The sequence below is a fragment of the Caballeronia sp. LZ029 genome (genome assembly GCF_031451275.1).
Classification (GTDB): Bacteria; Pseudomonadota; Gammaproteobacteria; order Burkholderiales; family Burkholderiaceae; genus Caballeronia; species Caballeronia jiangsuensis.
Genome location: NZ_JARUXO010000004.1, coordinates 428,434 through 484,574, shown reverse-complemented (window position 1 = coordinate 484,574; position 56,141 = coordinate 428,434). Strand labels below are relative to the sequence as shown.

Sequence of the window (56,141 nt, the reverse complement as noted above, 5' to 3'; positions counted from 1 at the left end):
GTAGCCCGCTTTCAGCATCTCGATGTAGAGCCAGTGCGCAATGTCAGCGAGCGACTCCGGGCCGATCCGCGCGGCGAAGCGATACATCAGGTCGCGCCAGCTCCAGAAGGTGTCGGCGACGCTCGCGCGATATTCGGTGAGTCCCGCCATCGCGCGCTGGAACGCGTGCGAGTGCAGGTTCGGCATGCCGGGCACGACCGGCCCTTTCGCCCGCTCGACCCCCGCCGGCGCCGCGCTGTCGGGCGCTACGCGCACCAGTGTGCCGTCGTCGTTCCATTCGAGCAGCACGTTGCGCCGCCAGCCGTCGGCCAAGCGCGCGTGGTCCGCGAAGAATGCGCTCATGTTCCCGTCTCCCTTTTTATGTCGATGCGCGGCTGCTCACAAATCGTCGATGCCGATGTGCAGCCAGATCGTGTCGTCCGACGCCTCGCAGCGCAGAGCCGCCGCACGATCGAGACGCAGCGTGTCGCCTGTGTCGAGCTTATGGCGCGCGTCGCCATCGGCTTTGATATCGATGCTTCCGCGCACGCAGAAGATGAACGTCAGATCGTGGCGCGCGTCGGGCGAACACGAGCCGCGACGGACATCCACCGTCGCGCGGGCGCGATCGCGGCGCACCATCACGTTGAAATCGCGCGTCGGGCCTTCGATCAGCGTCGCGTGAATCGGCGTTTCGCCGGCGAAGCGCGCGATCGCGAGCGGCGCATCGAGTGTATGCACGCGACCGTCCGCTTCCGCGAGACGCATGCCCGCGCCATCGAGCAGCACGAGCACGCGATCGACGCCCGCGAAGCACGAGAACGCGCCATCGGAGGCCACGTCCGCGAGCGACAGACGCCACGCGAACGCATCGAGCGACGTGCCTCGCGGCCCCGCCGCTATCTCGCGCGTCACGCCGCCGCCGTTCTTCCAGGGCATCGGCATGAGCGAATCGGCACGAATGATCATGGCGTTCAGAAGTGCCCCGTGAATTGATAACGGTCGCCCGGATGCCAGAGATTCGCGACCGATGCGACCGCGTCGCGCGACCACGTGCGCCGATGCAGCAACAGACACGGCTCGTGCTCCGCCATCGCGAGCGAGAGCCGGATCTCGGTCGACGGCACCGACGCCTCGATCCGGTATTCGACGCGCTGCAGCGGCGCGGCCGTCATCAGGTACTGGTTCGGCGTGATCGTCGTGAAATCCTGGCGCGCGTATTCCGGCGCGAGCTTGGGATTCACGTAACGCTCTTCCATCTGCACCGGCTCGTCGTTCTCGAAGTGCAGCACGCGCGAATGAAACACCGGGCTGCCCAGCGTCAGATGCATCTCGGCGGCGAGCGCCTCGTCGACGATCGATGCGCCCAGATGCAGCACATGCGCGCTATACACGTGGCCGCGCGCGACGATTTCATCGGAGATGCTGCGAATCTCGACGAGCGTCGACGCGTATTTCGGCTGCGCGACGAAGGTGCCCGCGCCCTGCACGCGCGTGAGCACCTGCTCGGCGGTCAGCTCGCGCACCGCGCGGTTCACCGTCATGCGGGCGACCTTGAACTCGCGTGCGAGCTCGTTCTCGGAGGGCACCTGATCGCCCTCCTTCCATTCGCCGATATGAATGCGCTGGAGAATGTAGTCCTTGATCTCCTGATACGCAGGCGTGTTCATACAGGTTGTTCCGACGCGAACGCGAGCGGGCTGTGCTGCGCGACGACGCCTTCCTGCACGAGCGTCGCGATCGCGGCGATGTCCGGCGCGAAGTAGTGATCGAGGTCGTAGTGCGCCACGTGCGCGCGCAGCGTCTTCATCACTTCGAGCAACGGCGCGCTCGTCTGATGCGGTGCGCGCAGATCGACGCCTTGCGCCGCCGCGAGCAGTTCGATCGCGAGAATGTTCGCCGTGTTGCTCGCGATGTCGCCGAGCTTGCGCGCGGCGAATGTCGCCATCGAGACGTGGTCTTCCTGATTCGCGGAAGTCGGCAGCGAATCGACCGATGCCGGATGCGCAAGCGTCTTGTTCTCCGATGCGAGCGCGGCGGCCGTCACGTGCGCGATCATGAAGCCCGAGTTGACACCGCCATCGCGCACGAGGAAGGGCGGCAGGCCCGAGAGCGTCGCGTCGATCAGCAACGCGATGCGGCGTTCCGCGAGCGCGCCGATTTCAGCGGCGGCGAGCGCGAGGTTGTCGGCGGCGAACGCCACCGGCTCCGCGTGGAAATTGCCGCCCGACAGCACTTCGCCGGTATCGGGGAAAATCAGCGGGTTATCGGAAACGGCATTCGATTCGATCAGCAGGATGTCGGCGGCGTGGCGCATCTGGTCGAGGCACGCGCCCATCACCTGCGGCTGGCAGCGCAGGCTGTACGGGTCCTGCACCTTCTCGCAATCGGCGTGCGACAGGTTGATGCCCGAGCCCTTCAGCAGCGTGCGGTACGCGGCCGCCGCTTCCATCTGCCCGCGATGGCCGCGCAGCTCGTGGATGCGCGCATCGAATGGCACGACGGAGCCCGCAGCCGCATCGACGGACAGCGCGCCCGCGACGAGCCCGGTGCGGAACAGGTCTTCGATCGCGAAGAGGTTGTAGAGCGCGAGCGCCGCCGACGCCTGCGTGCCGTTCAGCAACGCGAGACCTTCCTTCGCCTGCAACGTGAGCGGCTTCAAGCCCGCGACCGCGAGACCGTCGAGCGCACTTGCGCGCTCGCCGCGAATGGTGACTTCGCCGATGCCGAGCAGCACCGTCGACATATGCGCGAGCGGCGCGAGATCGCCCGATGCGCCGACGGAACCCTTGATCGGGATGATCGGCAGCACGTCGGCGTTGAAAAGCGTGATGAGCGCGTCGATGACCTCGCGGCGGATGCCCGAATGACCGCGCCCGAGGCTCGACAGCTTGAGCGCCATCAGGAGGCGCACGACCGGCCGCGACATCGGCTCGCCGACGCCCACCGCATGCGACAGCACGAGATTCTTCTGCAGCAGCTCCAGCTGATCGGCCGGAATGTGCGTATTGGCGAGCCGCCCGAAGCCCGTATTGATGCCGTAAGCCGGATCGCCTTTCGCGGCAATCGCGGCGACGGCGCGCGCGCTGGCGTCGATGGCGTCGAAGCTGGCGGGATCGAGTTGCAGCGGGTCCGAACCACGCGCGATGCGGCGCAGTTGCGGGAGCGTCAGTTTTCCGGGCGTAAGCTTGATCATGGTTCGTCCTGTCTATACAAGTTAGACTCAAGTCTAAACGGGCTCGAAGGACGAAACAAGGGGATATCCGGGATATCACTAGGATCATCCCGGAAGAAAGATGCATCTTGTCTATACAGATTTCACGGTTCCAGCACCTTTTCCATCACGAACTGGACGAAGCGCTGCTCGCGCACGATGATCGCCCGCGCCAGGAGCATCGTGAAACCGCAATATTCGAAGAACGGCCGTCCGGTGACGCTCGAATAAGTGTGCAGGGTGTTCAGGCCCATTTCGTCGGCTTCGGCCTCGATGCGCGCGAGCAGCGACGTCGCCACGCTTTTGCGCTGATGCAGCGGATCGACGAACATCATGTCGATGAGGCCGTTCTTCTCGAGATCGGCGAAGCCCGCGAGCTCGCCGTCGACGAGCCCGACCCACGTCGGACGGTTCAAGCGTGCGAGCTCCCACTCGTCCCGGTCGGCTTGCGCCCACGCTTCGATCTGTGCTTGGTTATAGTCGGCCGATGCCGTTTCGCGAACGGCGCGTTGAAACAAATCGATCACACCGTCGAGATCGCTCGGATGATACGGTCTGACTTCGATGAGCGGAAACCGTGGCATTTCATCACCTTCGTTACTGTCAAATAAAAAAACCGCTGCCGAGGCAGCGAGGGTCAAGCGTTGAAAACGCGGGAAAAAACTTGTACGGGAATGAGTCGGATCGGGCGGGCGCAAACGTTCAAATCGCGGGAAATCGAATCGCCGGATTACGCTGCAGGAACGTCCTTCAGGAAGCCACGACCACCGTCGCGATACCGAGCGCGGTCATCAGCAACGATGCGCATACGTGGATCGCGATCTCAGCGAGCGCCCAGCCGAGCCGCCCTTGCTGCAAATGCGCGACCACTTCGGCCGAGAAGGTGGAAAACGTGGAGAGCCCGCCCATCAGCCCGGTGATGATGAACAACCGCCATTCCACCGAGATATCCGGAAAGCGCGCAAAAAAGGCAACGGCCACGCCGATGATGTAGCCCGCGATGACGTTCGCCGCGAACGTGCCGAGCGGAAGATTCGGAAAAATCGCATTCAGGCGCAGGCCGAGGACCCATCTGAGCAGCGATCCCAGGCCGCCGCCGAGCCCCACGGCGATGATCGACAGATACATGAATTATGTGAAATCGATTTGAAATTAACTGCGTTATGCCTCGCGCGCGAGCCGGTCGATCAGCGCGCCGCGACTTGCCTCGACGATCCAGCCGTTCTTGTGCCGGACATGCGCCGCCCACGTGCCGTCGCGCCGTTCTTCCCAGCATCCGGCATCGTGGCCGTCGATGAAGAGCGAACCGCGCACCACGAGTTGCGGATCGGCGGGGTCGAGCACCTCGTCGTCATTGTGTTCGAGCTTCACCGTGTGCATGAGCATCGTCTGCAAAAAGACGTCAAAACCAGAGCCAGTTACGCGAACGGCTCCATTCTAACGATACTCGGAGCCGTTGGTCCAAACGCTCACCGTATCATGAAGGACATTGCCGAAAGGCAATTGAGTATCCGCACGACATGTTCGACAGAGGGCGCATCGAAGGCGAGCGTCACGGCATCGATGCGTTCGAGCGTCGGCCACTGGCAGAAGAGATCGGCGAATGCGGTCGTCTGCGCGCGCAGTTCGCAGCGATGTTCGGCTATCGGCGAACGCTTCGCATGGGCCGACGACGCGGCCGCTTCGATCGTCTCGCGTGCAGCGAGCCGGATCGCGTCGCATGATGCTGCGGGCGTTTCGGTCACGCCGCTCGAATAGCCGTGCGCGGTCTTCACGCATAGAAAACGCGCGCCGGGAAATGCGGGCAGCGTCTCGGCGCCGAAGACGTCATCGCCTGTGAGCAACGCGATGCGTGCGCCATGTTCCTCAGCAAGCCTGCCGTACAGCCCGGCCTCGCCGACTTCATCGCCGTCGAGCGTGACGCGCGCGAACGCGGCGCTGTTGATCGTATGCGCGAGGATGCCGCGGCTTTGCGCGCGCGCGTGATAGCCGACCATGAAGACCACTTCCGGCGATGCTTCCAGCCCCGCCATCATGCCGAGCGTGCGCGGCTTGCCGAGCACGAGACGTGCGCGCGGATCGAGCAGGTCGGGCATCAGATTGCGAAAGCCGCCGTGCGAATCGTTGATCCACACTTGCGATGCGCCGCCATCGAACGCGCCTTGCGCAGCCGCATTCGCTTCGCGGGTCATCCAGCGGCGCGCCTGTTCGTATTCGGCGTTTCCCGCGCGCGTCTGCTCCGGATGGAACACGCCCGCGATGCCTTCGATATCCACCGAGATCAGCACTTTCATGGTCTTGTTCTCAATGCGTCCCTGAGCGATATGCGCCGATGGCCATCGCGCCCGGCGACCGTCTCCGCGCTGAAGAGCGCATCGAGGATCGCTTGCTCGATGCTGTCGGCGGCGGCCTGAAAAAGAGGATCGAGCCGCGCGTCGCTGACGAGCGGCGGCACTGTGATGAAGCCCGCATCGTGCGGCACGGTGTAAGCGGTCGTGAAAGCCAGCGCGATATCGCCGCTGCCGTGACCGTACACCGAGCCGGTGCGCGCGAGGCCGGCGGCGGAACGCATCGCGAGGCGGCGCAACTGACGCGCGTCGAGCGCCGCATCGGTTGCGATCAGCATGATGATCGAGCCTTGCTCGGGCGTCGCGTTCGCTTCTTGCGTCGATGCCAGCAGCGTCTTTCCGAGCGCATCGCCCGCAATCGTGAGCTGCGGTAGACGGCCGAAGTTAGCGAGCACGAGCGCGCCTGTCGTGTACGCGCGTTCGTCGATCCGCACGACGCGCGATGCCGAACCGATGCCCCCTTTCAGCTCGAAGCACGACATGCCGCGCCCCGCTCCCACCGAGCCGCGTTCGAAATCGACGCTGCATGCATCGAGCGCGCTCATGTAATGCGCTTCGTGAATCGCGAGCGCCTGCATGTCGTTGAGATAGCCATCGTTGCATTCGAACACGAGCGGATTCACGCTCGGATCTTCGCGCCCGATCCGCGGATTCGCGGCGATCGCAGCGCGAATCTGCGCATTTACCATCGTGCCGACGCCGAAGGTATTGGTCAGCGCGACCGGCGTTTCGAGCACGCCGAGCTCTTCCACTTGCACGAGCCCGACGCTCTTGCCGAAGCCGTTGATCACGCAGGCGGCCGCCGGCACCTTGTCGCGATAGACATCGCCATCGTGTGGACGAATCACCGTGACGCCCGTTTGCACCGCGCCCTGAGCGAGCGTGCAATGACCGACCGTCACGCCCGCGACATCGGCGATCGTGCCGCGCGGCCCCGCGTCGAGCGAACCGATGTGCGTCATGGCCGGTCGAGCTTCGGATCGAGCGCGTCGCGCAGGCCGTCGCCGAGCAGATTGAACGCGAGCACGGTAAAGAAGATCGCGAGGCTCGGGAAGATCGCGACGTGCGGCGCCATCGCCATGTCGGCGCGCGCTTCGTTGAGCATCGCGCCCCACTCGGGCGTCGGCGGCTGCGCGCCGAGTCCGAGAAACGAGAGACTCGCCGCCGTGATGATCGACGTGCCGATGCGCATCGTGAAGTACACGACCACCGACGAAATCGTGCCCGGCAGGATATGCCGCGCGAGTATCGTCCAGTCCGACGCGCCGATGCTCTTCGCCGCTTCGATATACGTGAGATGCTTGAGCGCCAGCGTATTGCCGCGCACGAGCCGCGCGAATGCGGGAATGCTGAAGATCGCGACCGCGCACACGACATTCACCATGCCGTTGCCGAGAATCGCGACGACGCCGATCGCGAGCAGAATGCCGGGGAACGCGAACAGCACGTCCGCGATGCGCATCACGATGCGGTCCCACCAGCCTTCGTAATAGCCCGCGAGCAAGCCGAAGAACGTGCCGATCACCGCGCCGAGCACGACGGAGAGCAGACCTGCCGTCAGTGAGATGCGGCTGCCCACCAGGATGCGGCTGAGAATGTCGCGCCCCAGCGAATCGACACCGAACCAGTGCGCGGCCGATGGACCGGCGTTGAGCGCGTCGTAGTCGAAGTAGTTCTCGGGATCGTAAGGCGCGATATACGGCGCGATGATCGCGATCACGATCAGCAGCAACACGAACACAGCCGCGATCATCGCGACGTGCTGCTGCCTGAACTTGCGCCAGAACTCCGTCCACGGCGTGCGGATTTCCTGCGCATGCACCGCGCTTTCGGCTGTCACGCTCATCGCGTCCTCACTTGAAACGAATGGTCGGATTGATGATCGCGTAGAGCACGTCCACGATCAGATTGATCACGATGAACTCCAGCGAGAACAGCAGCACTTCCGCCTGGATCACCGGATAGTCGCGCATCTCGACCGCATCGACGAGCAGGCGCCCGAGGCCCGGCCAGTTGAACACCTTTTCCACGACGATCGAGCCGCCGAGCAGGAAGCCGAACTGCAGGCCCATCATCGTGACGACGGGGATCATCGCGTTGCGCAGACAGTGCTTCACGATGACCATCGGCTCGTGAACGCCTTTCGCGCGAGCCGTGCGCACGAAGTCCTCGCCGAGCACTTCGACGAACGACGCGCGCGTGAAGCGGGCCATCACGGCGGCCACGGCAGCGCCGAGCGTGATCGACGGAAGCACGTAGCCCTTCCATGTGCCGTCATCGACGATCGGCAGCCAGCCGAGCTTCACCGAGAAAATTTCCATCAGCAGCATGCCGAGCGCGAAGGCGGGAAACGAGATGCCCGATACCGCGAGCGTCATGCCCAGCCGATCCGGCCAGCGATTGCGCCACACCGCCGACACGATGCCGATCGTCATGCCGAAGATCACCGCCCAGACCATACTCGCGAGCGTGAGCCACAGCGTAGGCATGAAGCGCTCGGCGATTTCCGTCGACACGGGCCGCTTGCTGCGCGTCGACATGCCGAAGTCGAAATGCACGATCTTGCCGAAGAAGCTCACGAGCTGCTGCGGCAGCGGCTTGTCGAGGCCGAGGTCCGCGCGCACCAGCGCGACCGTCGCTTCGTCGGCTTCCGCGCCCGCCGCGAGTCGCGCGGGATCGCCCGGCAGCATGTGCACGAAGAAGAACACCAGCACCGCGACGATGAAAAGCGTCGGCAGCAAACCTAACAGGCGTTTGGCGATGAAGTTGAGCATCGGTTTTTGTCGGATGCGGCCGGGCAATCACGCCCGGCCGAAAGCGATTACTTGATCGCGATCTCGTCGAAGCTGAACGAGCCGTCGGGCATCACGTAAGCGCCGGAAAGACGCTTGCTGCGCGCATACACGACCTTTTCCGTGACGAGGAAAATCCACGGCGCATCGGCCCAGATGCGTTTTTGCGCATCGGCGTAGAGCTTGGCCTTCTCGCCGCGATCCGTCGTGGCGAGCGCCTTCGAGAGATCGTCATCGACCTGATCGTTCTTGTAGTACGCGGTGTTGAAGAGCTTCGGCGGGAACGACGTGCCGCCGAGCAGCGGAGAAAGCGCCCAGTCCGCTTCGCCCGTCGACGACGACCAGCCGATGTAGAGCATGCGCACGGGCGCCGTCTTCGGATCGGGCGCGCTCTCGATGCGCTGCACGCGCTGGCCCGCTTCGAGCGCCTCGACCGTCGTCTTCACGCCGACCTGCGCGAGTTGCTGCTGCACGAACTGGATGATCTTCTGCGCGGTCGTGTGGTTATAGCCCGACCACAGCACGGTTTCGAAGCCGTTCGGATAGCCCGCTTCCTTCAGCAGTTCGCGCGCCTTCGCGGGATCGTATTTCCACGGCCCGAGCTTCGCCGCGTAGTCGACGCCCGGCGGCACGACGCCCTCGGCCGGCACGGCATAACCCGCAAACGCGACCTTGACGAGCGCTTCCTTGTTGATCGCGTAGTTCATCGCCTCGCGCACCTTCGGATTGTCGAAGGGCTTTTGCAGCACGTTCATGCTGACGTAGCGCTGAATGATCGACGGCGCCGCGATCAGATCGACCTTCGGGCTCGCCTTGAGCGTCGCGGCCTGCTCGAACGGAATCGAGAACGCGAAGTCCGCTTCGCCGGTCTGCATGAGCGCGGCGCGCGTGTTGTTATCGACCACCGGCTTCCAGTCGATCATGTCGATCTTCGGCAAGCCCTTCTGCCAGTAGCCCGCGAACTTCTTCACCTTCAGGTCGTCGGTCTGCTTCCATTCGACGAATTCGAACGGGCCCGTGCCGACCGGATGAAACGCGATGTCCTTGCCGTACTTCTTGAGCGCGGTCGGCGAAATCATCACCGCCGACGGATGCGCGAGCACGTTGATGAACGCCGAGAAAGGAATCTTCAGCGTGATCTTCACCGTGTACGGATCGACGACTTCGGTCTTGTCGATCTTGTTGAAGAGGTTATAGCGCTTGAGCTTGTTGTCCAGATTCGTCACGCGGTCGAACACGGCCTTCACCGCGTCCGCGTTGAAATCGGTGCCGTCCTGGAACTTCACGTCCTTACGCAGATGAATCGTGTAGACCTTCGCGTCGGGGCTCGCTTCGTAGCTCGTCGCGAGCACGTTGCGGATCTTCATGTCCTTGTCGAAACCGAAGAGGCCCTCGTAGAACGACTTCGCCACCGCCTGCGAGAGCGTGTCGTTGGCGTCGTACGGATCCATCGTCGTGAAGGTCGAGGCGACCGCCATCACGGCGGTGCTTTGCGCATGCGCCGCGACGGGCGCGAGTGCGGTCAGCGTGACGAACGCGCTTGCTGCGAGCATCGCGCGCAATTGAAAGGACGGCATCGTTGGACTCCTTTTTGAAGTGCTTCTAGTAAGCGCCGCCAACGTGATGCTCGGCGACAAAATGATCTGGTCCGACTGCAACCAGTTTTGCGACGATCGGCTCATCGCCGAGCTTGCGGATCGGGCTTGGAATCTCGTCGGCGGCGAGCATGCGTTTCGCGTGTCTGCGCGACGGGTCGGCGACCGGCACCGCGCTCATCAGCTTGCGCGTGTATGGGTGACGCGGTGCTTCGAACACCGCGGCGCGCGGCCCGATCTCGACGATCTGCCCGAGATACATCACCGCCACGCGATGGCTCACGCGTTCCACGACCGCCATGTCGTGCGAGATGAAGAGATACGCGACGCCCAGTTCGCGCTGCAGATCGAGCATCAGATTGACGATCTGCGCGCGCACGGAGACATCGAGCGCGGAGACGGATTCATCGGCGATCACGACTTTCGGGTTCAACGCGAGCGCGCGTGCAATCGCGATGCGCTGTCTTTGACCGCCCGAGAATTCATGCGGATAGCGCTGTGCCGCTTCGGGCGGCAAGCCGACCTTTTCGAGCAGCCAGTCGACCCGCGCCTGCGCTTCCTTGCCGCTCGCGACGCCGTGCACGAGCAACGGCTCCATCACGGAGAAGCCGACCGTCAGACGCGGATTGAGCGATGCGAACGGGTCCTGGAAGATGAACTGGATATTGCGCCGAAGTGTCTGCAGTGCATGGCCTTCGAGCTTGCTGATGTCGCGTCCGTCGAATTCGATGGAACCGCTCTGGCTTTCGACGAGCCGCAACAGCGAACGTCCCGTCGTCGATTTGCCGCAGCCCGATTCGCCGACGAGCGCGAGCGTTTCGCCCGGACGCAGGTCGAAGCTCACGCGCTCGACCGCATGCACCGACGCCGTCATGCGGCCGAACAAGCCGCTCTTCACCGGAAAGCGCGTGACCAGATCGCGCACGCGCAGAATCGGCCTGATGGTTTCATCGACGGCAGGCTGCCTTTCCTTCTCGACCGCTTCCGATGGCCGCAACGCGCTCGCATCGTCGGGCGCGACATCCGCCGACTCCACTTCGAGGATCGGGAATTTAGCGGGACGATCGGTGCCGCGCATCGCGCCGAGCGTCGGCACGGCGGCGAGCAGCGCCTTCGTGTAGGCATGTTTCGGCGCATGAAACAGCGTGTCCGAATGCGCCTCTTCCACCTTCTCGCCGCGATACATCACGAGCACGCGATCGGCCACTTCCGCGACCACGCCCATGTCGTGCGTGATGAAGATCACGCCCATGTTCATTTCGTCCTGCAAGCCGCGCACGAGTTGCAGAATCTGCGCCTGAATCGTGACGTCGAGCGCGGTGGTCGGCTCGTCGGCGATCAGGAGCGCGGGCTTGCACGAGAGCGCCATCGCGATCATCACGCGCTGGCGCATGCCGCCCGACAACTGATGCGGATAGCGCGCGAACACGCGTTTCGATTCGGGAATGCGCACGAGATCGAGCAGGCGCAGCGCTTCGGCGCGCGCCTCCGAATGGCTCTTGCCCTGATGCAGCGCGATGGCTTCCGCAATCTGGTCGCCGACCGTGAACACCGGATTGAGCGATGTCATCGGTTCCTGGAAGATCATCGCGATGTCCGCGCCACGCACGCTGCGTACCGCCGCGGACGACGCTTTCGCGAGATCCAGCACTTGCCCGTTGCGCCGCCTGAACGCGATGCTGCCCGAGACGATCCGCCCGCCGCCATGTTCGACGAGACGCATCAGCGCGAGCGACGTGACCGACTTGCCCGAGCCCGATTCGCCGACGATCGCGAGCGTCTCGCCGCGATCCACGGTGAACGAGATATTGCGCACGGCTTCGATGGTGCGCGAGCGCGAGCGAAACGAGACCGACAGATCGCGCACGTCGATCACGCGATTTTCGGGCAGGGGCAAGGTCGCGTTCATCATCGATAGATCGCGGTGACGGGCGCTTCGCCGACGCGTGCAAAGCCGCGATACATGCCTTCCGTGTTGAACGGCAGCGCGACGTTGCCCTTCGCGTCGACGGCGACGAGCCCGCCGCGCCCTGCGATGCGCGGCAGCTTCGTCATCACGACATCGCTCGCCGCGTCTTCCAGCGACAGGCCGCGATACTCCATTTGCGCCGATACGTCATATGCCGCGAGCATGCGGATGAACATCTCGCCCGTGCCGGTGGTCGAGACGGCGCAGGTCGCATCGTTCGCATAGCAGCCCGCACCGATCAGCGGCGCATCGCCGACGCGGCCCGCCTGCTTGTTGGTGATGCCGCCCGTCGATGTCGCTGCCGCGAGATGACCGTGCGCATCGAGCGCGACCGCGCCCACGGTGCCGAACTTCTTGTCGGGATCGATGGGATCGTTGTCGAACGCGAATTTCGTCATCGCATCGTGATCGAGCATCGTGCCCGATGTGCCGCGCGCCTTGAGCCATTGCTGATGGCGCGCTTCCGTGAAGAAATACGAAGGATCGACGAGGTCGAGTCCTTGCGCCGCCGCGAACGCTTCCGCGCCCTCTGCCGTGAACATCACGTGGTCGCTCACGTCGAGCACGCGGCGCGCGGCGAGCACGGGATTCTTCACGCGCGTCACGCAACTGATCGCGCCCGCTTCGAGCGTCGCGCCGTCCATCACGGAGGCGTCGAGTTCGTGCGTGCCGGCCGCCGTGAACACCGCGCCATGGCCCGCGTTGAAGAGCGGACAGTCTTCGAGAAGACGGACCGCTTCGGTGACGGCGTCGAGCGCGCTGCCGCCAGCGGCGAGAATGCGCTCGCCCGCGCTCAGGATGTCGGAAAGCGCCGTGTGATAGCGCCCTTCTGTTTCGGCGTTCATCGCGTGGCGCAGGAGCGTGCCCGCGCCGCCGTGAATGGCAATGACTGGTGTGGCGTTCATGTTTCGCGCGGTTCCGTGTGAGTGTGTCGTTTCGCGGCCGTGCGGCGCGTTGCGTGGACCGCCTGCGCTCCCTTGGCGATCGACGGCGCGACGAGCCACGGCAGAACGAATTCGGTCAATCCGGATGCCGCCTCGACCGAGCGTTTCGCCCGATGCGCGACCGCATCGCAGAGTGCTTCGATGACGGCGAGCACCGCCGTGTCGCAATTCGCCGCCAGCCTGCGCTCGGCATGAATCGCGAGCAGCAGGTCGGCGACCTGCGCGAGCGGCGACGCGGCGCTGTCGGTGAGCGCGACGACGCGCAAGCCGTGATCGCGCGCGAGCCGCGCCAGCGCGATGGTGTCGTCGACATAACGCGGAAACGCGATCGCGATCAGCACGTCGCCGGGCGACGCCGTGAAAAGCTTGCGCGCCGCGTGCGACGGTCCGCCCGTCAGCACGAGCGACTGAACGTTCGCGCAATAGGGCGTGAGTCCGTGCTCCATCAATCCCGCGAGGAACGCGCTCGCACCATAGCCGATCACGAAGATGCGCGGCGCGGCGAGGATCGCGTCGACGATCGCTGCGGCCTTCGCGCCATCGACGGATGTTTGGGCAAGATGCAGATTCGCGGCCGCCTGTGCGAGCGATGCATCGAAGACCTCGGCGCCGCTCGCCGGCGTTTCGAGCGCGGTGCGCAGACGCTCGACCGGCGCGATGGTCGCCTCGAAGCTGCGCACGAGCGCCTCGCGAAACGCCGGATAGCCCGAGAAGCCGAGCGCCCGCGCGAAACGGTTCGCCGTCGCCACCGACGCGCCCACGGCGCCCGCCAGTTCATCGATGCGCATCGTCGCGGAACGGAACAGGTTCGCCAGCACGAACGCCCCCATGCGCCGATGAATGGGCGTGAGCGTCGGCATGGCCGCGGCGATGCGCGCGGAGATCAGATCGTCGGCGCTCGCCGGCGCACGAACCGATAGTGAACGGGACATGGAATGCGCTGCGCCCTCATGGCGATGAAACGCGATGAATATATCTTTACTCGAAACGCCGAGCAAAAAAATTTCATTTTCATCGAACTCGGGTTTTCGATAAGAAAGTCAGGCGCGCCGCTTCCGATGCATCGAACGTGCACCATCGTGCACAATACGGGGCGCACCGCGTCGCCATGGCCCATCATGCGCACGCGTTTCCAGTCCTGACCGAACGGTATGAATTTCGACTTCCTTCCCGATCCGCTGCCGCATCTGCTCGCCGCTCATCCGTGGGCGCAACTGCTCGCGGGTCTCGTCGCACTCGCGCTGATCGCGCTGTTCCTGCAATGGGTGGTGGCGCGCATCGTGCTGTATGTCGCGCATCGGCTTCTCGTGCTCGCCGGCCATCAGAAGTGGGACGCCGCGTTCATCAAGCATCGCGCCTATCATCGCCTCTGGTATGCGGTGCCGTTTGCGACGATCGCGCTCGGCATCGACGACGTGCCGCGCATCGGGCACTGGGCGACGGTCATCGGCCGCGTCGCGCACGCCGGCGCGTGGGTCTGCATCTTTTTCGCCGCGGGCAGCGCGCTTTCCGCCTGGCAGGACGTCTATGCGGAAAGCAAGGAAGCACAGACGCGCTCCATCAAGGGCTATATCCAGATCGGCAAGCTGGGGCTCGCGCTCGTGTGCGGCGTGCTCGTGCTGTCGATTCTCATCGACCGCTCGCCGCTCTGGATGCTCTCCGGTCTCGGTGCGCTGTCCGCCGTGCTGCTGCTCGTGTTCAAGGACACGCTGCTGTCGCTCGTCGCGAGCACTCAGTTGACATCGAACGACATGCTGCGGATCGGCGACTGGATCGAGATGCCGCAAGCCGCCGCCGATGGCTTCGTGAAGGACATCGCGCTGCATACGGTCAAGGTGCAGAACTGGGACAACACCGTGACCACCGTGCCGACCTACAAGCTTTTTTCGGAGAGCTATCGCAACTATCGGCACATGTTCGAATCGGGCGGGCGGCGCATCAAGCGAACCTTGCGCATCGACGCGCAATGCGTGCGCTTTCTCACTGACGAAGAGACTGCGCGCCTGAAGCGCTTTCGCCTGCTGCACGATTATCTGGAACAGAAGCAGACCGAAGTCGAGCAGGCGAACCGCAATCTCGGCGAACTCGCGAACGAACCCGCGAACCGGCGTCGGCTCACGAATATCGGCACGTTTCGCGCGTATGGACTCGCCTATTTGCAGCGCCATCCGGAAATCCGCCAGGATATGGCGATCATGGTCCGCATGATGGAACCGCAATCGGAGGGCATCCCGGTCGAGGTCTACTGTTTCACCGCGACGACCGCGTGGACGCAATACGAGCGCATTCAGGGCGACGTATTCGATCATCTGCTGTCGATCCTTCCGGAGATGGGCTTGCGCCTCTATCAGGCGCCATCCGGCGCGGACATGACGGGTTTCACGGGCCGTCTGCGCGGCGAAATGCCGGCTCTGTGACGCACGTGGTTTGCGCCGTCAAAAAGGATCAGGCAAGAATCCTCCACTTTTGTGTATTCACGTTGACGCTTCCCGTCATTACGATCTAACCATCGCCGATGCGCCTTTTTTCCGCAGCTTCATAGTCGCGGCGGAAGCGCTTTTTCCGCGCATCGCCATTCAATCGTCATAAAAGGAAAACTCAACGTGATCGATCGCGTCCATGCCATGCGTGTCTTCACGCGTGTCGTCGATACGAACAGTTTCACGCGTGCAGCCGAGTCGCTCGGCATGCCCCGCGCGAGTGTTTCGACGACCGTGCAACAACTCGAAGCGCTAGTCGGCGTGCAATTGCTCGCACGCACGACGCGGCGCCTGAATCTCACCGTCGATGGCGCCGCTTATTACGAGCGTTGCGCGCAAATTCTCGCCGATATCGACGAGCTCGAATCCGGCTTCGGCGCGGGCGAGGAACGTCTGCGCGGACGGCTGCGCGTCGAGATGCCGGATACGGTCGCGACGTCGATCGTCGTGCCCGCGCTGCCGGAGTTTCACGCGCGTTTTCCGCAGATCGAGCTGTCGATCGGCATCGGCAATCGCAACGTGGATCTCGTCGGCGAAGGCGTCGATTGCAGCGTGCAGCTCGGCGAATTGCCCGATTCCGGTCTGATCGCACGCCGGCTCGGCATGCTCGAACAGGTGACGTGCGCGAGCCCGGCGTATCTGGACAAGCACGGCATGCCTGAATCGCTCGATGATCTCGCGCAGCACGTCGCGGTCAATTGCATCTCGGAGAAAAGCGGCCGCCCCGCCGATTTCGATTTCGATGTCGACGGCGAGCCCGTCACCATGAAGATGCGCGGCTTCGTGCAGGTCGCCGACGAGCACGCGTACATCGCATGCGGCATCGAAGGCCTCGGGCTGATCCAGCCGTTGCGCATCGCGGCGCAACCCTATCTGCGCTCAGGACAGTTGCGCGAGTTGCTGCCGCAATGGAAATCGCCGCCGCTGAAGGTGTCGGTGGCGTTTCTGAAGAGCCGTCAGGCGAGCCCGCGCGTGTCGGTATTCGTCGACTGGCTCGCGGCGCTTTTCGAACGTACGCAGCAACTCGACGACACGCTGACGAGCCTCTATCGTTCGGCGCAACGTCGCGGCCCGACGCGCCGGGATCGTCCCGAGGAAGAAACCGCCGACGCCTGATGCCCGCGTCGCGCTATCGCACGGGCGTGGCTGCGTTTGCGCCCACGACCGTGTTCCACTTGCGCACTTCCCAGCGATCGACCAGCCCGTTCGTCACGTACGGATCGTTTTTCGCGAAATCTTCCGCGGCGGCGGGCGAATTGCTGTGAAACAGCAGCATCGCGCGATCGGCGGGGGCATCGAGCGCGCCCGCGAGCACGATGTCGCCCCGCTCGACCGCCGCCCACGCAAGGGCGAGATGCGCATCGCGAAATTGTGCGCGGCGCTCCAGATAGTCTGAACAGAGTTCGTAAATCAACAAATAGTGCATCGCCATCTCCTTTCAGTGGAACGGTGCCGGATTGATCGAGCTAGTTTGTCCTATTTTCGAGATCGAAACCAAGACTTCTATCGGACGGGTCTGATCGCCTAACGATAGCGTATCGAACATCATATGCGGATACCCAGACGGATTCCGCTAATGAATCGCAATCAACCTCCCTGCAACGCGTGCCCGAAGCACGATTGCCGCACCTGCGCGTGGACGTCGCCGCTCGACGCGTCGTACCGCACGCTCATCAACTCCCATTCCATGCTGTCGATCATCGCGCTATCCGTGAAGGATGCGGAACGCGCGCCCGCCGAGCCGTCGTGGCTCGGCGTCGCCTGCAAGCGCATTCTCAAGTTCTTCTCGGAATTGAGCCTGCGCGCACGTTAAGACAACGCCGCACGAGTCGCATTGAAGCACCGGTTTCGTAAAGAAGTTTGCATGACTCTTTTTAGGATAACTATGCATATAGAATCCACTGCACTCTTGCGCTTGCGTCGAGCGTTCATGTAGAAAGGAATTTCAGTCGATGAGTATCAATCTGGTCCAGGCGGTGAATGCCGCAATCTCGGAACACATCGCGGAGCAGTTGTCGCAACAGTTCGGCATTCCCGGTCAGGTCGTCCGGCAGCTCGCGCTACGCATCGCGCCCGGCCTGGTCGCATCGCTGATGGACCGTGCGACGCTCGTGCCCGGCTCGCAGTCGGTGTACTCCGTCATCATGCAGCCGGAGACCAACGCCCACATCGGGGAACAGCTCTCCAAGCTGATCGCGACCACCGGCGGCCTCAAGCAGCTCGAAGCCAACGGTCACTCGCTCGCCGCGCTCGCGACGGGCCGGCGTCTCGATGCACTGAGCGACGCCGTTTCGGCCGAGACAGGCGTTCCCACGCAAGCTACGTCGGCGCTCGCGGGCATCGTCGCCGCCGTGCTGTTCGGCAGCATGAAGCGCCACTTCCTGCTCGCGCAATGGGGATTGCCACAGGTGCCCAAGCTGCTGCGCGATCAGGTCGGCGAGATCAATACGTCGATGTCGAACGCAGTCGCGACGGCCATCGGCGTCGGCAACACCGAGGGCTTCACCAGTTGCATCACGCCGCGGCTCGACACGGTCGCATCGAGCCTGGAATCGCGTGCCGATGGCGATGTCGCAGTGGCGGCGGCAGTCGCTACTGCGCCTGTCGTGACGCCCGCTCCCGCCGCGCAAAGCGCACCGGCTTCCAAGGCCACCCCGCCCGCGCCGCCGCCGCCGATGCGCGCGCCGGTGCGCAAGCCCGCACCGAAACGGTCGAACAAGTGGGTCTGGCTGCTCTTCGGCATCTTGGCCGCGGTTCTCGCGCTGGTCTATTACCGCGGTTTCACACACAGCAGCAGCGTCGATCTGAGCGCGGCACCGGCCACGCAGCAAGTCTCGGAAATGTCGACGCCGGCTTCGTCCGCAACGCTAACGACCACGCCCGCCATCGATAACGCCCCTCTGGCGACGTCCGTGAACACGCCAGTCACAACCGCGTCGGAACCGCAAACGGCCTCCACGCCAGCGGACACGCCTGCTTCCTGGAAAGACGCGCAGTTGTTGTTCAGCGTCAACGAAGCGGGCACCCCGGCGATCGATGCAACAGTGGGTACAGAAGCAGAGAAGAAGCATCTGATCGACACATTGACCGCCCGCTTTGGAAAGGCTTACACGGCGGACATTTCCGTCGTTCCCGAAACACGCCCGGCGACCTGGCTTTCTCGCCTGAACGATTTCTTCCCGCTCATGGCCGTGCCCGGCGCGGAAGCGAAGGTCAGCGGCTCGAAAGTGGAGTTGAGCGGCACGGCGGCGAACGGGAAGCTCGGCTGGACCGATCGTCTGAAGCGAACGCTCGGCGGCATGTTCCAGGTGGCGGCGTTCGACGTCGACGGCGCGGTCGCCACCGCGACGCAATCCTTTCGCAGCGCGATGAAGAGCCTGCTCGCCACTGACACGCCCTGCTCCGGCGACAAGTTGACGCGGGTGCTCGACCTCCAGATTGTCAACTTCGCTCGCTCGAGTGCGCAAGTGCCGGAAAGCGCCTATTCCACACTCGGCGAGACGGCGCAATTGCTCAAGAGTTGCGCAGCCAAGGGTTCGATCGTCAATCTCGAAGTCGCAGGCTATTCGGATGGACAGGGTGCGGCATCGGCGAAGCTCGAAGTATCGAAGGAACGCGCCGAGGCGGTCCGTGGTTATCTGGTGCGGAACGGCGTGCCGCCGCAATCGCTCACGGCCAAGGGTTATGGCGACGCCAATCCGATTGCCGAAAACGATACTGCGAGCGGACGTTTCGCTAATCGTCGGATCGAGTTCGTCATCAGGAAACGCTGAGCGCCGATCCGACTCGCGCAATCTTTTTCACGACGCCGTCGCACGAAAGTGCGACGGCGTTTTACTTTGGGCAGACGCTATTACCGCAATGCAGTCGATTCAGTTCGGCTTCGCGAAATCGTTCTCGGCCCAGCGCTCGGCGCTCGCCTTGCTGAGCTTGAACGCCGGCGACACACGCACGTGCGCGAGTTGCGCGCCGTATGCATCGAAGGCTTTGAGATTGGCGTAGGGATCGTCCTCATCGGGAACGATCTCCAGCGTGACGGTGATGTCCTCGCCCTGAACATCGACGGTGACATTCTTGTTCAGCATCGCGTGACGCTGCTGCTCGTGCCGGCGCAAGACTTCCGACGCCGTCTTGACCAACGTGCGAAACGCGTTTGCATCGAGGGGTTTCGGGTTTTTCTTGTCACGGCCCATCGTCCACGGACCAACGAGCGCGGGCTCCGCTTCGCCCGTCTGAATCATTTCGACGGCCCAGCCGTCGTCGTCCTCGTTCTTGATCACGCGCGCGGTCCAGCCGTCGTCGCGCCAGAGGCGATCTTCATGGATCGCGTCGTCGGCGGAGGGAAATTCGGAATCGGTCATATCGTAGCAAGGCAAGCAATGAGGCAATGCGACGAATTTTACCTTGGACGATGCACGGAGCATCGTTCGTGCTCAAAGGATTGGCCGGACGGCCAGTGTCATACCCAAACGCATTGCGCCGTGCTACTTTGAATGTACCGGGACCGTCCGGAATCCATCGGCAACGCAATTAAGAAGCCGTAAAACTCTGTCAAGGAGCAACCGTATGTTTGCATTCATCGGTACGTTGATCGTCGGACTCGTCGTCGGGCTCATCGCGCGCGCGCTCAAACCAGGCGACGACAACATGGGCTGGATCATGACCATCGTCCTCGGCATCGCTGGCTCGCTCATCGCGGGGTACGTCGGCCGTGCGCTCGGCTGGTATCAGCCGGGACAGCCAGCGGGATGGATCGCCTCGGTGATCGGCGCGATCATCCTGCTCGTCGTCTGGGGAATGATCCGCAAGCGCACGTAACGCCACGCTTCACCGTTTCTTTTTTTGCGCAACGCCTCGTCCGAACCCGGACGAGGCGTTTTGTTTATCGCACGATGCGCTCGAAATCGATCTCCGCACCGCCACGCACGACGCGATTCGGCAACGAGCCGCCGAGCCAATACGAAAGCTCGGCAGGCCTGCCGATTCGCCAGGCGACAAAATCCGCAGCCTTTCCTGCTTCGAGCGAACCGTGCGTCGATTGCAATCCGAGCGCGTTCGCCGCATGGATCGTCACGCCGGCGAGCGCTTCTTCCGGCGTCATGCGAAACAGCGTGCATCCCATGTTGAGCATCATACGCAACGAAAGCGCCGGCGACGTGCCGGGGTTCAGATCGCTCGCGAGCGCAATAGGCACGCGATGCCGCCGCAGCGCATCGATGGGCGGCAACTGCGTTTCGCGCAACATGTAGAACGCGCCCGGCAAGAGCACGGCGACGGTGCCGGACTGCGCCATCGCGATGGCGTCATCCTCGGTCATGTACTCGAGATGATCCGCCGACAGTGCTCGATAGCGCGCCGCAAGCGACGATCCATGCAAGGACGACAACTGCTCGGCGTGCAGCTTCACGGGCACGCCGAGATCGCGCGCGCATCGAAACACACGCTCGACTTGCTGCGTCGAAAACGCGATGTGCTCGCAAAACGCATCGACGGCATCGACGAGACCTTCTTCGACGAGCGCCGGCAGCAACTCATCGCACACATAGGCGATGTAGTCATCCGCGCGATTCGCGTATTCGGGCGGCAACGCATGCGCAGCGAGGCAGGTCGCGCGCACGGTGAGCGGCAGCGCATCGCCGAGACGTCGCGCCACGGCGAGCATCTTGCGTTCGTTAGCGAGATCGAGCCCGTAGCCGGATTTCACTTCGAGCGCGGTCACGCCCTCGCGCATCATGCCGAGCGCGCGTTGTTTCGCGGCTTCGAACAACGCCTCTTCGCTGGCTTCGCGCGTCGCGCGCACGGTGCTCGCGATGCCGCCGCCACGCGCCGCGATCTCTGCGTAGCTCACGCCTTCGAGCCGCTCCTCGAACTCGCCGCTCCGATCGCCGCCGAAGACGAGATGCGTGTGGCAGTCGATCAGGCCCGGCGTCAGCCACGCGCCTTCGAGATCGACACGCTCGCCTTCGCCGATCTCCGGCGCCGCCGCGCGCGGCCCGATCCAGTCGATGCGCGCGCCGTCGGTCAGGATCGCCGCGTCTTCGATGATCGAATACTTGCCTCCGACCATGGTTGCGGCGTGGCAGTTTTGCCAGAGCTTTTTCATCACTTGGTGATCATCGGCAGATCGAGGCCTTGCTCGCGCGCGCATTCGATCGCGATGTCGTAACCCGCATCGGCGTGACGCATGACGCCCGTCGCCGGATCGTTGTTCAGCACGCGCGCGATGCGGGCATCGGCTTCGTGGCTGCCATCGCACACGATCACCACGCCCGAATGCTGCGAGAAGCCCATGCCGACGCCGCCGCCGTGGTGAATCGATACCCACGTCGCGCCGCTCGCCGTGTTCAGCAGCGCGTTCAGGAGCGGCCAGTCGGACACCGCGTCCGAGCCGTCCTGCATCGCTTCGGTTTCGCGGTTCGGACTCGCGACCGAGCCGGAATCCAGATGATCGCGGCCGATCACGACCGGCGCCGACAACTCGCCGTTGCGCACCATCTCGTTGAACGCGAGGCCGAGCTTCGCGCGCAGGCCGAGCCCGACCCAGCAGATGCGCGCCGGCAGGCCCTGAAAGCTGATGCGCTCGCGCGCCATGTCGAGCCACCGATGCAGATGCTCGTCATCGGCGATGAGCTCCTTCACTTTTGCGTCGGTCTTGTAGATATCTTCCGGATCGCCCGAGAGCGCGGCCCAGCGGAACGGCCCGACGCCGCGGCAAAAGAGTGGTCGAATGTAGGCCGGCACGAAGCCCGGAAAATCGAACGCGTTGTCGACGCCCTCTTCCTTGGCCATCTGGCGGATATTGTTGCCGTAGTCGAACGTCGGCACGCCCTGTTCGCGAAACGCGAGCATCGCGCGAACGTGCTCGGCCATCGATTGCTTCGCGGCCTTCACCGTGCCCGCCGGATCGCTTTGCGCGCGGTCGCGATATTGCGCCCAGGTCCAGCCTTTCGGCAGATAGCCGTTGAGCGGATCGTGCGCGCTCGTCTGATCGGTGACCATGTCCGGACGCACGCCGCGGCGCACGAGCTCCGGCAGCACGTCCGCCGCGTTCGCGCACAACGCGATGGAAATCGCGCGGCCTTCCGACGTATAGCGCTGGATGCGCGCGAGGGCGTCGTCGAGATCGGTCGCCTGTTCATCGACGTAACGCGTCTTCAGACGGAAGTCGATGCGGCTCTGCTGGCATTCGATATTCAGCGAGCACGCGCCCGCGAGCGTCGCCGCGAGCGGCTGCGCGCCGCCCATGCCGCCGAGACCGGCGGTGAGCACCCAGCGGCCCTTGAGTTCGCCGCCGTAATGCTGGCGTCCGGCTTCGACGAAGGTCTCATACGTGCCCTGCACGATGCCCTGGCTGCCGATATAGATCCAGCTACCGGCCGTCATCTGCCCGTACATCGCGAGGCCCTTCGCGTCGAGCTCGTTGAAGTGCTCCCAGTTCGCCCAGTGCGGCACGAGATTCGAATTCGCGATGAGAACACGCGGCGCGTTTTCATGCGTCTTGAACACGCCGACCGGCTTGCCCGACTGGACGAGCAGCGTCTCGTCGGCTTCGAGGCGTTTCAGCGTCTCGACGATCTTGTCGTAGCACGCCCAGTCGCGCGCCGCCCGGCCGATGCCGCCGTACACGACCAGCTCCTTCGGATTCTCGGCCACTTCGGGGTCGAGATTGTTCATCAGCATGCGCAGCGGCGCTTCGGTCAGCCAGCTCTTGGCGTTGAGTTGCGTGCCGCGCGGCGCGCGGATCTCGGTGTCGCGAAAACGGGAAGATGAAGTCACGAATGCTCCTGCGCATCAAGAAAAGAGAGAGTCGAAGGACACGAGCGATGGCTCGCATCGAATGGTTCTCATGTTCTTGTATATACAACTTAGGGTGTATTAGGGGAATCCCGAAGCCGTCGTGTGGCTCTCGCGCCATCCTTGTATAGACAATCGTCACGGTACGGGCAGACCGCCGTCGCGTTTGAGTTCCCGCAAAGAGAGCATCGATTCCACGGCCGTCACGCCCGGCAAGGTGCGCAGGACGTCGCGCATGAAGACGCCGTATTCGTCGAGGTCGCGCGCGACGATCTGAAGCAGATAATCCGCCGTGCCCGAAATGTTGTGACACGACACGATACGCGGAATGCCCTGAATTTCGCGTTCGAAACGATCCGACAGCGCGCGATCGTGCACGCTGAAGCGCACCTGCGCGAAGGCGACGACGCCCAGTTCCAGCGCCTTGCGCGACAGCACCGCGCGATAGCCTTCGATATAGCCATCGCTTTCGAGACGCTTGAGCCGGCGTGCGCACGGCGTCTCGCTCAGGCCGACGCGCTCGGCGAGTTTCGCGACGGACATGCGTCCGTCCTGCTGTAACGCGACGAGCATCGCGCGGTCGATTCGATCGATTTCGGTCATGGCGCTTTCCTCTTCATTTTCAATTTATTCTAGGGGAAAGCCGCAATCCAAAAGATGAAACTGATGAAAAAGGCCAGAAAACGCTCCATCCGAAATGGCACGATGTAGCCATCGAAACAGGAGCGAATCATGGTCTCGGCACACTTACTTTGGGTTTTCATCGGCGCGCTGGCGGTCGTCTATGCGCTGCCGGGACCGGACATGGCGCTCATGCTACAGACGAGCGGCTCGCGCGGTTTCCGGCACGGTCTCGCCGTCGCCGCCGGGCTCGCCACCGCGCGGGCGACGCATGTGACGTTGTCGGCGCTCGGCGTCGCCGCGCTCTTGCGCAGCGCGCCGTGGCTCTACGATGGCGTGCGCATCGCGGGCGGCCTGTATCTCTCTTATGTGGCGATCCAGATTTTCCGCTCGCCCGCATTCGGCCTAGAAGCGACGCCCGGTCAGGCCGCCGCATCCACGCTGCGTTCGGCTTACGCCAAAGGCATTCTGAGCAGCATTCTCAATCCGAAGGCGCTGCTGTTCTGCTCCGTGCTGCTGCCGCAATTCGTGCGGCCGGAGTCCGGTCCGGTCTGGTCGCAGGTGCTGGAACTGGGCGTCGTGCTGGTCGCGGTCGGCGTCATGTTCGACCTCACGCTGGCGGCGGGCGCGGTGCGGATTTCCGGCTGGCTGCGCCGTCATCCGAAAGCGCAGACCGTGCAGCGCTGGACGTTTTCCGCCGCGCTGCTCGCGTTCGCCGCGCGGCTCTCGCTGGACTGAACTCAGGTTTCCAGCGGCTTGAGGAAAAGCTCGTGCTTCGGCGCGAAATGCGCATAAAGCGGCAGGATCGCGCCGCCCATCGCGCGGGCGTCGGGGCCGATCTGCCCTTCGACGAGACGCGGGCGCGTCATGCCCTGCCAGTCGAACGCGGCGAGCGCGTCATCGGTGCGGCCGATGACCTCGCGCAGCAAGGTCCGGTCGATCTCGCCGTCGATCACCACGGCTTCGAGATCGAGCAGCGCGGCCGACGCTGCGATGCCCGTCGCGATCGCGGGACACGTCTCGCGCATCCACGCGTCCGATAGCTCGCGCAACGCCGGCGAGCACGCGCGCTCGTCGTGCGCGGCGGCGGCCGGCGCGCCCGCGGCGACGAACGCCTTCTCCAGCACATACACCGACGCCGTATCGAGCAATTGCCCCGCGCGTTGGCCCTTGCCGCGTTTCATCAGCGGCAATGAGCCGATGGCGCCCGCGTTGCCGCCCGGCCCCGCGTGCAAGCGGCCGTCGATCACGAGACCGCCGCCGATGAACGTGCCGATGAACACATACAGGAAGTTGCGCAGCCCGCGTCCCTGACCCATCACGAGCTCGGCGGCGCACGCGGCCGTCGTGTCCTTCGCGAATTCCACGGGCAGCGCGGTCATCGCTTCGATGCGTTCGCGGATGTCGATGTCGTCCCACGCCGCGAGCGCATCGGGCGGCGTGTCGAAGAAGTCGCGCCAGCCGCCGAGCCACAACGGCGCCGCGACGCCGACTCCCGCGATCTTCCGCGCGCCGTCGCCGAGCGCGCCGACCACGCGCGCGAGCCGCTCTTCCAGCGCGGGAAAGAGCGTATGCGGATCGGGATACGGATATTCGAGCGTTTCGCGCGTACGCACGTTGCCGGCGAAGTCCATCGACAGCACGTCGAGACTGCGCCGCCCTACTTTCACGCCGATGGAAAACGCGCCGTCCGCGCGCAGCGAGATCGGCACCGACGGCTGACCGATGCGTCCGCGCACGCGCGAACGCGGCTCCTTCGCGAGCAGTCCGTCCTCGATCAGATGATCGACGATCAGCGAAACCGTCTGCATCGACAGGCGCGTCATGCGCGCGATATCGGCCTTGGGCAGCGCGCCGTGAAGCCGGATCGCCTGCAGCACGATGCGCTCGTTGAACTGGCGCATGCCGAGCTGATTCGAACCGACGGAATGCGCCGAGGCTTTGCGCGCGGGCCGCTCAGACATCGTCGCGGGCCTCTCGGGACGCTCGGGCGCGCCGTACATCGATCATGTGTTCGTCCCCGTTCGATTAAATCCAGTGTTTTTATTTAGTAAAGACATCCGGGACGATTTTAGCAAGCGCCTTTCCTTGCACCGCGCGGCGATGCAGGTCGATTTTTGTCGCGATTTTTAGTCGGTTATGTTCGACGGGAACCGTCATCACCGACAAACACACATGAGCACACTCGAAGCCCTCCACGCGATCGTCAAGGACGAGAACGCGCCGCAGATCATTCGCGATCACATCGTCGATTCGCTGCAATTCGCGCTGCGCAATCACGCCGGGTATTTCACGCGCAAGGAGATTCAGTGGCTCGCGCAATGGGACGACACGCGCATCCCGATTGCGGCGGCGAAGGTGTTGAGCGAGATGAAGACGGTTTGAGCGCGCGCCGTGCTCAGTGCGTGCCCGAGGCGCGCGCGTGCCATTCGTAATCGAATACGGTCGCCTGAACCGGCTCCGAAAGACCTTCGACGAAACTGATCACTTCCGGATCCTTCACGAAGCTCGCGGCCGAACTCGCCGCGAGAATCGCCGAGCTGTCCTGCGGCCGCGCGACCAGGAAGCCCTGCACGTAGTCCACGCCGATCTCCTGCAACGCGCGCAAGGTATCGACGTCCTCCACCCATTCCGCGACGCTGCGCATCCCGAGATTGCGCGCGAGCGCGACGATCGCCTCGACGATCGCGATATCGGCCGGATGCGCGCACATCGAGCGCACGAACTCGCCGTCGATCTTCAGCGCATCGGCGGATAGCGCCTTCAGATATTTGAACGACGTGTAGCCCGCGCCGAAGTCGTCGAGCGCGATCTTGCCGCCCATGTCGTGCACGCGCGCGATGAAGCGCTGCGTGTTCTCCAGATCGTGCAGCGCGACGCTTTCCGTGATCTCCAGACACAGGTAGTGCACGATCGACTGATGAGCCGCGAAGAGCGCGAAGATGTCCTCCATGAACTGCTCGTCGTTGAGCGAGCCGCCCGAGAGATTCACGCAGATGAACTGCGTGTTGCCGAGTTGCTGCTGATGCACCTCGATCCAGTCGAGCAGCGTCGAAATGACCCAGCGATCGATCGCCGCGATATTGCCCGATTCCTCCGCCGCGACGATCACCTTGCCCGCGGGCAGCGTCGCGCCGTCGGGTGCGCGCATGCGCAGCAGGACTTCGAAGTTGAGCGATTCGGTCGGCGCGGACAGCGACATGATCGGCTGCATCACGAGGAAAAGACCCGGCGGCAGGCGATTGCGCCCGAGCGTTTCGACGAGCTTCAGTTCCTCCGCGCGCTCCTCGAACGCCGCCGCGCCCTTGCGATACGTGACGAGATGCGTATGCGCGACCTTCTTCGCTTCGCGGCACGCGCGATCCGCGTGGGAAAGCGCGTCCTGCACGCGCACGCCCCGCGAGCATTCGACGAGACCGATCGACGCCTTCACCTGGAACGCGCGATTGCCGACCTGATACGGCGCGTCGGAAAGAATGGAAATGAGTTCGCGGCATTGCGCGATGGCGTCTTCGATCGACGTGTCGTGCATCACGCAGACGAACTCGTCGCCGCCGATACGCCCGACCGGGTAGCTGCGCGCGAAGTGCGCCCGCGTGCGCGCCGCGACCTGGCGCAGCACTTCGTCGCCGCTGCGATGGCCGAAGAGATCGTTGACGAGCTTGAAGCGGTCGAGATCGACGTAGGCCAGCGCCCACGGCAGCGTCTCTTCGCTCTGCGCGGAGATCGCCTTCTCGACGCCGCGGCGATTCAGCGAACCGGTCAGCGAATCGTGTTCGGCGAGAAAGCGCAGCCGCTCGACGGCCTTCGAGCGCTCCGTCGTGTCCTGCAGCGAGCCTTCGATCCATCCGTTCGAGCGGATCGCCTTCAACAGATAACGCCGCTCGCCGGTGCCGCGCTCGGGCGAGCCGCCCATTTCGAGTTCGCCGTCGCTGCCCTTCGACGCCAGCGCCTGCAAAGCGCCCCACGCGCCCGCCTCGAAATAGTCGTTCCAGTGCCGCACCTTGTAGTCGGTCTTTTGCAGATCGAGCATCGCGCGCAACGCGGGATTGGCGCGCACGAAGTGACCGTCGGCGTCGAGCGTGAAGAGGCCGATCGGCGTGACTTCGTAGGTATTGCGCAATTCCATCTGCGCCTGGCGGCGGAAATCGCGTTCGGCGCGCATCTGCTCGGCGATCGCGAAAGCCGCCATCATGCTCGACGACAACGCGGCCATCACCGTATTCACGCCGCCGACGAGCACCTTCAGGCCGAAGGCCGCGCCGAGCACTTCGGAGAATGTCGAGAACAGCACCACGCCGAGCGATGCGACATACCAGAGCACGGTGCGCGAGCGCGCCATCCACACGAGCCGCGCGAGAAAAAACAGCAGCACGCAGATGCCGAAGCCCGCGATGATCCACAGTGTCGGAATAAACAGCGCATACGGCAGCGCGAACGCGGCCGCGAGCAGCACGATGCCGACATACTGGATCACGCGCAGCAGCCAGCGATAACCGACCACGCGCAACTCGCGCCGGAAAAGCTGCTGGAATAGCGCGGCCGTCAGCAGGTAATAGGCGGCAAAGGTGAATTGCCGCAACGGCTGCATGAAGTCCGACGGCAGCACGCGGCCGAGCCATTGCATGTCCCAGCCCATCGCGTTCGCGCACAGGCGCAGATTGCCGACGAGCCACACGGCGAAAATCACGTAGGTCCATTCGTGATTGATGAGCGCCGTGACGAAGACGAACACCGCGAGCGTCAGCAAACCGCCGGCAATCAGCCCCGAACTTTCCTGAAAGTCGAGCGCCGAATTACGCAAGCCCTGCCATTCCCACGCGTAGGCATTGATTTGCGCGGGACCGGAAAACGTGCCGCGGCACAGAATATTCTCGGCCTGTTTGATACGGCCGACCTGAATGGAGAAGCCGGCCTTCACCACGCGCATTTCGCCGGTCACGCCTTCGCGATCCGCCTGGCCGAGCGGCGCGAGCGTTTTCGCGTTCCAGCAGGCAAGCGTTTGCGCATGACGGGACGGCAATTCGACGACCGTCGACGATTCCGCGCTCATGCTCGGCGTCGTGAAACTGAACCAGACCGGCTTTTCGGAAAGACGTGTGCTGTAACGGGAAACGGGCGCCGCGCCTTGCAGCGCGTCGAGCGCATCGGCGGGCGTCATGTTGCCGCTTTTATCGGCGACGACGTGAAGTGCGAGCGGAACCGCGCCGCGCGTTTCATATTGGCGCGGCAGGAAATAGAGCGTCGCGATCGTACCGAGCAAAATCAGAATCGGCACGGCGTAAACGGCGACTGCATACAGCGCGTCGTCGATCCACGAGCCCGTGCGTCTGAATCTCGATAAGGAAGCTGGAATAACCGACGCCATACCTGGAAAAACCCCCGTTTGCGCCCAGCGCGAAATACGCCGGCGCAGACAGCGGCGGAGCCCGAAGAACCCCGTGCGCCGCCGCTTTTTGGCCTACCGGATCGCTTTGCGATCCGGTTATTCGCTTTTACCTTCCTGAATACGATCGTGCCTTTTTCACCTGCCGTAAGCCATCAACGGGGCTTCCGGGCATCGTACCGGTTCCCAGTCAAAAGATAAATCTACAGAATGCAAATCGATATCCGGGTGATGCGTGTGCACCATGTAATTGAAGAGCGGATGACGGGCTTCTTCCCAGCGCTGACGTGCCGCGGCGACGTCTTTTGCCAATACGCGATGCGGCAATCCGCCCACATGCGACATCGGCAGGAATTCATTTACGCCGAAAACATCCTTGAAGAGCATCGCCTCATACTCCCGATCCAGCGGCGTACGCGCCGTAATCACCATGTAATCGATCCCGTGCAGTTCGCAGAACATCCAAAGCGCCTTGCACAACGCCACCTTGACTACGCGGCCCACCATCCCGCCCGCGACGCCGAGACGCGTCGCTTCCGCGAGGCGGCTCGTCGCCAGATGGTCGGGCAGACGCACCGACTGCTCGACCGCGAGCGGACCGTACGCATTGGTCTGAATGCGCATGGTGCCGAGCGGCGCGCCGTCCAGCTTCGATTCCGCCAGAAGTACAGCCGTGCCACGATCCCAGTCCGAAGGCTCGATCGTCATCTTGTCGGCGAATTCGGGCAGATGCCGCCCATAGGCCGAACGTCTGATGCTCACGGCTTTTTGCAATCCAGCATCGTCTTTGACGATACGGATAGTAAACGGCATGCGCTCGCTTTTCTGAAGTGCGGGCACGACCGTGAGAGTTGGGCGAACCGCCGATTCGGTTTGGTTAGCGGCGGCATTGGTGGCAAGGTTCAGACGTTCCATTTGTAAACCCCATTTTTTCTTGGCGATTGGAAAGGTGCCGCGTGTCGAGGAGGTTTTGTAGTGGTTCCTTACACGGGCGAAACGAGCCTCTCACGAAGTCAAATAACGGGGTGCGCGCTTGCCACTGTTTCTCAGCAAATTTCAGGCTAAAGGAGTGGAAGAAAGCTTCTAAACGGCGGAAAACAGTCGCCGGCAGCCGCCGAAAACCACATATCCATATGCCGTACAGGAATATGCGAGCCCGATCAAAAGTGAAAGAACGAGGGCGAGCAGCCACCAGGCGACGCGAGAGACAATCAGGAGAATAGCGTTCGCAGAACCCTCGTGGAGCATCGCGTAAACGCTGGAAAATACGTTAGAAAGAGTAACTGGTAACGTTTGCTTACACTTTTTCTTCGCAGAAAGTGCGAAACGCCGAACACGCGGGGAATGGGATTTAAAACCGCTGGAAAAGCCGAAACAAAAAGGCGGGCGTTCTTTTGAAAAGACGCCCGCGCTATCACAACATAATCATGTCGACTGTGTGAAATCCGCCAAAACGGATTAAAAAATCAGTCGTCTTCGTCGAGCCAGGGAATATCCACGTCGGTAATGAAAGCGACCATCGCGAGCGGACGGCCTTCTTGTCGCCCGATATTGCCGTCGGCGCGTTGCCATTCGCAGCGGAAAATCGTCGCGGGGGTATCGGCGAGCAGCGTGATCGTGCGAATCTCGTCCGGATCGTTGTCTTCGACCGGACCATCGAGCGACACGAGCAACTGCTGCGGCCACACGCCGTCGGCGGGATCGTAAATCTTGTCGCCGTCGTGAATGACGACGTGCGCCTCGACGCCGATCGTCGCCGACGCCTCCACGATCATCTTGCCGAGCGCGCGCAGCACGGCGGTGGCGCGGCCCGAGTTGGCCTGGCGGATCGCGAGATCGCCACGCGTCAGCGCCTGCTCGAGTTTGGGATTGGTTTTCTGTTGCGCCATATCTCTCTCTAGGGGTTCGTTGCAGCTTTCGACGGGCGCGGCCCGGCTTAAGTTGCAGGCGGATCGTAGCATCGCACCAACAAAGATAGGTCGCGCGGGCCTTTGCGGCAAACCGGACACGGCCGAAGCGTTCCTCACATCCGAACGACTCCGATGCTCAAGTTTGCGCACGACCGGCCGATATTGCGCACATCCCCACCGAAACGCGTGACTGCCGTGCCGTTAATCGACCTGACTGCTCCCTTGCGCATTCGTCCGCCGGCGCACGCTTCCCGCACGCTCTCCACCCGCGCCTGAACGTGGCGACCGGACACACGGAGATCGTCGACGGCATCGCGCTGCGCACGCATCTGCAACCGATCTACAGCCTGCCGCATCAACGCGAGGTGGGCTACGAGGCGCTGTTGCGCGGCGATGCGGGCGGCGGCGCGCTCGTCGGACCGTTCGATCTTTTCGGGCGGGCGATCGTCGCGGGCACGCTGACCGAGCTCGATCGCATGAGTCACCTCACGCATCTGCGCAACGCGGCGTCGATATTGCCTGCCGCGCAGTGGCTGTTCCTCAATATCAATCCGGCGACCTTCACCGATCCGGGCTACGCCGCGCGGCTCGCCTCTGCAACGCGCGAAGCGGGACTCGCGCCCGAGCGGCTGGTGATCGAAGTGCTGGAATCGGGCGGCACGGACGTCGAGGAAATCTCGCGCGCCACGCACGCGTTTCGCGCACAGGGCTTTCTCGTCGCGGTCGATGACTTCGGCGCGGGGCATTCCAACATCGACCGGCTGATCACGCTGAGGCCGGACATCGTCAAGCTCGATCGCAGTCTCGTGCGGACCAAGAGCGCCCACATGCGCGACGCGCTGATGCCGAAGCTCGTCGATCTGCTGCACGAGTCGGGCATGTTCGTGGTCGCGGAAGGCATCGAGACGAGCGAGGATCTGATGCTCGCCGCGCGCTCGAACGTCGATTTCGTGCAGGGCTATCTGTTCGGCATGCCATCGGCGGAACTCGCCGAACGCGGCGTGGCGACGCCGCTTTTCGAAGACGTGTTCGACACGCTCGCCCAGACGCGGCGCACCGAGCGCCTTGCGGGCGACCTGCTCTTGCTGCCCTATCGCGCGGGGCTCACGCAGGCCGCGCGGCGCTTCGCATCGGGCGCGACGACCGAATCCGCCTGCGCCGATCTGCTCGCGCTGCCGTGCACGCTCAGTTGCTTCTTCCTCGATCGGGGCGGCCGCGAGTTCATGCCGGGCCTCGCCGGCGCCGCGGCGATCGCGCCGAGCGAACGCTTTGCGCCGATCGCGGATCCATCGACCGGGCGCTGGGACAATCGCCCGTATTTCGTCGATGCGCACGCGAAGCCGCAGCAGGTGATCACGAGCGCGCCTTATCTCTCCGTGACGGGCACGTCGCTTTGCGTGACGCTCACGATCGCGACGCAGCACGCCGCAAGGCCGGTCGTGATCGGCGCGGACCTCGACTGGCGCAAGCTGACCGAAGCCGCGCCCGCGATTTTCTGAGCGTCAGGCGGTAGCGCTTTTCGCCTGCGCGATCGCACTGGCAAGCGCCGCCGCGCCCGCGCGCAGCGCCGCGAGATTGCCCGGCTCGAAGGTCCAGTGCCCCGCCGCATTCACGACGGCCAGTTCCGCGCCGGGCCAGCGCGCGGCGAGGTCCAGTGCCTGATCGGCGGGACACACCATGTCGAAGCGTCCATGCACGATCCGGCAAGGCAGATGCGCGATACGCGCGATGAGCGGCAATAGCGGCACCGGCGGCAGTTCGTTCGCCATGTAGTGCCGCTCGAGGAGCGCCATCGAGATCGCGGCCGAGTTCGCTTCCGCGCTCGGGCGCTTCTCTTCCTCGGCCGGTTCCTTCTCCGGCTTGTTGACGACGGACAGCGTGGTCTCGTAGTGCGTCCACGCGCGCGCGAGCCGCGTACCCGCCTCGTCGAAACGCGCGAGCGGCGCTTCGGTCATCCGCAGGATTTCCTGCGCATTCGTAGGACGCTCGCCGCACGCCGCCTCGATCGCATCGAGAAACGCGCGATGCGCTTCGGGAAACACGCGTCGAACGTCCCACAGGAACCAGTCGATATCCTCGCGCCGCGCGAGAAAAATGCCGCGCAGCAGGAAACCCGTGCAGCGCTCCGGATGCGCGACGCCGTATGCGAGACCGAGCGTCGTGCCCCACGAGCCGCCGAAGATCGCCCATTGCTCGATGTTCAACGCGACGCGCAGCGTCTCCATGTCGCCGACGAGCGCGTCGATGCCGTTCGCCTCCAGCTTGCCGAACGGCGTGGACTTGCCGCAGCCGCGCTGATCGAAGAACACGACGCGCCATTTGTCCGCTTCGAGCACCTCGGCCCATTTCACGTTCATCGCGCCGCCGGGGCCGCCGTGCACGACGAGCATCACGGGCGCCTCGCGCGGGCCTTGCGCGCGCCAGTAGATCGAGTGACCGTCGCCCACGTCGAGCATGCCTTCGTCGAACTGCACCGGCGATTGATTGTCCATTGCGTCTTCCTTGCTGAATAGGCTTCATCGGGCTCCATTGTTGCATCGCTTCGATGACATCGCATGGCGCGAAATGATCGCCCGGTGCGTTTCGCCCGATACGCTATGCTTGCGGATTCCGGATGTTCGTCATCCACTTGTCATCTCACGAATTTCGATGCGACGCACCCTCGTCAAGTGGCTCTTTGCAACGTATCTGCTCGGCAGCGGCATCGTCTGGTCGATCCTGATCCTGCCGCTCTTTCCGTTCGTCGGGCGTAACGGGCGTTACCGGCTCGCGAAGCTCTGGTGCCGCGCGATGGTCGTGATGATGCGCGTCATCACCGGCGTCACGTGCTCGATCGAAGGGCTGGAGCATCTGCCCGAAGGCCCGTGCATCATTCTGTCGCGACACGAATCGACCTGGGAGACGCTCTCGTTCATGGCGCTCTTTCCCCGGCGCATCAGTTTCGTGTTCAAGCACGAACTCATGAACATTCCGTTCTTCGGCTGGGTGCTGGGCGGCCTCGACATGGTGAGCCTCGATCGCGGCTCGATCCGTCAGGCGCACGCCGCCGTGACACGCGAGTGCGCGGCGCGGCTCGAGAAAGGCGATTCGGTGGTGATCTTTCCGGAAGGCACGCGCGTCGCGCACGATGCGCCGCTCAAGCTCGCGTCGGGCGGCGTGCGCCTCGCGTGCGCGACGAAGGTGCCGGTCGTGCCCGTCGTGCATGACGCGGGCAAGGTCTGGCCCGCGAAGGGCTGGCCGGATCGTGGCGGGCATATCCGCGTGATCGTCACGCCCTGCCTGCCGCTCGATTGCCAGATCCCGCAGGAGTTGAACCGCCTCGCGCAGTCCCAGATGGACGTGGCGCTGGCGGAACTGCGCTAGTCGCCGCTCAATACAAAGGCCGTTTCTTCGCGGCGCACAAACGATTGACCGCCGAAATCAGCGTCTCCATGTCGACGGGCTTGCGCAAATAGCCGTCGTAGCTGACGAACGCCGGCGGATTCGGATGCCCCGAAATCATCAGGAAAGGAATGTGCGCGAGCGTCGCGTCGTTCTTCATCGTCTGGCAGAGCAGCGCGCCGCCGAGGCCGGGCATCATCCAGTCGGACACGACGATGTCCACCCTCTGTTCTCCGAGTATCGATAACGCTCCGTTACCGTCGAACGCGCACAAGACGGTGCACTCCTCGCCTTGCATGCAGAGGGTCCAGGCTTCGATGGTGTCGGGGTCGTCGTCGACGAGCAGTACGGTCTTCATCTTGCGAACATGTTCGAGTGCGGCGCGTGTGTGGGGCGGGACGTTCACGACGGAGGCGGCGGACAACCTCGGATGTGACCGCCGCCGACGCCGTTTGTTGCAGTCACTTCGTACCCGCCGCTTTTGTCATAGTATTTCTTTCGCGCAAAACCTGCGCGGTAAATGCTGCTTCAGCAACTTGCGCGCCGCTCGCCATCTGCGGTCATTTGCTCCTGGCGCGTGATCGGCCGGCTTCACGCAGCGCATCGACGAGCGTTTCCTCCACCGGCGTGCGCGCGGCGTCGTTGCGGCGAATCAGGCCGATAGGCTCGTCGGTGCCGGCGAAGGGCATCGGCAGCGCAGCGAGCAGCCCGAGGGCGATGTCCTGCTCGACCGCGCCGGCGGGCACGAACCACACGGCGTCGTTGTTCATCGCGAGCGAGCGCCCGAGCGACACCGACAAGGTTTCGACGAGCGCCGTCAACGCATGCGCGCCGAACGCCGTCAGCACGCTTTCAGCCGATTGCCGGATCAACGTGCCGAACGGCGGCACGACGATCACGAAGCGCGCGAGCAAGGCGGGCGTGAGCGGCGTTTCGAGCGTCAACGGGTGCTCGCGGCGCACGACGACCGCGAGCGGCTCGCGATAAATCTGCTCGAAGGACAGCCCGTGCATCGCCTCCGGCTCCGACAGCCGCCCGACCACGAGATCGACGTCGCCCGCCTTCAGCTTCTCCAGCAAAAGCGCGTTGGAATCGGTCCAGACGGACAGCGACACCGCCGGCCATTGCTGCCGGAACGACATCAGCGCGGGCGACAGCAGCACCGGCGCGACCGTCGGCAAAATGCCAATCGCGATGGTTCCGGGCATGTCGCCGCGTTCGCGCAGGAGCATGTCGACGCCCTCGCGCAGGGACGCGACGCATGCGCTCGCGTGCGGCGCGAAAAGCCGTCCCTCACGCGTGGGCACCGCGCCGCGCCGCCCACGCTCGAACAGCCGCACGCCTAGAATGGATTCGAGCTCGCCGATGGTTTTGGACACCGCGGGCTGCGTAATCGACAGGCTATCGGCGGCGCGCTGCACGCTGCCGAGTTGCGTGACGGCAAGAAAACATTGCAGATGCCTGAACTTGACGCGGGTGTTGGTGAAGTCGGTATCCATGACGATCCGTTATGCAAGATGGCACGAAACATCATTTTCCATAACTTGCGTCGTTCTATAAAGTAGCCGTCAGAAACATCCTATTCAACTTCCAAATACAGGAGACAGTCGACATGACCTCCCCCATCCTCACACCGCGCGATTGGGAATCCCATCCCGCGTATCTGTCGCCGGGTTACAAGTCGTCGATCCTGCGCAGCCCGGGCTTGCCGCTCATTCCGCTGAAGGAAAATCTGCGCAACCGACGCGTGCCTGTCTACGGTGCTGACGATCTGGGCGTGCTCGACAACGACCTCACCCGCAACGCCGCGAAAAACGGCGAACCGCTCGGCGAGCGCATCATCGTGACGGGGCGCGTGCTCGACGAAGGCGGCCGTCCGGTGCGCAACACGCTCGTGGAAGTGTGGCAGGCGAACGCCGCGGGCCGCTATGTCCACAAGGCGGACCAGCACGATGCGCCGCTCGACCCGAACTTCCTCGGCGCGGGCCGCTGCCTGACCGACGACGAAGGCCGCTATCGCTTCATGACGATCAAGCCGGGCGCGTATCCGTGGGGCAATCACCCGAACGCGTGGCGTCCGCAGCACATCCATTTCTCGCTCTTCGGCGAATACTTCGGCTCGCGTCTCGTCACGCAGATGTACTTCCCCGGCGATCCGCTGCTCGACCTCGATCCGATCTATCAGGGCATTCCCGAGCAGGCACGCAAGCGTCTCGTGTCGTCCTTCTCGATCGACACGACGCAGGAAAACTACGCGCTCGGCTACGAATTCGACATCGTGCTGCGCGGCCCGGATCAAACGCCGACGGAGTAATCGAACATGACCACGCTGAAACAGACCCCATCGCAGACCGTCGGACCGTACTTCGCTTACGGCCTCGTTCCCGAGCAATACAACTTCGATCTGAAGAGCCTCTTCACCGCATCGGCGGCGGATCGTGAAGTGCCAGGCGAGCATATCGCCGTCGTCGGCAACGTGTTCGACGCCGAAGGCAAGCCCGTCAACGACGCGCTGATCGAAGTCGCGCAGGCCGATGCGAATGGCCGCTATGTGCAGAGCGCGCAGGAAGCGCGCGAGTCGGGCTTTCGCGGCTTCGCCCGCGTGGGCACGGGCACGGACCCGAAACTGCGTTTTATCGTCGATACGGTGAAGCCGGGCGCAACCGCCGACGATTGCGCGCCGCACCTCGATGTCATCGTGCTGATGCGCGGCATGCTGCTGCATACCTACACGCGCATCTACTTCGAGGACGAAACCGAAGCCAATGCGAAGGACGCCGTGCTGCAAAGCGTGCCGGCCGAGCGCCGTCATACGCTGATCGCGAAGCGCGAGGCGGGCGCATCGGCCAAGCCGGATTCGTCGGGCACGATCTATCGCTTCGACATCCATCTGCGCGGCCCGAACGAGACGGTGTTCTTCGACCTGTAAAGCTTTCTCGCAGCAGTCGTTTGAAACGAAGGGCGTCCGGCACTGCGTTATAGTGTCGGTCGCCTTTAGTCTTTTCTGCGCCTTCTCCCATGTCCGACGCTCCCACGCCCAGCCCGCTCTACGTCAAGCTCCTCGGTGAAACCGCCCAGATCGGCTGGTCCGAACTGGAGCGCTTCTTCGCGCAAGGCAAGCTCATCTGGGTGAAGCGCGATCTCGATCTCGTGAGCGTCGCGGAAGCCGTCGCCACCGACGACACGCAACAGGTCACGCAATGGCTCGCAGCCGGACTGGTCGAGCGCATGCAGGCCGAAACGGCTGCCGATCTCGCCGCGCGCGATCCGCAATTGTGGGCGGTCGTCACTTCGCCCTGGGTATGCGTGCAGGAACGCGGCTGATTCACGCGTCTGAATCGCGCTAGCGCCGGTCGAGGACATAGTCCGTCCACAGCACGACGAGAATCGTCATCAACGCCGGGCCGATGAACAGCCCGATCAGCCCGAAGGTTTCCGCGCCGCCGAGAATGCCGAACAGCACGAGCAGAAACGGCAGCCGCGCCGATCCGCCGATCAGCACCGGCCGCACGAAGTGCTCGGCGACGAACACGACGATCATCCCGAACACGGCGACGCATATCGCCGCGACCATCGAGCCCTGCGCGAGCAGCCACAATGCCGAACCTAGGAACACGATCGGCGCGCAGAACGGCAGCATCGCCGCGACGGCCGTCAGCATGCCGAGCAAGGTGGCGTGCGGCACGCCCGTGACGGCATAGGCGATTCCGAGCAGCGCGCCCTCGCCCAGCCCCACGACGACGAGCCCCACCACCGTGCTGCGCACCGATTCGGCCATGCGCCGCACGAGCGCGGCGCCATCCGGACCGAACGCGCGGCGCGAGCCCGCGAGCAGTTGTTCGCCGAGCTTCGAGCCCGCCAGAAACACGAAGAAGAGCGTCATCAGCATGAAGCCGAAGATGACGACGCCGTGGACCACGCGCCCGCCGAAGTGCCGCGTCATCGCGACGACGGTCGCACTGTGCAGGTTCTTCACCGCCGGCGACGCTTCGAGCGGGGTCGCCAGATTCTCCTGCCACCAGCGCCCGACCTGTTGCGAGCCCATCGGCAGATGCTCGATGAACGCGGGCATCGGAATGCCGGTGCGCAGCACTTCGTGGAACCAGTGGATCATGTCGCGCGCCTCGTTCACCGTCTGCGCCGCGACGATGAAAAACGGCACTACGAACAGCAGGCCGATCGCCGCCGTCAGCAGGACCGCGAGCAGATTGTGATGCCGCTTGAACATCGGCCGACGTTCGAGCCAGCCGAACGCGGGCCATAGCGCGATCGCGATCACGCTCGCCCATACGACGGCCGGAATGAAGGTGCGCGCCGTATAGAGCGCGACCAGCACGAGCACCGCGTAAAGCACCGCGGACGCCGTGCGCTGCATCTTGCGGGTGCGCTCGGATGAGTCCGGGCTCGGGTCGTTGCGCGGTTGGATCGGCATGAGTGAATGGTCCTTCTTCGTGATGTTCGATTGGTGGCGAAACATGAATCGTTCGCCAGAATTGTAATCACGCACGAATCATTCCACTCGATGCGCGCAGTCAAGCAACTTTATTTACAAAAGGCACGTTTGGCGCTCCCTATAATCGAGACTCGGCATCGAAGGATGGATCTTGCAAATGAAGCAAAAAACCTCGCGCGCAATGGCGGGTGCATGCCTGTCGCTGATATGGCTCGCCGGATGCTCGACCGGTCTCAACCGGTCGAATGAAGAGCGGTTGAACGCGCAAAACGGCATCACGATGCTGCCGGTCAAAGGGGGCGTGGAGATGCGGCTGCCCGAGGCGCCGCTCTTCGATACCGACGAATCGAGCATCCGCGCGGGCTATTCGCCGATGCTCGATCGCGCCGCTCAAGTATTGAAGCGCAGCATGCGGCCGATTCTGATCGAAGGCCACACCGACAACCAGGGCACGCTGGCTTATAACCACACGCTTTCCGATGCGCGCGCCCAGGCGGTCGGGCAGGCGCTGATCGCGCGCGGCGTGCCCGCCGAGCGTATCGCGACGAAAGGCATGGCGTGGCTGCGGCCGATCGCCAGCAACGACACGGTGCAAGGCCGTGCATTGAACCGCCGCGTGGAGATTCTGGTGCGCACCGAGAGCGAAGAGACGCTGCTCGGCGCGCCCGCCAAGGTCAAGCGCTAGCCGCCTGCTCGACCTCCAGCACGAGCAACTGCGAGCCGTCGGCGACCTGATCGCCGACTTCGAAGAGAATCTCGCCGATCTTGCCCGACGAAGGCGCCACGATCGTGTGCTCCATCTTCATCGCTTCCATCACCATCAGCGGCGCGCCCTTCTCGACCGTCGCGCCCGTCTCCACGAGCACCGCGATCACCTTGCCCGGCATCGGCGCGGTCAGACGGCCTTCGTGCTCGGCATCGCCCGCGTGGGCCATCAGGTTCTGCCACTCGAACTGGAACGCAGCGCCTTCGTGGAAGACGTGGAAGATGTCGCCATCGGTGAAGACGTGGCCTTTGATCAGCGCATCGTCGAGCTGGACCGTGAATGATGTCGCGCCGCTGTGCGACCAGTCGAAGCGCGCGCTCTTGTCGTTCAGCGTGAGACGCTTTTCGCCGTTCTTCGTGAAGACGACCTTCAGCGTTTCGTCCGTATCGAGCGCGCGCCAGTTCAAATCCTGGCTATAGCCGCCCGCCATGCGCCAGTGAGACAGCGCATCCCACGGCGACTGGCCATGCGCCTCGCCGCCTTCGCGCGTGAGCAGCGCCGCGCACGCGAGCGCAAGCCCCTTGTTGCGTGAAACGTGAGTGGGCGCGAAGAGCGCATCGTGATGACGCTCGATCAGGCCCGTGTCGAGATCGCCCGCGCTGAACGGCTCGCTCTTCACGATGCGCTGCAGGAACTCGACGTTCGTCGACAACCCGACGATCTCGCATTCCGCCAGCGCGCGCGCCATGCGCGCCAATGCATCGCGGCGGTCGCGGCCATGCACGATCAGCTTCGCGATCATCGGATCGTAGAACGGCGTGATCGAATCGCCCTGACGCACGCCGCTATCGACGCGCACGTCGCCGTCGATCGAAAACTCCACCGCGTGCGGCATGCGCACGTGCTTGAGCGTGCCCGTCGACGGCAGGAAGCCGCGCGACGGATTTTCCGCGTAGATGCGCGCCTCGATCGCGTGGCCGTGCACCTTCAGCTCGTTCTGCTTGAGCGGCAAAGGCTCGCCCGCCGCCACGCGCAGTTGCCATTCGACGAGATCGAGCCCGGTCACCATCTCCGTCACCGGATGCTCGACCTGGAGACGCGTGTTCATCTCCATGAAGTAGAACTGGCCGTCCTGCGTCATGATGAATTCGACCGTGCCCGCGCCGACGTAGTCCACCGCGCGCGCCGCCGCAACCGCGGCTTCGCCCATCGCGCGGCGGGTTTCATCGTTCAGACCCGGCGCGGGCGCTTCTTCCAGCACCTTCTGATGGCGACGCTGCACGGAACAGTCGCGATCGAACAGATAGACCGCGTTGCCGTGCTTGTCGGCGAACACCTGCACTTCGACGTGACGTGGGCGCAGCAGATACTTTTCGATCAGCACGCGATCGTTGCCGAAGCTCGACGCCGCCTCGCGCTTGCACGATGCGAGCGCCGCCGCGAAGTCCTCGCTCTTCTCGACGACGCGCATGCCCTTGCCGCCGCCGCCCGCGCTCGCTTTCAGCAGCACCGGATAGCCGATGCGGTCCGCTTCGCGCTGAAGCAGCGAAGCGTCCTGGTCGTCGCCGTGATAACCCGGCACGAGCGGCACGGACGCCGATTGCATCAGCGCCTTTGCGGCCGCCTTGGAACCCATCGCGCGAATCGCATCGACGGGCGGTCCGATGAAAACGAGCCCCGCCTTCTCGCACGCGTTGGCGAAGTCCTCGTTCTCCGACAGAAAGCCGTAGCCCGGATGAATCGCCTGCGCGCCGGTTTTCTTCGCGGCATCGACGATGCGCTCGATGCGCAGATAACTCTCCGATGCAGCCGATCCGCCGACATGCACCGCTTCGTCGCAGACATCGACGTGCTTGGCTTTCGCGTCCGCGTCGGAATAGACGGCGACGCTGCCGACGTTCAAACGCTTCGCCGTCGCCGCGACACGGCATGCGATCTCGCCGCGATTCGCAATCAGTATTTTGTTGAACATGGCATTACATCCGGAATACGCCGAAGCGCGTGTCTTCGATGGGAGCGTTCATCGTCGCGGCGAGGCCGAGACCGAGCACGTCGCGCGTCTGCGCGGGATCGATCACGCCGTCGTCCCACAGACGCGCGCTCGCGTAGTACGGATGCCCCTGCGCCTCGTACTGATCGCGGATCGGCGCCTTGAACGCCTCTTCTTCTTCCTTCGACCACGCGCCGCCCTTCTTCTCGATGCCGTCGCGCCGCACGGTCGCGAGCACGGACGCGGCCTGTTCGCCGCCCATCACCGAGATGCGCGCATTCGGCCACATCCACAGAAAGCGCGGCGAATACGCGCGGCCGCACATGCCGTAATTGCCCGCGCCGAACGAGCCGCCGATGATCACCGTGAACTTCGGCACCTTCGCCGTGGCCACCGCCGTCACCATCTTCGCGCCGTTGCGCGCGATGCCTTCGTTCTCGTACTTCCGGCCGACCATGAAGCCCGTGATGTTCTGCAGGAACACGAGCGGAATCTTGCGTTGCGCGCACAACTCGATGAAATGCGCGCCCTTCAACGCCGACTCGCTGAAGAGAATGCCGTTGTTCGCGACGATGCCGACCGGATGCCCCCAGATATGCGCGAAGCCGCAGACGAGCGTCGTGCCGTAGCGCGCCTTGAACTCGTCGAAGGCGGAATCGTCGACGATGCGCGCGATCACTTCGCGCACGTCGAAGGGCTTGCGTGTATCGACGGGAATCACGCCGTAGACGCTCTGCGGGTCGAAACGCGGCGGCAGCGGCTCTTTCAATGCGAGCGTCGGCGTCTTCATGCGATTCAGATTGCCGACGATGCTGCGCGCAATGCCGAGCGCGTGCGCGTCGTTCTGCGCGAGATGATCGACGACGCCCGACAGACGCGTATGCACGTCGCCGCCGCCGAGATCTTCGGCGCTGACTTCTTCGCCCGTCGCGGCCTTGACGAGCGGCGGACCGCCCAGAAAGATCGTGCCTTGATTCTTGACGATGATCGATTCGTCGCTCATCGCGGGCACATACGCGCCGCCCGCCGTGCACGAACCCATCACCACGGCGATCTGCGCGATGCCCTGCGCCGACATGTTCGCCTGGTTGTAGAAGATGCGGCCGAAGTGATCGCGGTCGGGGAACACGTCGTCCTGATTCGGCAGGTTCGCGCCGCCCGAATCGACGAGATACACGCACGGCAAGCGGTTCTGCTCCGCGATTTCCTGCGCGCGCAGATGCTTCTTCACGGTCACGGGATAGTACGTGCCGCCTTTCACGGTCGCGTCGTTGCACACGACGACGCATTCCTGTCCCGCGATGCGCCCGATGCCCGTGATGATGCCCGCGCCCGGCGCGTCGTCGTCATACATGCCGTACGCGGCGAGTTGCGACAGTTCCAGAAACGGCGTGCCCGGATCGAGCAGTTGTGCGATGCGATCGCGCGGCAGCAGCTTGTTGCGCGACACGTGCCGATCGCGCGCGGCCTGTCCGCCGCCTTCCGCGATCTTCGCGATCTTCTGTTTGAGGTCCGCGACGAGCGCTTCGAGCGCAGCCGCATTCGTGCGGAATTCCTCGCCGCGCGGATTCAGTTTCGATTCGATGATCGTCATGTCGCGCGCCTCACATCGTCTCGGCGAACAGTTCGCGGCCGATCAGCATGCGGCGGATCTCGCTCGTGCCCGCGCCGATTTCATAGAGCTTCGCATCGCGCCACAGCCGGCCGACCGGATACTCGTTGATATAGCCGTTGCCGCCGAGAACCTGAATCGCTTCGCCGGCCATCCACGTGGCCTTTTCGGCGGTGTAGAGGATGACGCCCGCGCAGTCCTTGCGCACCTGGCGCACGTGGCCCGAGCCGAGCGTGTCGAGCTGGCGGCCGACCGCGTAGAGATACGCGCGGCAGGCTTGCAGCGTCGAGTACATGTCGGCGACCTTGCCCTGGATGAGCTGGAATTCGCCGATCGCCTGGCCGAACTGCTTGCGATCGTGGATATACGGCACGACCGCGTCCATGCACGCGAGCATGATGCCGGTCGGGCCGCCCGCGAGCACGGCGCGCTCGTAGTCGAGGCCACTCATCAGCACCTTCGTGCCGCCATTCAGTTGACCGAGGATGTTCTCTTTCGGCACTTCAACGTTCTCGAACACGAGCTCGCCGGTATGCGAGCCGCGCATGCCGAGTTTGTCGAGCTTCTGGGCGACGGAAAAACCCTTCATGCCTTTCTCGACGATGAACGCCGTGATGCCGCGCGGACCGGCTTCGATGTCCGTCTTCGCGTACACGACGAGCGTGTCGCAGTCCGGGCCGTTGGTGATCCACATCTTCGTGCCGTTGAGCACGTAGTGATCGCCTTTTTCCTCGGCGCGCAGCTTCATGCTGACGACGTCGGAGCCGGCGTTCGGCTCGCTCATCGCGAGCGCGCCGATATGCTCGCCCGACACCAGCTTCGGCAGATACTTCTGCTTTTGCGCTTCCGTGCCGTTGCGATGAATCTGGTTCACGCACAGATTCGAATGCGCGCCATAGGACAGCCCGACCGACGCCGACGCCCGAGAAATTTCCTCCATCGCGACCATATGCGCGGTGTAGCCCATGTTCGCGCCGCCGTATTCCTCGGAGACGGTCATGCCGAGCACGCCGAGATCGCCGAATTTTTTCCAGAGATCCATAGGAAACTGGTCGCTGTGGTCGATTTCGCCCGCGCGCGGCGCGATTTCCTTCGCAGCGAAATTGGCGAGCGAATCGCGCAGCATGTCGATGTCTTCACCGAGCGCGAAATTCAGTCCGGGTACGTTGCTCATGAATGTCTCCTCCAGATGCGATGTTTTCGGCGCGCCCTGAAATTTGAGTTTCACTCACACAGGGCAGCAAACCGCGGGATGGGGCAATTTCACGCTCAAATCGCCTAGCCGTCAATAGATTTTTGAGCTACGCTCACATTTATTTCGCGCGCTTTGCCATCATGTCCACGCATACCACTACCAGCCGCCGCACGCCCACGGGCGTCAAATCGCAGCAGCGCGTGAAAGAGATCCTGCAAGCGGGCCGCGACGTCTTCGCCGAGAAAGGCTACGACGCGGCGACGAGCGCCGAGATCGCGCAACGCGCCGGCATCTCGGAAGCGACCGTGTTCAGCTATTTCAGCGGCAAGCGCGAGCTATGCGCGCGCGTGATCGCCGATTGGTACGACGAAATCATCGATGCCTTCGAGACCGGCCTGCCGCGCGACGGCTCGGTGCGCCAGCAGTTCGCGTTCATCGTCAGAACGCATATGCGGCTGATGCTGATGAACGGCACGGGACTGTGCGCGCTGGTGCTGTCGGAAGGCCGCAGCAAGCAGCATGATCTGTCGGATACGTTGACGGAATTGCAGCGCCGCTACACTGCGCCGCTGATGGACGTGCTCGCGCGCGGCCAGACGCTCGGTCATGTGCGCAACGACATGCCGTTGCGCCTGCTGCGCTCGCTCGTATTCGGCCCGATGGAGCACGTGCTGTGGGACGCGACCCTGGCGAAGCGCCGTCTGAGTCAGACTCAGATCGAAACGACGGCGAACGAACTGGTGGAAGTATTGTGGACGGCGCTGCAGCCGCCGAATGCGCAACTGGCCGCGCTCGCGCAGTTCCGGCAAGACGTGGAGGAAGCGTCGCGGCGCTTCGAAACGAGCGCCGCGCGCGAGAAGCCTATTTCCTGATGAAGCGCAGCGCGAAGCGCGCGAGTTTCGGCACGGTGACGGGACGCAAGAGCCGCGTGTCGTAGCCGCCCATGCGGCGGTCGTTTTCCGTGAGACACAGTTCGATCAGCGAGCGAGCCGATACATCGCCCGCCACCGAATCGCCGACATTCGCCGGAAAATTCATGTCCTGCGCCGCACCGCTCTTGTCGAAACCGCGCGCAAGCGAAATGCGGTCGCGGATCAGCGAGAACCACACGCCCGCGATCTTCGTCAGAAACCACGGCTTTCGATACCACGGCAAGCTGCGCCGATACCACGCGACCCAGTTCGCGAAGAACAGAATGTGCCGCGCCTCTTCCTGAATGACCGGCTCGAAGGTCTCGACGAGTTCTTCGGGGAAATAGCCCGATTGCCGCGCCGCCTCGAACAGCCCGAACGCGAAGAAACTGTCGATGCACTCGCTGTAGCCGGTGAGCATCCAGGCGCGCAGCGGATCGGCGGGCGCGGGATACGCCGGCTCCGGCGCGAGCGTGATGCCGTACGCCTCGACCAGCTTCGACAGCACGAGCTTGTGCCGCGCTTCCTCGCCGCCGTTCATGCGCAGGGCTTCGCGCAACTGCGGATCCGCGACGGTGCCCGCGTAGGTCGCGACGCGAATCGACGCGCGCCCTTCGGTCTGCACGGCGATATCCCAGATCGGCAGCGAGGTGACGCGCTTCAGCGCCGCGGGATCGAGCTTCGGCCAGTCGATGACGGCGGGCTTGTACGGATTGTGCGTCGTCAGCAGCATCTCGCAGAACATCCGCTTGTGCAGGTCCGAACCGATCGGAATCTGCCCCGTCGACCGGTACGTCCAGTTGCGCATCGCATGATCTGCTTCGACTGTGTTGAGCGTATCGGACATATTCGAATATTGGCCGCCGATTGGGTACGTCCTGCGGATTTTGGCATACAGGATGTCAACTTGCAGCGTTACACGCCTTTTTTCGTCGGGTGCGTGGCGTCCGGCGCGAAGAACGGCACGCTCAATACGGCTGAATCCCGTTCATCAACAATGCGACGACGTGCCGCGCGAGTTGCTCCGCGCTGACAGTCCGGTTTCCTTCCCCGCGCCAGCGCGACGTCGCGAGCGGAAACACCGTCAGTCCGAACAGCGACGCGAACACGAGCGACGGCTCCAGCGACGGATTGAGCTTGCCTTCCTTCTGCCAGCCGGCGATGCGCTCTATCGCGCGATCCTTGTGCGTGTCGCCGAAGCGCTCGGCCATGCGCTGACGCAGCAGTCCGCCCTCGCTGATCATCTCGCGCACCCAGAGCGCCGCGAACCACGGATATTTGTCGACAGTCGCGACGAGCGTTTCCACGAAGGCGCGCAAGGTATCGACAGGCTCCGAATCCGGATCGTTGAACACGCGCGCGAGTTCGACGCGCAGCGGCACGAAACGCTCGTCGATCAGCATGTCGAGCAACTGGTCGCGTGTCTTGAAGTAGTAGTGAACCATCGCCGGCGTGACGCCCGCCTCGCGTGCGATCGCGCCGAGCGTCGTTTCACCGATGCCCTGCCGCGCGAACAGCGCAAGCGCGATATCCAGCAACTGCTCGCGGGCCTGCTCCCCGTGCGCGCCGCTCGGGCGCCCGGGTTTCTTGCGCGGCGACGGGCTCGCGGACGCGCCCGCGCCAGTGTTTAACACATCGTTTGCCATATAAGAATTTGACGAGATTCCTTCCGTCGTCTATATTAACTTTCACATTAATTAATTGCAATCGATCCGATCTGCCGGGCGACACGTCCGGCGGCGGATTCGCTCAGTCGACATGACATCTTTGCACCAAACCGCCGTCGCGGGCGCGAAAGCGTCCGACGAAACCGGCATCGCATCGAAACCGCCTGTCGGGCTGCTGTTCACGGCGCTCATGCTCGTGATGCTGCTCGGCGCGCTCGACCAGACCATCGTGTCGACCGCGCTGCCGACCATCGTCGGCGATCTCGGCGGGCTCGAAAACCTGTCGTGGGTCGTCACGTCCTATCTGCTCAGCTCGACGATCGTCGTGCCGCTCTACGGCAAGTTCGGCGACCAGTTCGGCCGCAAGATCGTGCTTCAGGCGTCGATCCTGATCTTTCTCGCCGGCTCCATTCTCTGCGGCATCGCGCAGAACATGACGCAGCTGATCGCGCTGCGCGCGCTGCAAGGACTCGGCGGCGGCGGGCTCATGGTCATCACGATGGCCGCCATCGCGGATGTCATCCCGCCCGCCGAGCGCGGCCGCTTCCAGGGCCTGTTCGGCGGCGTGTACGGCGTGGCGACGGTCGTCGGTCCGCTGCTTGGCGGCTTTCTCGTTGAGCATCTTTCGTGGCGCTGGATCTTCTACATCAACCTGCCGCTCGGCCTGATCGCGCTCGCCGTGATCCAGCTCGTGTTCAAGCCGCACACCGCGCATGTGAATCATCGCGTCGACTATATGGGCGCGGGTTTTCTTGCCGCGGCGCTCACCTGCATCATCCTGTTCACGAGCGAAGGCGGCACGCTCCTGCCGTGGACCTCGCCGCAGCTCTGGGGCACGCTGTTGCTCGGGCTCGTGTGCATCGGCGGCTTCATCTACGAGGAACGCCTCGCCGCCGAGCCGATCATGCCGCTCTCGCTCTTCAAAGAGCGCACCTTCGTGCTGGCGGGGCTGATCGGCTTTATCGTCGGTTGCGCGCTGTTCGGCGCGGTCACGTTCCTGCCGCTCTATCTGCAGGTCGTGAAGGGCTCGACGCCATCGCAGGCCGGCCTGCAAATCACGCCGATGATGGGCGGCGTGCTGCTGTCGTCGATCGTGAGCGGGCGGATCATCAGCAAGATCGGCAAGTATCGCTTCTTCCCGATCATGGGCACGGCGCTCGTCTCCACCGCGATGCTGCTGCTCTCGTCGCTCGACCTCGACACGCCGCTCGCGCTCATGAACGTCTACATGGCGCTGCTCGGCCTCGGGCTCGGCATGGTGATGCAGGTGCTCGTGCTCGCGGTGCAGAACGTCGTCGAATTCCGGCTGATGGGCGTGGCGACCTCCAGCGCGACGCTTTTTCGCTCGATCGGCGGCTCGGTCGGCGTGGCGGCGTTCGGCGCGATCTTTTCAAATAGCCTGCGCTCGCGCCTCGAAACGCTGATGCCGCCCGGCACCGAACTGCCGCAATCGCTCGGACCGCAGGCGGTCGCGCATCTGCCGCCCGCTTTGCACGACGATTATCTGCACGCGTTCGCGAGCTCGATGCATACGGTCTATCTCGTCGCCGCGTGCGTGGCGCTCATCGCGTTCGCGCTCTCATGGTTCCTGAAAGATCATCCGCTCAGGAAACGCTGACACGAGGGAAACCTCTAAAGCCGCGGCTATCGGGGCTTTTACTAGCTCCCGAACTATTTTGGCTTGGTAACCTTCTGCCGATTCTGAGCGGACACGATCCGCGGAATAACCATGCTCCGGCGTTCATCGACACGCCGGACGCCCGGATACGAGACCTTCCGGGCTGAACTGACCACCCTTTGGAGTTAAAACAGTGAAGAAACTGCTCGCGGCACTGACGATGTCCCTCCTCGCCGCCACGTCGCTCACGGCCGTCACGCCGGCGCTTGCGAAGGACTATTCGACGATCCGTTTCGGCGTCGACGCAAGCTATCCTCCGTTCGAATCGAAGGGTTCCGACGGCAAGCTGGTCGGTTTCGACATCGATCTCGGCAACGAAATCTGCTCGCGTCTGAAAGCGAAGTGCGTGTGGGTCGAGAACGACTTCGACGGCATGATTCCCGCGCTCAAGGCGAAGAAGTTCGACGGCGTGCTCTCGTCGATGTCGATGACGCCGCAACGCGCCGAGCAGATCGCTTTCTCGAGCAAGCTCTTCAACACGCCGACGCGCCTCGTCGCGAAGAAAGGCAGCAACATCCTGCCGACGGCTGAAAGCCTGAAGGGCAAGAACGTCGGCGTCGAACAAGGCACGATTCAGGAAACCTACGCCAAGACCTACTGGGCGCCGAAGGGCGTGACGGTCACGCCGTACCAGAACCAGGATCAGGTCTATGCCGACCTGACCTCGGGCCGCCTCGACGCAGCGCTGCAAGACGCGGTGCAGGCGGAAATCGGCTTCCTTAAGACGCCGCGCGGCGCGGGCTACGACTTCGCCGGCAAGAACATCGACGATCCGAAGACGCTCGGCAACGGCGCGGGCATCGGTCTGCGCAAGGAAGACACCGACCTGAAGGCGAAGATCGACAAGGCGATCGCCGACATCATCAAGGACGGCACGTACAAGAAGATTGAGAAGAAGTACTTCGACTTCGACGTGTACGGCGGCTAAGCGTCACGCTCACGCCCGACCGGCTGACGAAAGGGCTCCGCGCTCAAGGGCGCGGAGCCCGTTTTCCTTTTGGGCGCCCGGCGCGCCGATTTCGGCTAAGATCGAACGTCCGGTAGGACGCCGACGGACGGAGACACCGCGGCGCCCGGCAATTCCCAGAGGCAAGACCCGCGCATTCGCGTGCGCGCGACCAACATGCAAACCAGAACTCATCCCCTGATTTCGCCGACGCTCGGCACTTCCCGCAACATCACGAGTTTTCATTACGGCCCCGGCGGCGGCCAGAAGATTTACATCCAGTCCTCGCTGCACGCGGACGAACTGCCCGGCATGCTGGTCGCGTGGCGCCTGCGCCGTCAGCTCGCCGAATTCGAGGCGGCGGGCAAACTGCGCGGCGAAGTGGTGATCGTGCCGGTGCCGAATCCGATCGGCCTTTCGCAGCATCTGCACGGCACGCTGATGGGCCGTTTCGAGACCAACAGCGGCCACAACTTCAATCGCAATTTCTACGATCTCGCCGCGCTGATCGCGCCGCGCATCGAAGCGCGCCTCGGCAAGGACGCGGACGCGAACACGCTCGCCGTGCGCGCCACGATGAAGGAAGCCCTCGACGAGCAGACGCCGCACACCGAGCTCGAATCGCAACGCCTCGCGCTGCAGAAGCTTTCCTTCGACGCCGATGTCGTGCTCGATCTGCACTGCGATCTCGACGCCGCGCTGCATCTCTACACGAACCCGGAGATCTGGGACGAAGTGGAGCCGCTCGCGCGATATCTCGATGCGAAGGCGTCGCTGCTCGCGCTGAATTCGGTCGGCAATCCGTTCGACGAGATTCACAGCTTCTGCTGGTCGGATCTGCGTCAGCGTTACGGCGAGCGTTTCCCGATCACGAACGGCGGCATTTCGGTGACGGTCGAGCTGCGCAGCCAGCACGATGTCTCATACGAACTCGCCGACAAGGACGCGCAGGCGATCGTCAACTACCTGATCCATCGCGGCGTGATCGATGCGCCCATGCCGGAGCTGCCGCCGCTCGAGCATCCCGCGACGCCGCTCGCGGGCGCCGAGCCGATCGTCGCGCCCGCGTCGGGCGTGCTCGTGTTCCGCGCGGAAGTGGGCGCGTTCATCGAAGCGGGCCAGCCGATCGCCGATATCATCGATCCGCTCACCGACACCGTCACGACGCTCAAATGCACGACCTCGGGCGTGATGTACGCGCGGCATATCACGCGCTTCGCGACGGCCGGGCTCGAAGTGGCGCGCATCGCGGGCGCGAAGGCGTATCGCACGGGGTCGCTGCTGTCGGCGTAAGCGCTTGCGTCAGAACGGCGCGAGACAGCATTGCGCGGCGACGATCTTCCACGCGCCGCCAATGTCTCCCCACGTTCGCGTGTAGCGCAGGCTGCCCGCGAACGGCGCGCCCGCGAAGGTCCCGGACAGCGCCACACGCGTCACCGTGACGGCGAAGCCGCCGTACACGCGCACGCTCTGCTCTTCCACATCCAGCTTCTCGATGCGCTGCATGCCGTAGCGATGCCCGTTCAGATCGTCGGCCTTGGTCCACACCTTGCCGGTCGCATCGACGAAGCTCAGGTCGTCGGCCAATAGCGCATCGAGCGCGTCCACGTCCGACGTCAACATCGCCTTCTTCAGGCGCTCCTCCAGTTCGCGGATTCCTTGCTCGTCCATGATTTCGCTCGCGTGTCATCGAACCGCAAGCATACCGTGCCCGTTCAGCGGTGTTGTACGTGCGACACACGGCAAGCCGTTTGAAAGCATCGTCATATTTCTTTCTTCGGCAATCGCTACATTTGCGCCCGTCGCCGCCACGCGCCGTCAGAGCGCGACGCACCGCAGACACTGTCAACGACCACACCGCGAAACCAACTCTCGGAGCTTGTTTTGAAGAAGAATCTTTTGGCGACCGCCGCGCTCGCCGCTTTTGCCGCCCTCGCCGCCACGTCCGCCCACGCGCAGAGCAGCGTGACCCTGTACGGCATCATCGACGCCGGCATCAGCTATGTGAACAACAGCTCCACCAGCCCGGCGCGCGCCGGTGATTCCCTCGTGAAGTACGACGACGGCGTTGCGCAAGGCAGCCGTTGGGGCCTGAGAGGCGCCGAAGATCTCGGCGGCGGCCTGAAGGCGATCTTCACGTTGGAAAATGGCTTCAACAGCGGCACGGGCGCGCTCGGTCAGGGCGGCGCGGAATTCGGCCGTCAGGCATATGTCGGTCTCGCGCAGAACAACGTCGGCTCGCTGACTTTGGGTCGCCAGTACAGCTTCAGCACCGACTACCTCGGCTCGAACTATTCGATCGGCGGCCAGACCGTCGCGGGCAATTACGCGTACCACATGAACGACTTCGACCAGTTGACGTCGAGCCGTATCAATAACGCGGTCAAGTTCTCCAGCGCGAACTTCTACGGCTTCACGTTCGGCGCGATGTACGGCTTCTCGAACACGGCCGGCGCGTTCGCGGGCACGCCCAACACGACGGTCGGCACCACGACGACCGCGGGCTCGTCGCGCGCCTACAGCTTCGGCCTGAACTACAAGGCCGGCCCGTTCGGCATCGGCGCGGCGTACACGGACATCCGCTATCCGACGGCTGCAACGCCTGCATTCAGCTCGACGATCGCCAACATCAACACGACCGGAACGACCAACAACGCGAAGGACCTGCGCACGTTCGGCATCGGCGCGAACTACGCTTTCGGCGCGGCGACGGTCTTCGGCCTGTGGACGAACACGCGTTTCGAGCCGATCGTCGGTTCGAGCTCGCGTCTGAACGCGTTCGACATCGGCGGCAAGTACGCATTCACGTCCGCGATGACGGCGGGTCTCGGCTACACCTACATGGACCTGTACGACAACTTCAAGGGCCACTGGCACCAGATCGACGCGAGCTTCGACTACGCGTTGAGCAAGCGCACCGACGTGTACGCGCTCGCGATCTACCAGAAGGCGTCGGGCTCGAACAACGGCGTGGAGAATCAGGCGTCGATCGGCTCTTCGTCGTCGAGCTACTTCGGCACGTCGGGTCTGGGCGAGAACAACCAGCTCGCGTTCCGCGTCGGCATCCGCCACAAGTTCTAAGCTTCGGCTGCTGAATCGTCGCAAAAAAAACAGCGGCCGAGGCCGCTGTTTTCACATCGAGACGCAGACTGCGCAGCGTCTTATTCCGTCGTTTCGAGCAACGGATAGTCGGTATAGCCTTCCGCGCCGGGCGCGTAGAACGTTGACGAATTCCATTCGTTGAGACCGGCGTCAAGTTCGAAACGGCGCACGAGATCCGCATTCGCGATGAACGGCTTGCCCCACGCGACCGCGTCCGCATCGCCGCGCGCGATGATCGCTTCGGCGCTTGCCTTCGAGAAGCCTTCGTTGGCGATATACACGCCGCCGAACGCCTTCTTCAGTTGCGGCCCGAGGCTGTCCGCCGCTTCGTGCTCGCGCGCCGCGATGAACGCGATCTTGCGGCGGCCGAGCTCGCGCGCGACATGACCGAACGTGGCGGCGCGATCGCTGTCGCCCATCGTGTGCGAATCGGCGCGCGGCGCGAGATGCACGCCGACACGATCCGCGCCCCAGACATCGATACATTGATCGACGATTTCGAGCAGCAGACGAGCGCGATTCTCGATCGAACCGCCGTAGGCGTCGGTGCGCTGGTTGGTGCTGTCCTGCAGGAACTGGTCGAGCAGATAGCCGTTCGCGCCGTGCACTTCGACGCCGTCGAAGCCCGCGCGCTTCGCATTTTCCGCGCCCTTGCGGAACGCGGCGACGACACCCGCGATTTCATCGAGTTCGAGCGCGCGCGGCGTCACGAACGGACGCTGCGGACGCACGAGGCTCACATGGCCGCCCGCCGCGATCGCGCTCGGCGCCACCGGCAGTTCGCCATTCAGAAACACGGGGTCCGAGACACGGCCGACGTGCCACAGTTGCAGGAAGATCTTGCCGCCCGCGTCGTGCACGGCTTTCGTCACGAGCTTCCAGCCTTCGACCTGTTCGTCGGACCAGATGCCGGGCGTATCCGCATAGCCGACGCCTTGCGGCGTGACCGAGGTCGCCTCGCTCAGAATCAGACCGGCGGATGCGCGGTCGGCGTAGTACTGCGCCATCAGCGCGTTGGGCACGCGCTCGACGCCTGCGCGCTGACGCGTAAGCGGCGCCATGATGATGCGGTTCTTGAGCGTGAGTGCGCCAAGCTTGAGCGGATCGAAGAGTGTCGACATGAATTGGTGTCCTAATGAAATTGAAAGCAGACGTTCACCGTAGGGCAAGCAGACTCAGAGATTCCCGATGGAATCGCGGAACGCCTGAATGACCGCTTCGTCGCGCTTGAAAAACACCCACTGTCCAACGCGCTTCGTGGTGACGAGTCCGGCTTTGTGCAAAGTCGCGAGATGCGCGGAAACGGTGGACTGCGACATGCCGCAGCGCCCATCGATCTGGCCCGCGCAGACGCCATGCGACAGCGGCAGTTCCTGTGCAGGAAAATGCCGCTCCGGCTCCTTCAGCCATTCGAGAATCTCACGGCGAAGGGGGTTGGCGAGGGCCTTGTGAATTGCGTCGATGTCCATTTCGTTGCTCGTGCGTCTGACGAATGGCAAGCACAGGCTGTCCGAATCGTCTTGTTGCGAAGTATATATCGTAATTTTCCGATATGCAAATCGCCCGTCATCTGGCTGGCGCGAAATATGTTGAGCCACAAAAAAGTTGAGAACTCTGCCCAATAATGATGCAAACAAATCGAAGCGCCCAAACAAAAAAGTCCGGAACGGCGAGCTTGCGCGGAGGCAATCTTCTTGACCGACCGGCTAGGCTGATTGACGCTGTCTGAAGCTGACGCAGAATGCTCATTTCAGAGGATTCATGCAGCCTATCAACGTCGACGCGGCCGGTCGCCTTCCAAAGCGACATCCGTTCGGAGCCTTGGTTCACCGGGCCTAGGAGTGCGAGGCGAACACCCTAGCTCAACGCATCGTCGGAATAGCGGAATAACTGGCTCCGCGAGTTCAGCAGTTGCTTGGACGTTGCTGGATCGTTTACCACCGCTTGCTTGATCATCTCAAAGGCAGGCGTTTTGGCTTGGCAACTGCGAGGAGTCCCCTATTACGGCAAGTCCGTCTAGCAGAACAACCCGCCGCACCTCGGGATCGAGCGCCGTCTGAATGTATGCCGCCCCTTCCGCGAGCAGGCTCTTCCCCTCGGTCCCCGCGGTCAGGCCGGCCTCATGCGCACGAATCGCAATCTCGCCGTCGATCTGCTTACGCTAAAGATTTCCTATTTGAGACCGTTAACCGCCTGGTCGAATCAGTTGGTTCGGCATTCGCTATGAGTCATCGAGAGGAATTATTGTATGAAAGTTAAATTCGCGGTGGCGTTTGCCCTGTTGGCGGTTTCAGGTGCTGCTTCATGTGCGACTATTGCCGAAGGCGTGGCGGCGGAATTTGCGACGCAGAATGGCGCTCTTGCGCTGAAGGTGATGAACTCGCGCACTGACGCGTCGGCTCTTGTCGCGCGCGTTTCGTTGCTGCTACCGCAACGCGATGGCGAGAAAATGAGCGCTGTCGCTTATCAAGCAACGTCTGATGTCACTGTAGCACCTGGGAAAGAAGCGATGGTTGAGTTGCTTCCGGTTAAGCAACTCGTCACAACGATGCAAGAACATGGCGATGCGCCAGCGAACGGATATTCGCGTGTTTTTGTGGACAATGAGCCTGGAAAGTGTGGTGCGTGTGAAGGTTTGAAGTCTTACGGATATCGCTCGGTGGGATTCGGAGCACAGACTGTTGTTGTGCTGAACGGCAACGCTACGACGGCGACAACGCTGTTTGGCGGCTATCTCGTTTTCGTGAACCAGTAGTGCGGAATTGTCCGCGCGCCCCGGCAAGCGGAAAAACTTCCGAAAAGACGAGAGGCGTAAGCTGTTATGTAGGAACCTTTGTTTCCGACCAACTCGCGCGATTTATCGGGTAAGACTGGCCGGCTGCCGTAGCTCAATCCAGCCAAGCTGGATTGAGCAAGTCGAAAAACGCGGAACCGCCCCCGCCCTGGCGGTCCAGAACGGGGCCGGGCTTGGACGAGAGGATGTTGCGGCCAAATCTATAGTCCGAGTCATCAGTACCTTTCCGCTCAGCATCGCTCGACGTTGATGCTAGCTTATTCAGGGACTGGAGACCCATCTTCGCGTTGCAGGCTCTAGTGAAGTCGGCGCTCTAATCGAATAGGCCGAAGCGACTTGCGATGACAATCGCATATCGAAGAGTCCTACCCGTCGGAAAGTTGGTCAAGACGCGAGAATTGTCGGGCGCATAGCGGTGTCAACGATTCCAGCAGATCCGGATCACCGTGAATCATGCCACTTGCCGCAACCTCCAAGCTTCGAGGCGTCTCATCAAAATAGAATGAAACGGTAGCTTTTTCGACAACTGTGCCGTCCAGATTGATAAGGGTGGAAAGGTCTGCGAGCGCGTCAGAGTGACCTGCCTGGCGATTTTCGGACCAGTTGAAACTTGAGAGAATGGCTTCCAACGGAGGAATGGAAGTCATGAGGAAGAGCCGATTTACCGAAGAACA

57 protein-coding genes (1 of these 57 running past the window's edge) are annotated in these 56,141 nt (G+C 63.5%); 19 read left to right on the top strand and 38 right to left on the bottom strand.

All coding sequences use genetic code 11. The annotated features are described in order from the left end of the window. From QCE73_RS28175 to QCE73_RS28105, 15 genes are all read right to left on the bottom strand, one after another. Positions 1-342: the 5' end (the start) of a formimidoylglutamate deiminase gene (locus QCE73_RS28175; RefSeq protein ID WP_035501484.1), read on the bottom strand. Its footprint begins 1,038 nt before the window's first position; only the first 342 of its 1,380 coding nucleotides appear in the window; the start codon lies at positions 340-342; its stop codon lies off the left edge, out of view. Positions 343-378: 36 nt separating this feature from the next. Beyond that, positions 379-924 (bottom strand): HutD family protein, encoded by a 546-nt coding sequence (locus tag QCE73_RS28170; protein ID WP_309884527.1) that lies wholly within the window; start codon positions 922-924, stop codon positions 379-381. A 29-nt stretch (positions 925-953) separates the two neighbouring features. Next, complete coding sequence (gene hutC / locus QCE73_RS28165; protein ID WP_035501480.1) at positions 954-1,649, bottom strand: histidine utilization repressor; 696 nt, start codon at positions 1,647-1,649, stop codon at positions 954-956. After that, positions 1,646-3,175: a histidine ammonia-lyase gene (gene hutH, locus QCE73_RS28160; RefSeq protein ID WP_035501477.1), complete on the bottom strand. Its 1,530-nt coding sequence runs from the start codon at positions 3,173-3,175 to the stop codon at positions 1,646-1,648. Before hutH ends, hutC begins: the two co-directional genes overlap by 4 nt. Before the next feature lie 122 nt (positions 3,176-3,297). Further along, the gene (locus QCE73_RS28155) at positions 3,298-3,891 is read right to left on the bottom strand and encodes a GNAT family N-acetyltransferase (protein ID WP_309884526.1); all 594 of its coding nucleotides are present in this window, start codon (positions 3,889-3,891) and stop codon (positions 3,298-3,300) included. A 52-nt stretch (positions 3,892-3,943) separates the two neighbouring features. Beyond that, positions 3,944-4,321 (bottom strand): fluoride efflux transporter CrcB, encoded by a 378-nt coding sequence (gene crcB, locus QCE73_RS28150; protein ID WP_035501472.1) that lies wholly within the window; start codon positions 4,319-4,321, stop codon positions 3,944-3,946. 33 nt (positions 4,322-4,354) lie between these two features. Then, entirely contained in the window at positions 4,355-4,573 is a 219-nt protein-coding gene (locus QCE73_RS28145; protein ID WP_309884525.1) for a hypothetical protein, read from the bottom strand. 89 nt (positions 4,574-4,662) lie between these two features. Further along, positions 4,663-5,487: a M55 family metallopeptidase gene (locus QCE73_RS28140; RefSeq protein ID WP_309884524.1), complete on the bottom strand. Its 825-nt coding sequence runs from the start codon at positions 5,485-5,487 to the stop codon at positions 4,663-4,665. Beyond that, on the bottom strand, positions 5,484-6,503 hold the full coding sequence (locus QCE73_RS28135; RefSeq protein WP_309884523.1) for a P1 family peptidase: 1,020 nt from the start codon (positions 6,501-6,503) through the stop codon (positions 5,484-5,486). The genes QCE73_RS28140 and QCE73_RS28135 overlap by 4 nt, the downstream gene beginning before the upstream one ends. After that, positions 6,500-7,387 (bottom strand): glutathione ABC transporter permease GsiD, encoded by an 888-nt coding sequence (gene gsiD, locus QCE73_RS28130; RefSeq protein WP_035501466.1) that lies wholly within the window; start codon positions 7,385-7,387, stop codon positions 6,500-6,502. The genes QCE73_RS28135 and gsiD overlap by 4 nt, the downstream gene beginning before the upstream one ends. A 7-nt stretch (positions 7,388-7,394) precedes the next feature. Next, complete coding sequence (gene gsiC / locus QCE73_RS28125; protein WP_309884522.1) at positions 7,395-8,315, bottom strand: glutathione ABC transporter permease GsiC; 921 nt, start codon at positions 8,313-8,315, stop codon at positions 7,395-7,397. Between the two features lie 47 nt (positions 8,316-8,362). Beyond that, positions 8,363-9,910 carry a glutathione ABC transporter substrate-binding protein GsiB gene (gsiB, locus tag QCE73_RS28120; RefSeq protein WP_309884521.1) on the bottom strand — a complete coding sequence of 516 codons (1,548 nt, stop codon included), beginning with the start codon at positions 9,908-9,910 and terminating at the stop codon, positions 8,363-8,365. Positions 9,911-9,935: 25 nt separating this feature from the next. Then, complete coding sequence (locus QCE73_RS28115) at positions 9,936-11,840, bottom strand: dipeptide ABC transporter ATP-binding protein (protein WP_309884520.1); 1,905 nt, start codon at positions 11,838-11,840, stop codon at positions 9,936-9,938. Continuing rightward, entirely contained in the window at positions 11,837-12,802 is a 966-nt protein-coding gene (locus QCE73_RS28110) for an isoaspartyl peptidase/L-asparaginase family protein (RefSeq protein WP_238217412.1), read from the bottom strand. The genes QCE73_RS28115 and QCE73_RS28110 overlap by 4 nt, the downstream gene beginning before the upstream one ends. Beyond that, entirely contained in the window at positions 12,799-13,773 is a 975-nt protein-coding gene (locus QCE73_RS28105) for a MurR/RpiR family transcriptional regulator (RefSeq protein WP_309884519.1), read from the bottom strand. Before QCE73_RS28105 ends, QCE73_RS28110 begins: the two co-directional genes overlap by 4 nt. 219 nt (positions 13,774-13,992) lie before the next feature. Between QCE73_RS28105 and QCE73_RS28100 the strand changes: the two genes are divergently transcribed. After that, complete coding sequence (locus QCE73_RS28100; RefSeq protein WP_309884518.1) at positions 13,993-15,258, top strand: mechanosensitive ion channel domain-containing protein; 1,266 nt, start codon at positions 13,993-13,995, stop codon at positions 15,256-15,258. Positions 15,259-15,444: 186 nt separating this feature from the next. Next, on the top strand, positions 15,445-16,437 hold the full coding sequence (locus QCE73_RS28095; RefSeq protein WP_309884517.1) for a LysR substrate-binding domain-containing protein: 993 nt from the start codon (positions 15,445-15,447) through the stop codon (positions 16,435-16,437). 13 nt (positions 16,438-16,450) lie between these two features. On the opposite strand, the gene QCE73_RS28090 is transcribed toward QCE73_RS28095, so the two are convergent. Beyond that, positions 16,451-16,747: a YciI-like protein gene (locus QCE73_RS28090; protein WP_035501610.1), complete on the bottom strand. Its 297-nt coding sequence runs from the start codon at positions 16,745-16,747 to the stop codon at positions 16,451-16,453. Positions 16,748-16,897: 150 nt separating this feature from the next. Between QCE73_RS28090 and QCE73_RS28085 the strand changes: the two genes are divergently transcribed. Together QCE73_RS28085 and QCE73_RS28080 are read left to right on the top strand one after the other, a co-directional pair. Next, positions 16,898-17,134, top strand: a complete 237-nt coding sequence (locus QCE73_RS28085) for a hypothetical protein (RefSeq protein WP_309884516.1) — start codon at positions 16,898-16,900, stop codon at positions 17,132-17,134. A 139-nt stretch (positions 17,135-17,273) separates the two neighbouring features. Then, positions 17,274-19,094 carry an OmpA family protein gene (locus QCE73_RS28080; RefSeq protein WP_309884515.1) on the top strand — a complete coding sequence of 607 codons (1,821 nt, stop codon included), beginning with the start codon at positions 17,274-17,276 and terminating at the stop codon, positions 19,092-19,094. A 99-nt stretch (positions 19,095-19,193) separates the two neighbouring features. Here the strand turns inward: QCE73_RS28080 and QCE73_RS28075 are convergent, their stop codons facing one another. Then, positions 19,194-19,682: a hypothetical protein gene (locus QCE73_RS28075; RefSeq protein WP_309884514.1), complete on the bottom strand. Its 489-nt coding sequence runs from the start codon at positions 19,680-19,682 to the stop codon at positions 19,194-19,196. A gap of 205 nt (positions 19,683-19,887) precedes the next feature. Here QCE73_RS28075 and QCE73_RS28070 point away from each other — a divergent pair, with 205 nt between their 5' ends. After that, a complete protein-coding gene (locus tag QCE73_RS28070) occupies positions 19,888-20,139 on the top strand; it encodes a GlsB/YeaQ/YmgE family stress response membrane protein (protein ID WP_035501449.1) in 252 nt (83 codons plus the stop codon). Between the two features lie 64 nt (positions 20,140-20,203). Here QCE73_RS28070 and hutI read toward each other — a convergent pair whose 3' ends face one another. From hutI to QCE73_RS28055, 3 genes are all read right to left on the bottom strand, one after another. Continuing rightward, positions 20,204-21,424: an imidazolonepropionase gene (gene hutI, locus QCE73_RS28065; RefSeq protein WP_309884513.1), complete on the bottom strand. Its 1,221-nt coding sequence runs from the start codon at positions 21,422-21,424 to the stop codon at positions 20,204-20,206. Next, positions 21,424-23,097 carry a urocanate hydratase gene (hutU, locus tag QCE73_RS28060; RefSeq protein ID WP_187605119.1) on the bottom strand — a complete coding sequence of 558 codons (1,674 nt, stop codon included), beginning with the start codon at positions 23,095-23,097 and terminating at the stop codon, positions 21,424-21,426. Before hutU ends, hutI begins: the two co-directional genes overlap by 1 nt. A gap of 156 nt (positions 23,098-23,253) precedes the next feature. After that, complete coding sequence (locus QCE73_RS28055; RefSeq protein ID WP_035501445.1) at positions 23,254-23,718, bottom strand: Lrp/AsnC family transcriptional regulator; 465 nt, start codon at positions 23,716-23,718, stop codon at positions 23,254-23,256. Positions 23,719-23,847: 129 nt separating this feature from the next. Between QCE73_RS28055 and QCE73_RS28050 the strand changes: the two genes are divergently transcribed. Further along, a complete protein-coding gene (locus tag QCE73_RS28050; protein ID WP_309884512.1) occupies positions 23,848-24,474 on the top strand; it encodes a LysE family translocator in 627 nt (208 codons plus the stop codon). A 2-nt stretch (positions 24,475-24,476) separates the two neighbouring features. Here QCE73_RS28050 and QCE73_RS28045 read toward each other — a convergent pair whose 3' ends face one another. Then, positions 24,477-25,700, bottom strand: a complete 1,224-nt coding sequence (locus QCE73_RS28045) for an ROK family transcriptional regulator (protein ID WP_309884511.1) — start codon at positions 25,698-25,700, stop codon at positions 24,477-24,479. 211 nt (positions 25,701-25,911) lie between these two features. On the opposite strand from QCE73_RS28045, the gene QCE73_RS28040 reads away from it, so the two are divergent. After that, complete coding sequence (locus QCE73_RS28040) at positions 25,912-26,121, top strand: hypothetical protein (protein ID WP_035501443.1); 210 nt, start codon at positions 25,912-25,914, stop codon at positions 26,119-26,121. 13 nt (positions 26,122-26,134) lie between these two features. Here QCE73_RS28040 and QCE73_RS28035 read toward each other — a convergent pair whose 3' ends face one another. The 3 genes from QCE73_RS28035 to QCE73_RS28025 form a co-directional block, all read right to left on the bottom strand. Beyond that, positions 26,135-29,104 (bottom strand): EAL domain-containing protein, encoded by a 2,970-nt coding sequence (locus tag QCE73_RS28035; protein ID WP_309884510.1) that lies wholly within the window; start codon positions 29,102-29,104, stop codon positions 26,135-26,137. A 156-nt stretch (positions 29,105-29,260) separates the two neighbouring features. Beyond that, positions 29,261-30,037, bottom strand: coding sequence for a hypothetical protein (locus QCE73_RS28030; RefSeq protein WP_035501440.1), 777 nt, complete (start codon positions 30,035-30,037; stop codon positions 29,261-29,263). A 551-nt stretch (positions 30,038-30,588) separates the two neighbouring features. Then, positions 30,589-31,011, bottom strand: a complete 423-nt coding sequence (locus tag QCE73_RS28025) for a hypothetical protein (protein ID WP_035501438.1) — start codon at positions 31,009-31,011, stop codon at positions 30,589-30,591. Positions 31,012-31,310: 299 nt separating this feature from the next. On the opposite strand from QCE73_RS28025, the gene QCE73_RS28020 reads away from it, so the two are divergent. Continuing rightward, positions 31,311-32,531, top strand: a complete 1,221-nt coding sequence (locus tag QCE73_RS28020; protein ID WP_035501437.1) for an EAL domain-containing protein — start codon at positions 31,311-31,313, stop codon at positions 32,529-32,531. A 3-nt stretch (positions 32,532-32,534) separates the two neighbouring features. Here the strand turns inward: QCE73_RS28020 and pip are convergent, their stop codons facing one another. Further along, positions 32,535-33,524: a prolyl aminopeptidase gene (gene pip, locus QCE73_RS28015; RefSeq protein WP_309884509.1), complete on the bottom strand. Its 990-nt coding sequence runs from the start codon at positions 33,522-33,524 to the stop codon at positions 32,535-32,537. 157 nt (positions 33,525-33,681) lie between these two features. On the opposite strand from pip, the gene QCE73_RS28010 reads away from it, so the two are divergent. Then, positions 33,682-34,395, top strand: coding sequence for a lysophospholipid acyltransferase family protein (locus QCE73_RS28010; RefSeq protein WP_309884508.1), 714 nt, complete (start codon positions 33,682-33,684; stop codon positions 34,393-34,395). A gap of 7 nt (positions 34,396-34,402) precedes the next feature. On the opposite strand, the gene QCE73_RS28005 is transcribed toward QCE73_RS28010, so the two are convergent. Both QCE73_RS28005 and pcaQ read right to left on the bottom strand, forming a co-directional pair. Next, positions 34,403-34,771: a response regulator gene (locus QCE73_RS28005; RefSeq protein ID WP_255503662.1), complete on the bottom strand. Its 369-nt coding sequence runs from the start codon at positions 34,769-34,771 to the stop codon at positions 34,403-34,405. 202 nt (positions 34,772-34,973) lie between these two features. Then, positions 34,974-35,912 (bottom strand): pca operon transcription factor PcaQ, encoded by a 939-nt coding sequence (gene pcaQ, locus QCE73_RS28000; RefSeq protein WP_035501433.1) that lies wholly within the window; start codon positions 35,910-35,912, stop codon positions 34,974-34,976. 113 nt (positions 35,913-36,025) lie between these two features. Here pcaQ and pcaH point away from each other — a divergent pair, with 113 nt between their 5' ends. From pcaH to QCE73_RS27985, 3 genes are all read left to right on the top strand, one after another. After that, on the top strand, positions 36,026-36,727 hold the full coding sequence (gene pcaH / locus QCE73_RS27995; RefSeq protein ID WP_187605129.1) for a protocatechuate 3,4-dioxygenase subunit beta: 702 nt from the start codon (positions 36,026-36,028) through the stop codon (positions 36,725-36,727). Positions 36,728-36,733: 6 nt separating this feature from the next. Then, entirely contained in the window at positions 36,734-37,342 is a 609-nt protein-coding gene (pcaG, locus tag QCE73_RS27990) for a protocatechuate 3,4-dioxygenase subunit alpha (protein ID WP_309884507.1), read from the top strand. A gap of 89 nt (positions 37,343-37,431) precedes the next feature. After that, on the top strand, positions 37,432-37,737 hold the full coding sequence (locus QCE73_RS27985) for a DUF2288 domain-containing protein (protein WP_035501429.1): 306 nt from the start codon (positions 37,432-37,434) through the stop codon (positions 37,735-37,737). A 19-nt stretch (positions 37,738-37,756) separates the two neighbouring features. On the opposite strand, the gene QCE73_RS27980 is transcribed toward QCE73_RS27985, so the two are convergent. Further along, positions 37,757-38,845, bottom strand: a complete 1,089-nt coding sequence (locus QCE73_RS27980) for an AI-2E family transporter (RefSeq protein ID WP_309884506.1) — start codon at positions 38,843-38,845, stop codon at positions 37,757-37,759. Positions 38,846-39,023: 178 nt separating this feature from the next. Between QCE73_RS27980 and QCE73_RS27975 the strand changes: the two genes are divergently transcribed. Further along, entirely contained in the window at positions 39,024-39,551 is a 528-nt protein-coding gene (locus QCE73_RS27975; protein WP_309884505.1) for an OmpA family protein, read from the top strand. On the opposite strand, the gene QCE73_RS27970 is transcribed toward QCE73_RS27975, so the two are convergent. Genes QCE73_RS27970 through QCE73_RS27960 form a run of 3 tightly spaced genes read right to left on the bottom strand, consistent with a single transcriptional unit; the run spans position 39,541 to position 44,348 of the window. Next, a complete protein-coding gene (locus QCE73_RS27970; protein ID WP_309884504.1) occupies positions 39,541-41,544 on the bottom strand; it encodes an acetyl/propionyl/methylcrotonyl-CoA carboxylase subunit alpha in 2,004 nt (667 codons plus the stop codon). The genes QCE73_RS27975 and QCE73_RS27970 overlap by 11 nt on opposite strands. 4 nt (positions 41,545-41,548) lie before the next feature. Further along, positions 41,549-43,156, bottom strand: coding sequence for a carboxyl transferase domain-containing protein (locus QCE73_RS27965; protein WP_309884503.1), 1,608 nt, complete (start codon positions 43,154-43,156; stop codon positions 41,549-41,551). A 10-nt stretch (positions 43,157-43,166) separates the two neighbouring features. After that, a complete protein-coding gene (locus tag QCE73_RS27960; protein WP_035501604.1) occupies positions 43,167-44,348 on the bottom strand; it encodes an isovaleryl-CoA dehydrogenase in 1,182 nt (393 codons plus the stop codon). Between the two features lie 161 nt (positions 44,349-44,509). Between QCE73_RS27960 and QCE73_RS27955 the strand changes: the two genes are divergently transcribed. Beyond that, the gene (locus QCE73_RS27955; RefSeq protein WP_309884502.1) at positions 44,510-45,241 is read left to right on the top strand and encodes a TetR/AcrR family transcriptional regulator; all 732 of its coding nucleotides are present in this window, start codon (positions 44,510-44,512) and stop codon (positions 45,239-45,241) included. Here QCE73_RS27955 and QCE73_RS27950 read toward each other — a convergent pair. Both QCE73_RS27950 and QCE73_RS27945 read right to left on the bottom strand, forming a co-directional pair. Then, entirely contained in the window at positions 45,231-46,127 is an 897-nt protein-coding gene (locus QCE73_RS27950; RefSeq protein ID WP_309884501.1) for a ferritin-like domain-containing protein, read from the bottom strand. The genes QCE73_RS27955 and QCE73_RS27950 overlap by 11 nt on opposite strands. A gap of 121 nt (positions 46,128-46,248) precedes the next feature. Beyond that, positions 46,249-46,914 carry a TetR/AcrR family transcriptional regulator gene (locus QCE73_RS27945; protein WP_309884500.1) on the bottom strand — a complete coding sequence of 222 codons (666 nt, stop codon included), beginning with the start codon at positions 46,912-46,914 and terminating at the stop codon, positions 46,249-46,251. Between the two features lie 124 nt (positions 46,915-47,038). On the opposite strand from QCE73_RS27945, the gene QCE73_RS27940 reads away from it, so the two are divergent. The 3 genes from QCE73_RS27940 (at position 47,039) to QCE73_RS27930 (ending at position 50,864) form a co-directional block, all read left to right on the top strand. Further along, the gene (locus tag QCE73_RS27940) at positions 47,039-48,565 is read left to right on the top strand and encodes an MDR family MFS transporter (RefSeq protein WP_309884499.1); all 1,527 of its coding nucleotides are present in this window, start codon (positions 47,039-47,041) and stop codon (positions 48,563-48,565) included. Positions 48,566-48,758: 193 nt separating this feature from the next. Beyond that, the gene (locus QCE73_RS27935) at positions 48,759-49,553 is read left to right on the top strand and encodes an ABC transporter substrate-binding protein (protein WP_035501421.1); all 795 of its coding nucleotides are present in this window, start codon (positions 48,759-48,761) and stop codon (positions 49,551-49,553) included. A gap of 195 nt (positions 49,554-49,748) precedes the next feature. Next, complete coding sequence (locus tag QCE73_RS27930) at positions 49,749-50,864, top strand: M14 family metallopeptidase (RefSeq protein WP_309884498.1); 1,116 nt, start codon at positions 49,749-49,751, stop codon at positions 50,862-50,864. A gap of 9 nt (positions 50,865-50,873) precedes the next feature. Here QCE73_RS27930 and QCE73_RS27925 read toward each other — a convergent pair whose 3' ends face one another. Beyond that, positions 50,874-51,242: a nuclear transport factor 2 family protein gene (locus tag QCE73_RS27925; protein WP_250484451.1), complete on the bottom strand. Its 369-nt coding sequence runs from the start codon at positions 51,240-51,242 to the stop codon at positions 50,874-50,876. A gap of 213 nt (positions 51,243-51,455) precedes the next feature. Between QCE73_RS27925 and QCE73_RS27920 the strand changes: the two genes are divergently transcribed. After that, positions 51,456-52,652, top strand: a complete 1,197-nt coding sequence (locus QCE73_RS27920; RefSeq protein ID WP_035501418.1) for a porin — start codon at positions 51,456-51,458, stop codon at positions 52,650-52,652. Between the two features lie 80 nt (positions 52,653-52,732). Here QCE73_RS27920 and QCE73_RS27915 read toward each other — a convergent pair whose 3' ends face one another. The 3 genes from QCE73_RS27915 to QCE73_RS39450 form a co-directional block, all read right to left on the bottom strand. Next, the gene (locus tag QCE73_RS27915) at positions 52,733-53,794 is read right to left on the bottom strand and encodes an alkene reductase (protein WP_035501417.1); all 1,062 of its coding nucleotides are present in this window, start codon (positions 53,792-53,794) and stop codon (positions 52,733-52,735) included. 54 nt (positions 53,795-53,848) lie between these two features. Then, entirely contained in the window at positions 53,849-54,142 is a 294-nt protein-coding gene (locus tag QCE73_RS27910) for a helix-turn-helix transcriptional regulator (RefSeq protein ID WP_035501416.1), read from the bottom strand. A gap of 488 nt (positions 54,143-54,630) precedes the next feature. Then, complete coding sequence (locus tag QCE73_RS39450; protein WP_404989838.1) at positions 54,631-54,759, bottom strand: hypothetical protein; 129 nt, start codon at positions 54,757-54,759, stop codon at positions 54,631-54,633. Positions 54,760-54,921: 162 nt separating this feature from the next. Between QCE73_RS39450 and QCE73_RS27905 the strand changes: the two genes are divergently transcribed. After that, complete coding sequence (locus tag QCE73_RS27905) at positions 54,922-55,428, top strand: hypothetical protein (RefSeq protein WP_309884497.1); 507 nt, start codon at positions 54,922-54,924, stop codon at positions 55,426-55,428. A 404-nt stretch (positions 55,429-55,832) separates the two neighbouring features. Here QCE73_RS27905 and QCE73_RS27900 read toward each other — a convergent pair. Continuing rightward, the coding region (locus tag QCE73_RS27900; protein ID WP_309884496.1) for a hypothetical protein at positions 55,833-56,141 on the bottom strand (309 nt) is incomplete at its 5' end.

Bases quoted from the DNA above. Each gene is read 5' to 3' on its own strand.
- QCE73_RS28170 (WP_309884527.1), bottom strand. From the start codon at position 924: ATGCCGATGCCCTGGAAGAACGGCGGCGGCGTGACGCGCGAGATAGCG.
- hutC (WP_035501480.1), bottom strand. From the start codon at position 1,649: ATGAACACGCCTGCGTATCAGGAGATCAAGGACTACATTCTCCAGCGC.
- hutH (WP_035501477.1), bottom strand. From the start codon at position 3,175: ATGATCAAGCTTACGCCCGGAAAACTGACGCTCCCGCAACTGCGCCGC.
- crcB (WP_035501472.1), bottom strand. From the start codon at position 4,321: ATGTATCTGTCGATCATCGCCGTGGGGCTCGGCGGCGGCCTGGGATCG.
- QCE73_RS28145 (WP_309884525.1), bottom strand. From the start codon at position 4,573: ATGCACACGGTGAAGCTCGAACACAATGACGACGAGGTGCTCGACCCC.
- QCE73_RS28140 (WP_309884524.1), bottom strand. From the start codon at position 5,487: ATGAAAGTGCTGATCTCGGTGGATATCGAAGGCATCGCGGGCGTGTTC.
- QCE73_RS28135 (WP_309884523.1), bottom strand. From the start codon at position 6,503: ATGACGCACATCGGTTCGCTCGACGCGGGGCCGCGCGGCACGATCGCC.
- gsiD (WP_035501466.1), bottom strand. From the start codon at position 7,387: ATGAGCGTGACAGCCGAAAGCGCGGTGCATGCGCAGGAAATCCGCACG.
- gsiC (WP_309884522.1), bottom strand. From the start codon at position 8,315: ATGCTCAACTTCATCGCCAAACGCCTGTTAGGTTTGCTGCCGACGCTT.
- gsiB (WP_309884521.1), bottom strand. From the start codon at position 9,910: ATGCCGTCCTTTCAATTGCGCGCGATGCTCGCAGCAAGCGCGTTCGTC.
- QCE73_RS28115 (WP_309884520.1), bottom strand. From the start codon at position 11,840: ATGATGAACGCGACCTTGCCCCTGCCCGAAAATCGCGTGATCGACGTG.
- QCE73_RS28110 (WP_238217412.1), bottom strand. From the start codon at position 12,802: ATGAACGCCACACCAGTCATTGCCATTCACGGCGGCGCGGGCACGCTC.
- QCE73_RS28105 (WP_309884519.1), bottom strand. From the start codon at position 13,773: ATGTCCCGTTCACTATCGGTTCGTGCGCCGGCGAGCGCCGACGATCTG.
- QCE73_RS28100 (WP_309884518.1), top strand. From the start codon at position 13,993: ATGAATTTCGACTTCCTTCCCGATCCGCTGCCGCATCTGCTCGCCGCT.
- QCE73_RS28090 (WP_035501610.1), bottom strand. From the start codon at position 16,747: ATGCACTATTTGTTGATTTACGAACTCTGTTCAGACTATCTGGAGCGC.
- QCE73_RS28085 (WP_309884516.1), top strand. From the start codon at position 16,898: ATGAATCGCAATCAACCTCCCTGCAACGCGTGCCCGAAGCACGATTGC.
- QCE73_RS28080 (WP_309884515.1), top strand. From the start codon at position 17,274: ATGAGTATCAATCTGGTCCAGGCGGTGAATGCCGCAATCTCGGAACAC.
- QCE73_RS28075 (WP_309884514.1), bottom strand. From the start codon at position 19,682: ATGACCGATTCCGAATTTCCCTCCGCCGACGACGCGATCCATGAAGAT.
- QCE73_RS28070 (WP_035501449.1), top strand. From the start codon at position 19,888: ATGTTTGCATTCATCGGTACGTTGATCGTCGGACTCGTCGTCGGGCTC.
- hutI (WP_309884513.1), bottom strand. From the start codon at position 21,424: ATGAAAAAGCTCTGGCAAAACTGCCACGCCGCAACCATGGTCGGAGGC.
- QCE73_RS28055 (WP_035501445.1), bottom strand. From the start codon at position 23,718: ATGACCGAAATCGATCGAATCGACCGCGCGATGCTCGTCGCGTTACAG.
- QCE73_RS28050 (WP_309884512.1), top strand. From the start codon at position 23,848: ATGGTCTCGGCACACTTACTTTGGGTTTTCATCGGCGCGCTGGCGGTC.
- QCE73_RS28045 (WP_309884511.1), bottom strand. From the start codon at position 25,700: ATGTCTGAGCGGCCCGCGCGCAAAGCCTCGGCGCATTCCGTCGGTTCG.
- QCE73_RS28040 (WP_035501443.1), top strand. From the start codon at position 25,912: ATGAGCACACTCGAAGCCCTCCACGCGATCGTCAAGGACGAGAACGCG.
- QCE73_RS28035 (WP_309884510.1), bottom strand. From the start codon at position 29,104: ATGGCGTCGGTTATTCCAGCTTCCTTATCGAGATTCAGACGCACGGGC.
- QCE73_RS28030 (WP_035501440.1), bottom strand. From the start codon at position 30,037: ATGGAACGTCTGAACCTTGCCACCAATGCCGCCGCTAACCAAACCGAA.
- QCE73_RS28025 (WP_035501438.1), bottom strand. From the start codon at position 31,011: ATGGCGCAACAGAAAACCAATCCCAAACTCGAGCAGGCGCTGACGCGT.
- pip (WP_309884509.1), bottom strand. From the start codon at position 33,524: ATGGACAATCAATCGCCGGTGCAGTTCGACGAAGGCATGCTCGACGTG.
- QCE73_RS28010 (WP_309884508.1), top strand. From the start codon at position 33,682: ATGCGACGCACCCTCGTCAAGTGGCTCTTTGCAACGTATCTGCTCGGC.
- QCE73_RS28005 (WP_255503662.1), bottom strand. From the start codon at position 34,771: ATGAAGACCGTACTGCTCGTCGACGACGACCCCGACACCATCGAAGCC.
- pcaQ (WP_035501433.1), bottom strand. From the start codon at position 35,912: ATGGATACCGACTTCACCAACACCCGCGTCAAGTTCAGGCATCTGCAA.
- pcaH (WP_187605129.1), top strand. From the start codon at position 36,026: ATGACCTCCCCCATCCTCACACCGCGCGATTGGGAATCCCATCCCGCG.
- pcaG (WP_309884507.1), top strand. From the start codon at position 36,734: ATGACCACGCTGAAACAGACCCCATCGCAGACCGTCGGACCGTACTTC.
- QCE73_RS27985 (WP_035501429.1), top strand. From the start codon at position 37,432: ATGTCCGACGCTCCCACGCCCAGCCCGCTCTACGTCAAGCTCCTCGGT.
- QCE73_RS27980 (WP_309884506.1), bottom strand. From the start codon at position 38,845: ATGCCGATCCAACCGCGCAACGACCCGAGCCCGGACTCATCCGAGCGC.
- QCE73_RS27975 (WP_309884505.1), top strand. From the start codon at position 39,024: ATGAAGCAAAAAACCTCGCGCGCAATGGCGGGTGCATGCCTGTCGCTG.
- QCE73_RS27970 (WP_309884504.1), bottom strand. From the start codon at position 41,544: ATGTTCAACAAAATACTGATTGCGAATCGCGGCGAGATCGCATGCCGT.
- QCE73_RS27965 (WP_309884503.1), bottom strand. From the start codon at position 43,156: ATGACGATCATCGAATCGAAACTGAATCCGCGCGGCGAGGAATTCCGC.
- QCE73_RS27960 (WP_035501604.1), bottom strand. From the start codon at position 44,348: ATGAGCAACGTACCCGGACTGAATTTCGCGCTCGGTGAAGACATCGAC.
- QCE73_RS27955 (WP_309884502.1), top strand. From the start codon at position 44,510: ATGTCCACGCATACCACTACCAGCCGCCGCACGCCCACGGGCGTCAAA.
- QCE73_RS27950 (WP_309884501.1), bottom strand. From the start codon at position 46,127: ATGTCCGATACGCTCAACACAGTCGAAGCAGATCATGCGATGCGCAAC.
- QCE73_RS27940 (WP_309884499.1), top strand. From the start codon at position 47,039: ATGACATCTTTGCACCAAACCGCCGTCGCGGGCGCGAAAGCGTCCGAC.
- QCE73_RS27930 (WP_309884498.1), top strand. From the start codon at position 49,749: ATGCAAACCAGAACTCATCCCCTGATTTCGCCGACGCTCGGCACTTCC.
- QCE73_RS27925 (WP_250484451.1), bottom strand. From the start codon at position 51,242: ATGGACGAGCAAGGAATCCGCGAACTGGAGGAGCGCCTGAAGAAGGCG.
- QCE73_RS27915 (WP_035501417.1), bottom strand. From the start codon at position 53,794: ATGTCGACACTCTTCGATCCGCTCAAGCTTGGCGCACTCACGCTCAAG.
- QCE73_RS27910 (WP_035501416.1), bottom strand. From the start codon at position 54,142: ATGGACATCGACGCAATTCACAAGGCCCTCGCCAACCCCCTTCGCCGT.
- QCE73_RS27905 (WP_309884497.1), top strand. From the start codon at position 54,922: ATGAAAGTTAAATTCGCGGTGGCGTTTGCCCTGTTGGCGGTTTCAGGT.